This is a genomic window from Bacillus haynesii (genome assembly GCF_001969855.1).
GTDB classification, from domain to species: Bacteria; Bacillota; Bacilli; order Bacillales; family Bacillaceae; genus Bacillus; species Bacillus haynesii.
In genome coordinates this window covers 57672-115342 of the sequence record NZ_MRBL01000007.1, presented here as the reverse complement: position 1 = coordinate 115342, position 57671 = coordinate 57672, and the positions used below count along the sequence as shown (strand labels likewise).

The 57671-nt window shown below is 48.4% G+C and carries 55 protein-coding genes, 1 pseudogene and 1 riboswitch (2 of these 57 cut by a window edge); of the genes and pseudogenes, 22 read left to right on the top strand and 34 right to left on the bottom strand.

All coding sequences use genetic code 11. The features are described from left to right. Together BTA31_RS07440 and BTA31_RS07435 are read right to left on the bottom strand one after the other, a co-directional pair. On the bottom strand, positions 1-44 hold the start of the coding sequence (locus tag BTA31_RS07440; RefSeq protein ID WP_076790470.1) for a hypothetical protein. 532 nt of this gene lie to the left of the window's left edge; only the first 44 of its 576 coding nucleotides appear in the window; it begins with the start codon at positions 42-44; its stop codon lies off the left edge, out of view. 86 nt (positions 45-130) lie between these two features. Next, entirely contained in the window at positions 131-865 is a 735-nt protein-coding gene (locus BTA31_RS07435; protein ID WP_076790468.1) for a hypothetical protein, read from the bottom strand. Between the two features lie 240 nt (positions 866-1105). On the opposite strand from BTA31_RS07435, the gene BTA31_RS07430 reads away from it, so the two are divergent. Then, a complete protein-coding gene (locus BTA31_RS07430) occupies positions 1106-1291 on the top strand; it encodes a YjzD family protein (RefSeq protein ID WP_003180576.1) in 186 nt (61 codons plus the stop codon). A 71-nt stretch (positions 1292-1362) separates the two neighbouring features. On the opposite strand, the gene BTA31_RS07425 is transcribed toward BTA31_RS07430, so the two are convergent. Continuing rightward, complete coding sequence (locus BTA31_RS07425; RefSeq protein WP_003180573.1) at positions 1363-1542, bottom strand: YjzC family protein; 180 nt, start codon at positions 1540-1542, stop codon at positions 1363-1365. Positions 1543-1723: 181 nt separating this feature from the next. Here BTA31_RS07425 and BTA31_RS07420 point away from each other — a divergent pair, with 181 nt between their 5' ends. Beyond that, positions 1724-2536, top strand: a complete 813-nt coding sequence (locus BTA31_RS07420) for an undecaprenyl-diphosphate phosphatase (RefSeq protein ID WP_076790466.1) — start codon at positions 1724-1726, stop codon at positions 2534-2536. 35 nt (positions 2537-2571) lie between these two features. Here the strand turns inward: BTA31_RS07420 and argF are convergent, their stop codons facing one another. The 9 genes from argF to BTA31_RS07375 all read right to left on the bottom strand — a co-directional run bounded on the left by argF (position 2572) and on the right by BTA31_RS07375 (position 13439). Then, positions 2572-3522, bottom strand: a complete 951-nt coding sequence (gene argF / locus BTA31_RS07415; RefSeq protein WP_076790464.1) for an ornithine carbamoyltransferase — start codon at positions 3520-3522, stop codon at positions 2572-2574. Further along, a complete protein-coding gene (locus BTA31_RS07410; protein ID WP_076790462.1) occupies positions 3510-6599 on the bottom strand; it encodes a carbamoyl phosphate synthase large subunit in 3090 nt (1029 codons plus the stop codon). The genes argF and BTA31_RS07410 overlap by 13 nt, the downstream gene beginning before the upstream one ends. Beyond that, a complete protein-coding gene (locus BTA31_RS07405) occupies positions 6592-7656 on the bottom strand; it encodes a carbamoyl phosphate synthase small subunit (RefSeq protein WP_076790460.1) in 1065 nt (354 codons plus the stop codon). Before BTA31_RS07405 ends, BTA31_RS07410 begins: the two co-directional genes overlap by 8 nt. A 67-nt stretch (positions 7657-7723) precedes the next feature. Beyond that, complete coding sequence (locus BTA31_RS07400; protein WP_076790457.1) at positions 7724-8881, bottom strand: acetylornithine transaminase; 1158 nt, start codon at positions 8879-8881, stop codon at positions 7724-7726. Then, the gene (gene argB / locus BTA31_RS07395; protein WP_076790455.1) at positions 8878-9654 is read right to left on the bottom strand and encodes an acetylglutamate kinase; all 777 of its coding nucleotides are present in this window, start codon (positions 9652-9654) and stop codon (positions 8878-8880) included. The genes BTA31_RS07400 and argB overlap by 4 nt, the downstream gene beginning before the upstream one ends. Positions 9655-9667: 13 nt before the next feature. Further along, positions 9668-10888 (bottom strand): bifunctional ornithine acetyltransferase/N-acetylglutamate synthase, encoded by a 1221-nt coding sequence (argJ, locus tag BTA31_RS07390; RefSeq protein ID WP_076790453.1) that lies wholly within the window; start codon positions 10886-10888, stop codon positions 9668-9670. Between the two features lie 19 nt (positions 10889-10907). Then, positions 10908-11945, bottom strand: coding sequence for an N-acetyl-gamma-glutamyl-phosphate reductase (gene argC, locus BTA31_RS07385; RefSeq protein ID WP_076790451.1), 1038 nt, complete (start codon positions 11943-11945; stop codon positions 10908-10910). A 355-nt stretch (positions 11946-12300) separates the two neighbouring features. Next, positions 12301-12609 (bottom strand): metal-sulfur cluster assembly factor, encoded by a 309-nt coding sequence (locus BTA31_RS07380; RefSeq protein WP_076790449.1) that lies wholly within the window; start codon positions 12607-12609, stop codon positions 12301-12303. A 62-nt stretch (positions 12610-12671) separates the two neighbouring features. After that, on the bottom strand, positions 12672-13439 hold the full coding sequence (locus BTA31_RS07375; protein ID WP_076790448.1) for a prolyl oligopeptidase family serine peptidase: 768 nt from the start codon (positions 13437-13439) through the stop codon (positions 12672-12674). A 122-nt stretch (positions 13440-13561) separates the two neighbouring features. Here BTA31_RS07375 and BTA31_RS07370 point away from each other — a divergent pair, with 122 nt between their 5' ends. The 4 genes from BTA31_RS07370 (at position 13562) to guaC (ending at position 15960) form a co-directional block, all read left to right on the top strand. After that, entirely contained in the window at positions 13562-14374 is an 813-nt protein-coding gene (locus BTA31_RS07370) for a Cof-type HAD-IIB family hydrolase (RefSeq protein WP_043925593.1), read from the top strand. 97 nt (positions 14375-14471) lie between these two features. After that, positions 14472-14612: a hypothetical protein gene (locus tag BTA31_RS22980; RefSeq protein WP_003180548.1), complete on the top strand. Its 141-nt coding sequence runs from the start codon at positions 14472-14474 to the stop codon at positions 14610-14612. A gap of 1 nt (position 14613) precedes the next feature. Beyond that, positions 14614-14802, top strand: a complete 189-nt coding sequence (locus BTA31_RS07365; protein ID WP_043925592.1) for a DUF3813 domain-containing protein — start codon at positions 14614-14616, stop codon at positions 14800-14802. 177 nt (positions 14803-14979) lie between these two features. Next, positions 14980-15960 (top strand): GMP reductase, encoded by a 981-nt coding sequence (gene guaC / locus BTA31_RS07355; protein WP_076790444.1) that lies wholly within the window; start codon positions 14980-14982, stop codon positions 15958-15960. Between the two features lie 100 nt (positions 15961-16060). Here guaC and BTA31_RS07350 read toward each other — a convergent pair whose 3' ends face one another. Both BTA31_RS07350 and BTA31_RS07345 read right to left on the bottom strand, forming a co-directional pair. Further along, positions 16061-16513, bottom strand: a complete 453-nt coding sequence (locus tag BTA31_RS07350) for a BsuPI-related putative proteinase inhibitor (protein WP_076790440.1) — start codon at positions 16511-16513, stop codon at positions 16061-16063. Positions 16514-16528: 15 nt separating this feature from the next. Beyond that, on the bottom strand, positions 16529-17371 hold the full coding sequence (locus tag BTA31_RS07345; RefSeq protein WP_043925589.1) for a YitT family protein: 843 nt from the start codon (positions 17369-17371) through the stop codon (positions 16529-16531). Between the two features lie 163 nt (positions 17372-17534). Here BTA31_RS07345 and BTA31_RS07340 point away from each other — a divergent pair, with 163 nt between their 5' ends. Then, positions 17535-18395 carry a DegV family protein gene (locus BTA31_RS07340; RefSeq protein ID WP_076790438.1) on the top strand — a complete coding sequence of 287 codons (861 nt, stop codon included), beginning with the start codon at positions 17535-17537 and terminating at the stop codon, positions 18393-18395. 41 nt (positions 18396-18436) lie between these two features. On the opposite strand, the gene BTA31_RS07335 is transcribed toward BTA31_RS07340, so the two are convergent. Then, entirely contained in the window at positions 18437-18643 is a 207-nt protein-coding gene (locus BTA31_RS07335; protein ID WP_076790435.1) for a spore germination protein, read from the bottom strand. Positions 18644-18798: 155 nt separating this feature from the next. On the opposite strand from BTA31_RS07335, the gene BTA31_RS22510 reads away from it, so the two are divergent. Further along, positions 18799-18921 carry a DUF3941 domain-containing protein gene (locus BTA31_RS22510; protein WP_094777414.1) on the top strand — a complete coding sequence of 41 codons (123 nt, stop codon included), beginning with the start codon at positions 18799-18801 and terminating at the stop codon, positions 18919-18921. A gap of 38 nt (positions 18922-18959) precedes the next feature. Here BTA31_RS22510 and BTA31_RS07330 read toward each other — a convergent pair. Continuing rightward, a pseudogene (locus BTA31_RS07330) lies at positions 18960-19828 on the bottom strand (CvfB family protein). Between the two features lie 135 nt (positions 19829-19963). Here BTA31_RS07330 and BTA31_RS07325 point away from each other — a divergent pair. The 3 genes from BTA31_RS07325 (at position 19964) to metH (ending at position 25962) form a co-directional block, all read left to right on the top strand. Continuing rightward, complete coding sequence (locus tag BTA31_RS07325; protein ID WP_043925585.1) at positions 19964-20455, top strand: YajQ family cyclic di-GMP-binding protein; 492 nt, start codon at positions 19964-19966, stop codon at positions 20453-20455. Between the two features lie 77 nt (positions 20456-20532). Then, positions 20533-20644: riboswitch (SAM riboswitch) on the top strand. 79 nt (positions 20645-20723) lie between these two features. Further along, positions 20724-22553: a bifunctional homocysteine S-methyltransferase/methylenetetrahydrofolate reductase gene (locus tag BTA31_RS07320; RefSeq protein ID WP_076790433.1), complete on the top strand. Its 1830-nt coding sequence runs from the start codon at positions 20724-20726 to the stop codon at positions 22551-22553. Continuing rightward, positions 22546-25962 (top strand): methionine synthase, encoded by a 3417-nt coding sequence (metH, locus tag BTA31_RS07315; RefSeq protein WP_076790431.1) that lies wholly within the window; start codon positions 22546-22548, stop codon positions 25960-25962. The genes BTA31_RS07320 and metH overlap by 8 nt, the downstream gene beginning before the upstream one ends. A gap of 90 nt (positions 25963-26052) precedes the next feature. Here metH and BTA31_RS07310 read toward each other — a convergent pair whose 3' ends face one another. Beyond that, positions 26053-27015: a helix-turn-helix transcriptional regulator gene (locus BTA31_RS07310; RefSeq protein ID WP_076790429.1), complete on the bottom strand. Its 963-nt coding sequence runs from the start codon at positions 27013-27015 to the stop codon at positions 26053-26055. A gap of 111 nt (positions 27016-27126) precedes the next feature. Here BTA31_RS07310 and BTA31_RS07305 point away from each other — a divergent pair, with 111 nt between their 5' ends. Both BTA31_RS07305 and BTA31_RS07300 read left to right on the top strand, forming a co-directional pair. Then, a complete protein-coding gene (locus tag BTA31_RS07305; RefSeq protein WP_076790427.1) occupies positions 27127-27960 on the top strand; it encodes a dehydrogenase/reductase SDR family member 1 in 834 nt (277 codons plus the stop codon). Between the two features lie 162 nt (positions 27961-28122). After that, positions 28123-28563, top strand: a complete 441-nt coding sequence (locus BTA31_RS07300) for a GNAT family N-acetyltransferase (RefSeq protein WP_076790425.1) — start codon at positions 28123-28125, stop codon at positions 28561-28563. A 42-nt stretch (positions 28564-28605) separates the two neighbouring features. Here the strand turns inward: BTA31_RS07300 and BTA31_RS07295 are convergent, their stop codons facing one another. The 7 genes from BTA31_RS07295 to BTA31_RS07265 all read right to left on the bottom strand — a co-directional run bounded on the left by BTA31_RS07295 (position 28606) and on the right by BTA31_RS07265 (position 38670). Continuing rightward, positions 28606-30420 (bottom strand): IucA/IucC family protein, encoded by a 1815-nt coding sequence (locus tag BTA31_RS07295; protein ID WP_076790423.1) that lies wholly within the window; start codon positions 30418-30420, stop codon positions 28606-28608. 13 nt (positions 30421-30433) lie between these two features. Continuing rightward, positions 30434-31780: a lysine N(6)-hydroxylase/L-ornithine N(5)-oxygenase family protein gene (locus tag BTA31_RS07290; RefSeq protein ID WP_076790421.1), complete on the bottom strand. Its 1347-nt coding sequence runs from the start codon at positions 31778-31780 to the stop codon at positions 30434-30436. After that, positions 31755-32309 carry a GNAT family N-acetyltransferase gene (locus BTA31_RS07285; protein ID WP_076790418.1) on the bottom strand — a complete coding sequence of 185 codons (555 nt, stop codon included), beginning with the start codon at positions 32307-32309 and terminating at the stop codon, positions 31755-31757. Before BTA31_RS07285 ends, BTA31_RS07290 begins: the two co-directional genes overlap by 26 nt. Further along, on the bottom strand, positions 32306-34072 hold the full coding sequence (locus tag BTA31_RS07280; RefSeq protein WP_076790416.1) for an IucA/IucC family protein: 1767 nt from the start codon (positions 34070-34072) through the stop codon (positions 32306-32308). The genes BTA31_RS07285 and BTA31_RS07280 overlap by 4 nt, the downstream gene beginning before the upstream one ends. Beyond that, positions 34069-35580 carry a pyridoxal phosphate-dependent decarboxylase family protein gene (locus tag BTA31_RS07275; protein WP_076790414.1) on the bottom strand — a complete coding sequence of 504 codons (1512 nt, stop codon included), beginning with the start codon at positions 35578-35580 and terminating at the stop codon, positions 34069-34071. The genes BTA31_RS07280 and BTA31_RS07275 overlap by 4 nt, the downstream gene beginning before the upstream one ends. Further along, positions 35564-36910: an aspartate aminotransferase family protein gene (locus tag BTA31_RS07270; protein WP_076790412.1), complete on the bottom strand. Its 1347-nt coding sequence runs from the start codon at positions 36908-36910 to the stop codon at positions 35564-35566. The genes BTA31_RS07275 and BTA31_RS07270 overlap by 17 nt, the downstream gene beginning before the upstream one ends. Positions 36911-37197: 287 nt before the next feature. Further along, complete coding sequence (locus BTA31_RS07265) at positions 37198-38670, bottom strand: aminotransferase-like domain-containing protein (RefSeq protein WP_076790895.1); 1473 nt, start codon at positions 38668-38670, stop codon at positions 37198-37200. Between the two features lie 98 nt (positions 38671-38768). On the opposite strand from BTA31_RS07265, the gene BTA31_RS07260 reads away from it, so the two are divergent. From BTA31_RS07260 to BTA31_RS07245, 4 genes are all read left to right on the top strand, one after another. Then, on the top strand, positions 38769-39374 hold the full coding sequence (locus BTA31_RS07260) for a LysE/ArgO family amino acid transporter (protein WP_076790897.1): 606 nt from the start codon (positions 38769-38771) through the stop codon (positions 39372-39374). Positions 39375-39487: 113 nt separating this feature from the next. Further along, positions 39488-40957, top strand: a complete 1470-nt coding sequence (locus tag BTA31_RS07255; RefSeq protein WP_076790410.1) for a spore germination protein — start codon at positions 39488-39490, stop codon at positions 40955-40957. Between the two features lie 6 nt (positions 40958-40963). After that, entirely contained in the window at positions 40964-42082 is a 1119-nt protein-coding gene (locus BTA31_RS07250) for a GerAB/ArcD/ProY family transporter (RefSeq protein ID WP_076790408.1), read from the top strand. Beyond that, complete coding sequence (locus BTA31_RS07245) at positions 42079-43167, top strand: Ger(x)C family spore germination protein (protein WP_076790406.1); 1089 nt, start codon at positions 42079-42081, stop codon at positions 43165-43167. Before BTA31_RS07250 ends, BTA31_RS07245 begins: the two co-directional genes overlap by 4 nt. A gap of 102 nt (positions 43168-43269) precedes the next feature. On the opposite strand, the gene iolX is transcribed toward BTA31_RS07245, so the two are convergent. The 4 genes from iolX to BTA31_RS07225 all read right to left on the bottom strand — a co-directional run bounded on the left by iolX (position 43270) and on the right by BTA31_RS07225 (position 47014). Then, positions 43270-44298, bottom strand: a complete 1029-nt coding sequence (gene iolX / locus BTA31_RS07240; RefSeq protein ID WP_043928198.1) for a scyllo-inositol 2-dehydrogenase — start codon at positions 44296-44298, stop codon at positions 43270-43272. Positions 44299-44464: 166 nt separating this feature from the next. After that, the gene (locus BTA31_RS07235) at positions 44465-45508 is read right to left on the bottom strand and encodes a LacI family DNA-binding transcriptional regulator (RefSeq protein ID WP_043928197.1); all 1044 of its coding nucleotides are present in this window, start codon (positions 45506-45508) and stop codon (positions 44465-44467) included. 56 nt (positions 45509-45564) lie between these two features. Then, entirely contained in the window at positions 45565-46122 is a 558-nt protein-coding gene (locus BTA31_RS07230; RefSeq protein ID WP_076790404.1) for a GNAT family N-acetyltransferase, read from the bottom strand. A 28-nt stretch (positions 46123-46150) separates the two neighbouring features. After that, positions 46151-47014 carry an AraC family transcriptional regulator gene (locus BTA31_RS07225; protein WP_076790402.1) on the bottom strand — a complete coding sequence of 288 codons (864 nt, stop codon included), beginning with the start codon at positions 47012-47014 and terminating at the stop codon, positions 46151-46153. Between the two features lie 121 nt (positions 47015-47135). Between BTA31_RS07225 and BTA31_RS07220 the strand changes: the two genes are divergently transcribed. The 3 genes from BTA31_RS07220 (at position 47136) to BTA31_RS07210 (ending at position 50454) form a co-directional block, all read left to right on the top strand. After that, positions 47136-48476 carry an MATE family efflux transporter gene (locus tag BTA31_RS07220; protein ID WP_076790400.1) on the top strand — a complete coding sequence of 447 codons (1341 nt, stop codon included), beginning with the start codon at positions 47136-47138 and terminating at the stop codon, positions 48474-48476. A gap of 201 nt (positions 48477-48677) precedes the next feature. Continuing rightward, positions 48678-49019, top strand: a complete 342-nt coding sequence (locus tag BTA31_RS07215; protein ID WP_076790397.1) for a P-II family nitrogen regulator — start codon at positions 48678-48680, stop codon at positions 49017-49019. A gap of 55 nt (positions 49020-49074) precedes the next feature. Further along, on the top strand, positions 49075-50454 hold the full coding sequence (locus BTA31_RS07210) for an ammonium transporter (protein WP_076790395.1): 1380 nt from the start codon (positions 49075-49077) through the stop codon (positions 50452-50454). 125 nt (positions 50455-50579) lie between these two features. On the opposite strand, the gene asnB is transcribed toward BTA31_RS07210, so the two are convergent. Then, on the bottom strand, positions 50580-52421 hold the full coding sequence (asnB, locus tag BTA31_RS07205) for an asparagine synthase (glutamine-hydrolyzing) (RefSeq protein WP_076790392.1): 1842 nt from the start codon (positions 52419-52421) through the stop codon (positions 50580-50582). A 164-nt stretch (positions 52422-52585) separates the two neighbouring features. On the opposite strand from asnB, the gene BTA31_RS07200 reads away from it, so the two are divergent. Beyond that, positions 52586-53152, top strand: coding sequence for a DUF2777 domain-containing protein (locus tag BTA31_RS07200; protein ID WP_076790390.1), 567 nt, complete (start codon positions 52586-52588; stop codon positions 53150-53152). A 38-nt stretch (positions 53153-53190) separates the two neighbouring features. Here BTA31_RS07200 and BTA31_RS07195 read toward each other — a convergent pair whose 3' ends face one another. The 5 genes from BTA31_RS07195 to BTA31_RS07170 form a co-directional block, all read right to left on the bottom strand. Then, the gene (locus BTA31_RS07195; protein WP_043927356.1) at positions 53191-53547 is read right to left on the bottom strand and encodes a YisL family protein; all 357 of its coding nucleotides are present in this window, start codon (positions 53545-53547) and stop codon (positions 53191-53193) included. 133 nt (positions 53548-53680) lie between these two features. Further along, positions 53681-54733, bottom strand: a complete 1053-nt coding sequence (gene rsgA, locus BTA31_RS07190; RefSeq protein WP_076790387.1) for a ribosome small subunit-dependent GTPase A — start codon at positions 54731-54733, stop codon at positions 53681-53683. Positions 54734-55204: 471 nt separating this feature from the next. Beyond that, positions 55205-55549 carry a hypothetical protein gene (locus BTA31_RS23255; protein WP_239693150.1) on the bottom strand — a complete coding sequence of 115 codons (345 nt, stop codon included), beginning with the start codon at positions 55547-55549 and terminating at the stop codon, positions 55205-55207. A 26-nt stretch (positions 55550-55575) separates the two neighbouring features. Then, complete coding sequence (locus BTA31_RS07175) at positions 55576-56481, bottom strand: fumarylacetoacetate hydrolase family protein (RefSeq protein WP_076790381.1); 906 nt, start codon at positions 56479-56481, stop codon at positions 55576-55578. A 152-nt stretch (positions 56482-56633) separates the two neighbouring features. Next, positions 56634-57140 (bottom strand): CotG/ExsB N-terminal domain-containing protein, encoded by a 507-nt coding sequence (locus BTA31_RS07170; RefSeq protein WP_076790379.1) that lies wholly within the window; start codon positions 57138-57140, stop codon positions 56634-56636. A 165-nt stretch (positions 57141-57305) separates the two neighbouring features. Between BTA31_RS07170 and BTA31_RS07165 the strand changes: the two genes are divergently transcribed. Further along, positions 57306-57671 carry the start of a CotH kinase family protein gene (locus BTA31_RS07165; protein ID WP_076790378.1) on the top strand. The gene runs 720 nt beyond the window's last position, so the window shows 366 of its 1086 coding nt (coding positions 1-366); the start codon lies at positions 57306-57308; its stop codon lies beyond the right edge, outside the window.

The following is a 57671-nucleotide window of genomic DNA, read 5'->3' as shown; positions in this document are numbered from 1 at the left end:
AGGCCGAAGAACTCATCTGCTCCATATACAAGTGCCGGCTTCATTCGATGGACCACCTTTCGTTTCAGCTTTTTTAGCCAAGCAAAAAACAGCCCTTTTTAGCATTTGCGGGCTGCTATTATTCTATTCTCTATAAGACTTTTTCATGCGTTTTGAAAAAGTTCGCGATTGCTGAATGAATGCGCTGAGGATGTTCAGACAGGTGCAGGGTAAGTCCCACGCTGTGACGGCCTTTAAGCTGGCGCTCCTCAAACGTTTTGGCATGAATCATATACGGATACGGTGAGCCGTTCAGCCTTTGCCAAATATGGACGGGCACGAGATTGTGGTAAGGGGAGATGCTTTTGAACGGATAATCGGCAGCCTCCCGCTCCGAAATTCCGTAGCTTTCGGCAATTTCTTTAATAAACTGTTTGTAGAAAAACTTGTTTTCTTTTTCTCGCTTATGATGAGCCTGAAGATCGAGGCAAGGATTAACCATCGCTGCAGAACGTATTTGTTCCGGGATCGAGCGAAGGAGTTCATCTGCAATGAGCGCGCCTGTGCCTTCCGCCAATAGATGAATTTTTTCATTTAAAATCTCTTGTTTGAACACGTAATGAATCAGCTGCTTGGCGTATGCAACCGCTTTTTCGGAGCCCCAGTGCCTGCCGAATAAATTGCTGTTTACCAGGGTGTAGCCTTTGTTTCTCAGGCCCGTTAGAAGCTGATTCCTCCCGTAATGCTGAAGCCAGAAACTCGAATCTTCCCCGACGAAATGGTTCCGGTCACCGAAAATGAACACCAGAAAACCGTTCGGCCTGTACGGAAGATGAACCACATTCCATTCTGAATCCACTTGAAAAAAACGTTCGGTTATTTTCATCACTTGCCTGCCTCCTTCCTGCCGTAATCTGCTCATTATTTTATGTCGCACGTGCATCAAACGAATAAGGAAAAGTCCCAGTCTTTATGATGAAAAATGAACTTTAATTAAATGCCCTTTCTGGTATTTCTGAAATCAGGGGTGAAAGCCCTGTCTTGTTCACTAAAATGTCTTTTCCAGCCGGCTATGTATATGGTATGATAAGTTTTAGAATTGAATGAGAAGGACGAGGTGGGAAACATGCGATTTGTGGTCGCTTTTTTCTGGACATTTCTTTTGACACAGATGGCCTGCTACATTGTCGGCGCCATGAACGGCGCTGGGTATGACCTTCAAACCAGTGTCATTATGGGCTTTATCATCACCGCAGCCGTTATTGTTCTTGGAGAAATTATGCCTGTTAAACAGGATGCAAGTCAACATTAAAACCCCTGCTTTTAAAAGCGGGGTTTTTTGCTTTTGGCAGACAGCCGTCCGAAAAAACCGACGGCTGTTTTTTAAGGCTTTCTTTTATATGTCCAGAGCCGGTTATGGTTGGAGGTTTCAGGGAAGAACTCGCCGGCGCTCAATTTGATTTGCTGAGGGTTCTGAACCATGCTTCCCGTTTCGCCGATCTCCACATACACTCCATTATTGGGCGCTTTTTGGCCCGGCCGGAATTGACGCTGCTGTCCCATTTGCTTCACTCCCTTTTACCATTAGATTGCCCCGTTCTCTCAAAAAACATGTCGATTTTATCTTTACATCTGTTTGCTTTGTGTAGTTTAATGAGAAAAGCGTTCCGAAAATTGAAACGAATCGCCCGTTCATTCCGTCTTTTAAAAGGGCGTCACAACTTGTGGGAAACGGAGGAGTATCATGGATTTTTTAATGTTGATCAAGTATATCCTTTTAGGGTTGCTTCAGGGATTCACAGAGCCGATCCCTGTTTCGTCAAGCGGCCACTTGGTGCTGGCACAGCACTTTTTGGGCTTGAACATTGAAGGTTTCAGTTTTGAGCTTTTGATGAATGCCGGTTCTTTAATTGCCGTACTGCTCGTTTATAAAAACGATATTTTCAGGCTGGCGGTAAACGGGCTGTCTTATGTCACATCAAAAAATGAAAAAGGAAAAGCGGACTTCAGGTTTATCATCTATCTGATCATTGCCACGATTCCTGCCGGTGTCATCGGCGTTTTATTTGATGATGAGATTTCGGCTTTCTTTAAAGACGGCGTCCGGATCACCGCGGTTACTTTGCTGATCACGGGTCTGGCATTGTTTCTCATTCGAAATTTGCGCGGCCGGAAAAACGACGGCGAAATCAGACTGAGAGACGCCGTGATCATCGGCTTGTCGCAAATGGTTGCACTTATTCCTGGCATCAGCCGTTCGGGAGCGACGATCGTTCCTGCGATGGCGCTCGGCCTCAAATCTGAAACTGCGCTCAGGTTTTCATTTTTGCTGTACATACCGGTCAGCCTTGGCGGAACCATTTTAAGCATGACCGATATTTTTCATGATCCGCGTTTAGGAGAGCTTTTCCTTCCTTATTTGTTTGCGTTCATCGCATCGATTATCGCTACATACTTCTCATTGCGCTGGTTCATGAATATTATGGCGAAAGGAAACTTGGTTTATTTCTCAATTTACTGCTTTGTCATCGGCATCGCCGTTTTGATATTCGCCTAAAAAAACAGCTGATCAATGGATCAGCTGTTTTTCATTTAAGATAACAGTGCTTTTAATAAAGCTTTTTGGACGTGCAGACGGTTTTCAGCCTGCTGAAATACCGCTGAATTCGGACCGTCGATGATCTCTGCGGTGACCTCTTCCTCCCGGTGGGCAGGAAGGCAGTGCAGAAAGACGTAATCCGGTTTGGCATGGGAGACAAGCGTTCCGTTGACCTGGTAAGGAGCAAAGATGTTCATCCGTTCTTCGGCTTCCTCCTCCTGACCCATGCTGGTAAAAACATCGGAATAGATGACATCCGCATGTTGAATGGCTGACACGGGGTCATTTGTGATTGTGACGGCAGCTCCGGATTCTTCGGCGAATGCCTCGGCCAGTTTCACCACGTCCTGATTCGGCTCATACCCTTTAGGCGAAGCCACCGTAATATCGCATCCCACCTTCGCGCAGCCGATTAACAGCGAATGCGCGACATTGTTTCCGTCTCCAACATAAACGGCTTTCAGCCCTTTTAATGTTCCTTTCATCTCTTGAATCGTCAAGAGGTCACTAAGCGCCTGACACGGATGAAAAAGATCGGTCAATCCGTTGATCACGGGAATCTCGGCGTGCTTGGCAAGCTCTTCGACTTTTTCGTGTTCGAATGTGCGGATCATGATCGCGTCGACATACCCCGAAAGCACTTTCGCGGTATCTGCGATCGTTTCCCCTCTGCCCAGCTGCATGTCTTTACTGCTTAAAAACAGGGCGTTTCCGCCGAGCTGCGCCATTCCGGCTTCAAACGATACGCGCGTTCTCGTCGACGATTTTTCAAAGATCATCGCCAATGTTTTTCCTTTAAAGATGTCTTGAATTTTATTTTGCTTCATTGCCGCAGCCTCTTTCAGCAAATAGACGATCTCTTCTTTTGAAAAGTCTTTCAGGCTTAAAAAATCCTTGCCTGACAGATTGATCTCCCGGGTCACCCCGATGTTTACAGTAGACATGTCTCCACTTCCTTTTTATATAAATCTTTTAGCGACACGGCTTTAGTCGTTCCATGCCCGCTCGTCAAAAATGCCCGCACCGTCTCTTCTTCCGTCATCACCGCCACACCGTGGGTGACGGCTTCTATCCGCTGCTTTCTCGCCTCTTTTGATTCGGCTAAATGGATGTGCAGCGCTTTGTCTTTCCGTTTGATCCAGCCCGAAAAATCGTCTGATTGTACGGTGAAGCCCGCCTGCTCTGCGAGAGAACGGAGCTCGCCGGCCCCTTCCATGTAAATGCAGCCTTTCGTTTGCCAGATTCCCGCAAAGATTTTCTTCAGGGCGCTTTCCGGATTGAAGCCGACATACATGCCTTCACCAGTCGATTTCATTTCCGGCCCAAGCTTCAAATCGACATCCTGAATAGCGTGTGATGAAAAGACCGGAAACTTCACGGCAATGCCGCGCGAATTTTTGGCAGCGGGCTTCAATTCTTTGAGTGACGAACCGGCTAACAGTTTCGCCGCAAGCGGGATCATCGGAACTCCCATCACCTTGCTGACAACCGGAACTGTCCGGCTCGCCCTCGGATTGACTTCAAGGATGAGCAGTTCATCCGCATCAGCTATAAATTGAATGTTCATAATGCCTTTAAATCCGAGCTTGCGGACGATTTTTGCGGCAGCATCACGAGCGGCGTTTTTCATCTCCGGAGTTACCGAAGGCCCCGGCAAAATCGCGTAGCTGTCACCTGAATGCACGCCCGCTTTTTCAATATGCTCGATATAAGTCGGGATATAAAGATCGTCGCCATCGCTGACAAGGTCGATTTCAAACTCTTTTCCGGATACGTATTGATCGATCAGAATCGGGTAAGGCATTTGCGATGCCCCGCCCAGCAGCTCTCTGAGCTCCGCTTCAGAGTGAACGATCATCATGCCCATTCCGCCGATCACATATGACGGCCTGATCAGCACAGGATAGCCGATTTCGTTTGCTTTCTGCACCGCTTCCGCTTTTGATGAAGCTGTTTCTCCTTTGGCATGGGAGATGCCGAGCTCGTCAAGAAGCTGATAAAATTGATCGCGGTCTTCAAGTATGTCAAGGGTTTCCGATGATGTCCCAAGCAGGGTGATACCCGCTTTTTCAATCGCTTCCGCTACATTGATTGCGGATTGGCCGCCGAATTGAACAATCGCAAAGTCGATGTCTTCTGCTTCAGCGACATTAAGAATATGCTCGGGTGTAATCGGTTCAAAATACAGACGGTCTGCCATTTCATAATCCGTGCTGACGGTTTCCGGGTTGTTGTTCAGCATGATCGTTTCAAACCCGAGGTTTTTCAGCGTCATGACGCCGTGCACGGCACTGTAGTCAAACTCGACCCCCTGGCCGATCCGAATCGGGCCTGAACCGATGATCAATGCCCGCTTTTTCGTTTTTTGAGTGATGTCTCCGTCGCTTTTCCCGAAATACGTTGAGTAAAAATAATTTGTCTTCGCATCAAATTCAGCTGCGCATGTATCGACGATTTTAAAGGATGCGGCAATGCCCATTTTCTTGCGGAGCGCGCGCACTTCTTCTTCCGTCTTTCCGGTGAGGGAAGCGATCGTAAAGTCGGTAAATCCCTTTTCTTTCACCTTTTGCAAAAGGCTGACGGACAGCGCGTCCCCCTGCTCCATTAACGTGTTTTCCAGCTGTATGATGTTAGAAAAGACATGAAGGAAGTAGTAATCCATTTTCGTTTTCTCGTGTATCTCGCTGATGGAAGTCCCCCTGCTCAGCAGCTCCATGACCGCAAAGAAACGGCGGTCATCAGGGGTCTCAAGCAGCTTCCACAACACTTCTGAAGATACGCCGCCAAGTTCAGGCAAATGTGTTCCTGACGTTTTCAGCTCAAGGGATGCGACCGCTTTTTGCAGGGCCGCTTCAAGATTGCGGTCAATCGCCATGACTTCCCCTGTCGCTTTCATTTTCGTGCCGAGCTTACGGTCGGCTTGTTTGAATTTATCGAACGGCCAGCGCGGAAATTTGACGACGACATAGTCAAGCGCAGGCTCGAAGCTTGCATACGTCGAATCTGTGAGCGGATTTTTCAGCTCGGCAAGCGTGTAGCCGACTGCCAGTTTAGCCGCCATTTTTGCGATCGGATAGCCGGTCGCTTTTGAGGCGAGCGCTGATGAACGGCTTACTCTCGGATTAACCTCGATGACATAATAGTTTTTGCTCTCCGGGTCCAGGGCGAATTGAATGTTGCAGCCGCCGACGACATCGAGCGCGGAAATGATCTTTAAGCTGGCAGAACGCAGCATTTGATATTCCGCATCCGTTAATGTCTGCGACGGAGCGACAACGATCGAATCCCCCGTATGGATGCCGACCGGATCGATGTTTTCCATATTGCAAACGGTAATGCATGTATTGTTTCTGTCCCGCATGACTTCGTATTCGATTTCTTTAAAACCGGCAATGCTTTTTTCGACAAGGCATTGATGGATCGGACTTGCGAGGAGGGCGCTTTCGATTAAAGGCAGTAACTCCTCTTTCGTCGCCGCGATGCCGCCTCCTTTTCCGCCCAATGTATAGGCCGGCCGCACGATAATCGGAAAACCGATTGAGAGCGCAAAACGAAGCGCATCATCTTGATTGTCAACAATTTCTGAAGCCGGCACAGGTTCGTTCAGCTCTTTCATCAAGGCGCGGAACTTTTCCCTGTCTTCCCCTTTTTCGATCGTATCGACAGATGTTCCAAGCAGCTTCACCCCGTATGCTTTAAGAATGCCGGCCTTTTCGAGCTCGACAGCTAAATTCAGCGCTGTCTGTCCGCCCAGATTGGCGAGCAGTCCGTCCGGTTTTTCGCGCTTGATGATTTGTGTGAGGCTTTCCACTGTCAAAGGCTCAAAATAGATTTCATCTGCAAAAGATTCGTCGGTCATGATTGTCGCCGGATTGCTGTTGACGAGAATCACCCGGTAGCCTTCGCTTTTCAGCGCCATGCAGCCCTGTGTTCCGGAGTAGTCGAATTCAGCGGCCTGCCCGATGATTATCGGCCCCGATCCGATAACGAGAATGCTTTTGATGGTTTGATCTTTAGGCATGGGCGATCTCTCTCCTTGCTTCGTTCAATTTCTGCAAATATTCGCCGAATATCCATTCGCTTTCAGCCGGTCCCGGATGGGCTTCCGGATGAAACTGAACGGATATGACAGGCAGTGTTTTATGCATCAGCCCTTCTACTGAACCGTCGTTGACATGATGAAACCTGACGGAAAATTCATTTTGGCTGATGGTGTCCCGATCGACGACATAGCTGTGATTTTGGCTTGTCATGAACACGCGTCCGGTCTCTTTATCCATGACCGGATGATTGGCTCCCCTGTGGCCGAACGGAAGCTTATACGTATCGCTTCCGAATGCGAGCGCGATCAGCTGGTGCCCGAGGCAGATGCCGAGCGTCGGATATGAAGAGATGATATCCCGGAGCACATCCATATATGGAAGGATTGCTTTCGGATCGCCCGGCCCGTTTGAAAGGACGACCCCGTCCGGATTCAGCTTCGAAATGCCGTCCATCTCTTGATAGGGAACGACCGTTACTTTGCAGCCCCGGTTTACAAGCGATGAAGCGATCGACTTTTTATAGCCGAAATCGATCAGCGCAATATGCGGATTGCCTTCCCCAAAAGCGCCGTTTTCGTTTTGTCCGGCAACCTGTGCCGCATAGTTTTCCAGCTGGCGCGGAGCCGGGATGTCGTCCTTTTGTTTCGTCAGTCTGGCATTCAGCGTCCCCTTTGCCCTGATATGCTGAACAACCGCTCTTGTGTCCACGTGCGACAAAAGCGGAACATCCCACTTCGCCAAGTATTCCCGAAGGCTTTCTGTCGCCTGATGATGGGAAAACCTGTCGCACGCTTCATAGACGACAACGCCTTTCACCTGAGGCCGTTTGCTTTCATCATCGCTTTCATTCATTCCGTAGTTGCCGATCAGCGGATACGTAAAGACAATAATCTGGCCTTTATATGAAGGGTCTGTCAAAACCTCCTGATAACCGGTCATGCCTGTAAAAAAAACGACTTCACCGGTGCAGCCGTCAAGACCGTCCAGTTCACCGCTGAAGGATGTACCATCTTCAAGAACTAAATATCCTTCCATCTTATGCCCACCTTTGATGAATAAATAGTGATATTCATGAATTTTTATACTTTCATTTCAAAAAAAATTACTGCTTTACAGCCGAATGATTTGCCATGACAACTTTCAGCTTCTCCACGGCCGCTTTGATTTCGCTTTTCGCAACCGTCAACGGCGGCAGGAGCCTGATGACGTTCGGACCCGCAGGAAGAACGAGCAACCCTTCCTTTTGAAGCGCTTCGATCAACGGCTGCACGGGTTCTTTGCACTCGATTCCGGCGATCAGCCCTTTCCCGCGGATATCTTTCACAAGCGGAAATTGGAGCTTATCTTTCAGCTGTTGATGCAAAAATGCTCCTTTGGCGCTCACTTCTTCGAGAAAGCTGCTCTCTAAAATGGTCTCCAACGTGGCGTTTGCCGCAGCCATCGCCAGCATGTTCCCTCCGAATGTCGTGCCGTGGGAACCCGGCGAGAACGCTTCTGAAAGCTCTTTTTTCCCGATGACTGCTCCGACCGGAAAACCGCTGCCTAGCCCTTTCGCGACGGTGATGATATCGGGTGACAGCCCTTCGTGTTCATATCCAAAAACCTTACCGGTGCGGCCGATTCCGGTTTGAACTTCGTCAACGATAAGGAGAGCCTGCTTATCTCGGCAAAAATCTTGAACGCTCTGCAGAAATTCTCTGCTCGCCGGGATGACGCCGCCTTCGCCTTGTATCGGCTCCAGCATCACCGCCGCGATATCTTTTTCGTCCTGCAATTCGGCAAATGCTTTCGGCTCGTTGTAAGGGAGGTAATGGAACCCTTCTAGCATCGGCCCGAACCCGAGCTTGATCTTTTCCTGTCCGGTTGCAGCCATGCCCGCATACGTGCGGCCGTGGAACGATTGCTGAAACGTTACGATTTTTGTTTTTTGCGTATGTTTTCGCGCGAGCTTTACCGCCCCTTCATTCGCTTCCGCCCCGCTGTTGCAAAAGAAGACGAGATCGCCTGCACTGTTTTTGGCAAGAAGCTGTGCAACCGTTTCTTGAAGATCATTTTGAAACAAATTGGAAACATGCCAGACATTATCAAGCTGATTTTTGACAGCAGCTGTTACTGAATCAGGGCAATGCCCGAGATTGCAGACCGCGATTCCCTGGACGAAATCGAGATAGGCGTTCCCCTTCTCATCTTGAACGATCGTGCCTTTCGCTTTTTTAATATTGATATTCCAGCGGGTGTACGTCTGAAATAAGTGACTCACGATACGGCCTCCTTTTGTTTGATGATTTTCGTACCGATGAAATTGTCTTTCGTCAGGAAAGATCCTTTCCCGCTCACAATCATCACTTCATCTACTTCATCTGTGAGAGCCTCTTTTGCGGAATGTACTTTTGGTATCATGCCTCCCGAGATCACACCTTCAGCAATCAGGCTTTCAATATCTTCGGACGTCAGCTCTTTCAGCATTTCTTCGTTTTTCATAATCCCTTTGACATCTGTCACAAACATCAATTTATCAGCGCACAAGGCTGCGGCAACAGCCGACGCCGCCAAATCGGCGTTCACATTCAAGGTCTCACAGCCATCCGTCATCGAGAGGGGGGCGATAACCGGAATAAACCCTTTTTCCATGAGCGCTTCGGCCATTCGGCTGTTTACTTTTTTTATGCGCCCGACCTGACCGTATTCTTTTTCATTTAAATAGTCGGCAAGGAGCAGTCCCCCGTCTTTTCCTGATACGCCGACAGCCGGAAGGCCGTGCTTCGCCAGCTCAGCAACGAAAAATTTGTTGATCGAACCGGACAGGACCATTTCAGCGACTTCAAGAACCGCTTTTGTCGTCTTGCGCTGTCCGTTGACGAATTCGGTTCGAATATTGAGTTTCTTCAGCATCTTTGTAATATCGGGTCCGCCCCCGTGGACGAGCGCGATTTTCCAGCCGCTTTCAGTCAGCTCTTTCAGATTTTGAAAAAATTCGTCCGATAGTTCGCGGATGATGCTTCCGCCGCATTTAAAAACGATTGTTTTCCCCATTGTGATCCCCTTTTTACGTACGATAGCTCGCATTGATTTTGACGTATTCATAAGTTAAATCGCAGCCCCAAGCCGTCCCCTTTCCTTCACCTTCCTGCATGTAAACCTCGATTTTCACTTCGCTGTTTTCTAAATATGTTTTGGCCAGCTCCTCTGAAAACGGCTGCGGTTCGTTATTTTTAAAAAGGCATTGGCCGCCCAGGCGGATTTCCACCTTCTCCGGTGTCACAGCAGCTATGCTATCCCCGATCGCGACAACGATTCTGCCCCAGTTCGCATCCGTTCCGTAAACCGCGGTTTTTACAAGGTTTGAGCCGACGATTTTTTTGGCGATGATTTGCGCTTCAAGATTGCTTTTGGCGCCGTTCACTTCAACCTCGATCAGCTTCGTCGCCCCTTCACCGTCTCTCGCGATTTGTTTGGCGAGGTCTGTGCAGACAAGCTGCAGGCCTTTTTTGAAAACCGGCCAATCTTCGTGTTCTTCATGGAGGCGCTCATTTCCGGCGCAGCCGTTCGCCATGACGAGCACCATATCGTTCGTCGATGTGTCCCCGTCGACCGTTATCTGGTTGAACGAAACGTCCGTGATTTCCCTTAATGCCCTTTGCAACGCGCTTTCTTCGATGCATGCATCTGTTGTGACAAAGCCGAGCATCGTCGCCATATTCGGGTGGATCATCCCCGACCCTTTGGCCGCTCCGCCGATCGTTACTTTTTGTCCGCCGATCCTCAGTTCATAGCACGTTTGTTTGATCACGGTGTCCGTCGTTAAGATCGCTTCTTCGAAATCGCCTTCGGCAGGCTCTGTCTCGGCGAGAAGGCTGATGCCTTTTGCGATGTTCTCCATCTTGAGGTATTCGCCGATGACGCCGGTTGAGGACACGGCCACCAGTTCCGGCTCGATCCCAAGCATATCAGCGCTTTGACGGCGCATTTCATATGCATCTTTTAAGCCCTGTTCTCCCGTGCATGCGTTGGCATTGGCACTGTTGACGATGACGGCTTGCAGTTGCGCGCTTTTTTTGAGGCTTTCCTGCGTCACCTTGATCGGTGCAGCCTGAAAGTGGCTTTGGGTATAAACGGCGGCGCTCACCGCCGGTCTTGAGCTGATGATGATTCCAAGATCCTTTTTTGAATAGCGGAGGCCGCAGTGGACCCCTTTTGCCAGATAGCCCAGAGGCGAAGCGACGCTTCCGTCTGTTTTTTTTATGCTGTCTTGACTCACCTGAATCATAAGTTTGTTCTCTCCCGTCTTATGGATAAATTGGCGTAAATTCGAGCCCGGCGGTTTCGCTCCAGCCGTTCATAATGTTGAAGTTTTGAACCGCCTGACCCGCAGCTCCCTTCATCAAGTTATCGATCACTGACACGATCGTCACTCTGTTCGTCCGTTCATCAACGGTAACACCGATATCGCAAAAATTGCTGCCGTACACCTCTTTGGTTGCAGGGAACGAACCGTTTTCTCTTACCCTGACAAAGTACGAATCTTTATAAAATTTAGAAAAAACAAGTTGCAGCTGTTCGGCATCCATACTGTCTTTCAGCTCTGTGTAGATGGTCGCCATAATGCCTCTTGTCATCGGAACTAAATGCGTGCTGAATGTGATCGGTTTAAATGCGGAGTCCCACTGTTTGACAGCTTGCTCGATTTCAGGCGTGTGCTGGTGTTCGTTTACCTTGTATATTTTAAAATTGTCATTGACCTCTGAAAAATGAGTGCCCATCGCCGCCTTTCTGCCTGCCCCTGACACCCCTGTTTTTGCATCGATGATGACAAAAGATTCGTTGATGCTGCCGCTTTTGACGAGCGGCGCCAAGCCGAGAAGGACCGCTGTCGGAAAACATCCAGGATTGGCTATGTACTGCGCCGTTTTAATGTCTTCCCGATTCAGCTCAGACAGTCCGTATACCGCTTTTTGAAGCACGTGTTCAGGCGCGGCTTCCCTTTTGTACCACTTTTCATAGACGCTTGGGTCCTGTATCCTGAGATCGCCGGACAGGTCAATAATCGGTATGTCATATCCATCAAACTGTGGCGTCAGCCGGCTGGATACCCCGGGAGGCGCTGCGATAAATAAAAAATCGATTTCGTTCGCAATCTTCTTAAGATCGATTGGTTGCAAGTGTTGATCTGTCAGTTTTACAAGGTGCGGGTATGCGGCATCATAGCGGGCTCCCTCATCACTCGATGAATACAATATGCATTCACCTGCATAAGGGTGAGTCCTCATAATCCTCATGATTTCTGCCCCTCCATAGCCAGTAGCACCTATAATACCTATTTTCAAAACAAGTTCACCTTCTTGGTCTTTGTGAAATTATTTAACATTATAACATGAATAAAAATTAATTCAATTGTATATTTAATATTTTTTTATTCATCTTTCATATTGGTGCTTTCCTCCCGCCGGCCGTCCTTTTCCTCAGCTTGGCCGTGCTCCGTTCTTACCTTCCCGGGTTCTCCGTTTTTCAAACCGGAGAATGTGCCTGCTGCCGTTTTGCAATAAAAAAAGAACGCTTGTACCAGCGTTCTTTTTAATAACGTGAGAGGCGATCTGCCGGATACGTCTCGTATCTATTTCGGCGGCTCCCTTATTCGAAAAAGAAAGAGCCTGTCAACGATTGAGCAGGCTCTGGAAACGTTTATTGGATGCCAAGTGCGATTTTCGCATATCGCGACATTTTGTCCCGTGTCCAAGGTGGATTCCAGACGATATGAACGTCAACTTCCTTGACTTCCGGAATATCTGCCAGCGCTTTTTTAACTTCATCTACAATGACAGGCGCCAGCGGACAGCCCATTGAAGTCAAAGTCATGGTCACGTCTGTTTTGCCGTTCTCATCCATATCCACGTCATATACAAGTCCGAGATTGACGATATCGACGCCCAGTTCAGGGTCAACGACCTGTTCAAGGGCGCCCATGATGTTTTCTTTTAATGCTTCATCCACTCTTCCTCACTCCTTTTTTCATCAGTATAACGCACTTCGTTCATTTTCTAAAACGATAGTACTTACAAGTGCACATCGAACCATTCGACTGTTTTCAAAAGGCCTTCCCTCGATACTTTATGTCCGGCCCGCTCATCTTCGATAAAATGCAGCAAGTCAGGCTGAGCTTCATACAGCGGAATAATCGATTCATAGAAGCGGCGCGCCAAAGCATACGGAACGGTGCCATCCTGTTTGCCGTGCCAAAATAAAAGCGGCCTCATGTTCAATTTGTCCGGCTGCAGACTCAAGTCAAAACGCTTCAATTCTTCGCGCTGCTGTTCGATTTGTTCTTCTGTGAAAGGAAGTTCAATTTTCTTTTCACGCATAAAAGCGAGCTGCTGATCAAAAAATTCTACATAGGCGGGGCTGCCCATTAAACTGACGGCAGTTGTAATCCATTCGTATTGGGTCAAAGCGCCGAGCGTGACAATGCCGCCCATCGAAGTTCCGGCGGCGCCGATACGGCCCTTTTCAATCAGGTTTTCACGTTCAAAGTGGTTTTTCAGCACGTCGAGCTCTTTGATTTCATTCGTGACGATCTCCCAAAACCTCGGGGCGAGCTCTTCCTGGGTGAGCTGTTCATCCCTCTCCCCGTGATAGAGAGCCTCGGGCAGAATCACGCGCATTCCTTTTTCAGCAAGCAGATATGCGAAGTGAAGGTTATGCTCTTTTGCGCTTGTAAAACCATGTATGAAGAAAACAAGAGGAAGAGCTTTCTCTTTTTTCTCCTCTTTTACAATATGCAAAAGAGGAATGTTTGAAATATGTTGCTTTTCGATTATGATCACGACTGTTTCTTCCTCCTTTTAGGATGTCCATCATCATCAGTTTAACATGTAGACAATAAAGAAGGTAAAAAGATACACTATAGGTAAGTCAGAACTTTCAAATTCACAATAAAGGAGCATTTATGGAGACAAAACCATATTTAATTGCATTGGACTTAGACGGTACATTATTAAAAGACGACAAGACCATCTCGGAAAGCTCCGGCGAAGTCATCCGCAAGCTGCGGGAAGATGGACATTACGTGTGCATTTCTACGGGAAGACCGTTCAGAGCAAGCTCCATGTATTATGATCAGCTCCAGCTTGATACGCCGATCGTCAATTTCAACGGGGCGTTTGTCCATCACCCTAAAGATCAAAGCTGGGGACGCTTCCATACCTCTCTTGATCTCGAGGTGGTCAAACAGATCATTGAAGTCAGCGAGACGTACAACGTACATAATATCCTTGCTGAAATTGTCGATGATGTTTATTTTCATTATCATGACGAAAAACTGATTGATGTCTTTACGATGGGCAGCCCGAATATTACAGTCGGAGATTTAAGAACAAACCTCGGCCAGGATGTGACAAGCGTACTGATTCACGCAAAAGAAGAGGATGTTCCGGCGATCCGCTCCTATCTGTCAGACGTTCACGCGGAGATGGTCGACCATAGAAGATGGGCGGCCCCGTGGCATGTGATCGAACTGATTAAAAGCGGCATCAATAAAGCGGTCGGCTTAGAGAAAATCACCGACTACTACGGGATACCGCCTGAACGGGTGATTGCCTTCGGCGATGAAGACAACGACCTTGAAATGCTCGAGTTCGCAGGCTGCGGCGTAGCGATGGGCAACGGCATCGAAGGGGTAAAAAGCGTTGCAAACAAGGTCACGAAATCGAACGAAGAAGACGGTATCGCAGTCTTTTTAAAGGATTACTTCGCTTTATAATTTTATAATTTGCCATTCATAAACGGCTTTTTAAAACGGCAATACTATGAGAAGACGGCCGCACCGGACCGTCACTCGTGTTAAGGGGGAATTCAAGATGGGTAAACGCAGCAAATCAAAACGGTTTATTCAGCAAGGCAAGGATTCGCTTAAACAGCATGCCGCCAGGTTCCCTTACCGCTCCACATTAGAAGAGGCTGAACAGAAGAGCGGCCCGACGGAATGCGGAGGGCTGTAGCATGAGAAACGAACTGTTTCAAATGGCCAAAGCAGCCGTACATGAAGCTGAAGCTTCGGCGGATTCAGGCGAAAAGGCGAAAGCCGTTGCAAGAGCCAAAAACGCCCTTTCCTCGGCGTTTGCCAATTCAACTGATGCCGAACGGCGCCAGCTTCACAATCTTCAGGAGCAGCTAGATCAACTTTCATAACACCACACCGGCTTTTTGACAGCCGGAAAGGAGTCTGTGCCATCGGCACGGCTCCTTTTTTATTTTTCTGCTTTCAAAACATAAAAATTTGACATCGGAAGCAAAAGGAAGTACATTATAAAAGGCGAACATTTTATATATTAAATAAACAAATATTCGTTTTTGGGGGTTTTTATATTGGAAAACGTGTTTGATTACGAAGATATTCAACTAATTCCTGCAAAGTGCATCGTCAAGAGCCGTTCTGAATGTGATACATCCGTGCAGTTTGGCGGAAGAACATTTAAACTGCCTGTGGTGCCGGCCAATATGCAGACCATTATAGATGAAAAGCTGGCTGTTTCATTAGCGGAAAACGGTTACTTTTATGTGATGCACCGCTTTGAGCCGGAAACACGGATCGATTTTATTAAAGACATGATGGCGCGCGGTTTGTTTTCTTCAATCAGCGTCGGAGTCAAAGATGAAGAATACGCATTTATCGAAGAGCTGACGAGAGCGAATCTCAAACCTGAGTACATCACGATCGATATCGCCCACGGTCACTCGAACGCCGTCATCAACATGATTCAGCACATTAAAAAACATCTTCCGGACAGCTTCGTGATCGCAGGAAATGTCGGAACGCCTGAAGCTGTGAGAGAACTTGAAAACGCCGGAGCCGACGCTACAAAAGTCGGCATCGGTCCCGGAAAAGTCTGCATTACCAAAATCAAGACCGGTTTTGGAACAGGCGGATGGCAGCTGGCTGCGCTGCGCTGGTGTGCAAAAGCGGCAAGCAAGCCGATCATTGCAGACGGCGGCATCCGCACCCACGGGGACATCGCCAAATCGGTCAGATTCGGGGCGACGATGGTCATGATCGGTTCGCTGTTTGCCGGTCACGAAGAATCGCCTGGAGCAACGATCGAAAAAGACGGCGAGCTCTACAAAGAATATTTTGGTTCAGCTTCTGAGTACCAAAAAGGTGAAAAGAAAAATGTCGAAGGCAAAAAAATGTACGTGGCGCATAAAGGCGCGATCATGGATACGCTGACGGAAATGGAACAGGATCTGCAGTCATCTATTTCTTATGCGGGAGGAAATAAGCTCGATGCGATCCGCAACGTAGACTACGTCATCGTTAAAAATTCTATTTTCAACGGGGATCAATATTAACGGTCAATGGATGTGAGGGCGGCGGTGTTCAGTCACCGCCGATCCTTCTGCCCTGACAGAATACAAAAAAGGCATCCTTCCGGGATGCCTTTTTTGATGGCTATTTCACTTCAAACGTTTTGCCGGCCCTCAAAGTTGCTAACTGTTCCGATCTTCCCAAAAATGTCACGTTTACTTCATATGTGCCGGGTTCAGGCACCTCTTTCCATACATCAGTAAAATCGTAAGACTCTTTCGGATTGAGCGTCATCGACTGAAACGCCTGTGTAAACATTTTTCCTTTCGAGTAGCGGTACCTTTCATTTCCTTCTTTGTCGCTGACGATCAGTTCAAATTTCTGTCCGCTGCTGAATTCAAACTCTGCCGTATCATCCGTATGGTTTACAACCGACATCCGAAATTCGATTTCTCCCTGCTTCTGGACGGGTTCAACCGTCAATGTCACACTCCCGTTATCCACTTCCCCTGATACCTCCTTATCGGGGACTTGATCCCCGTTTTGCCCGCATCCACTGACAAACAGCAGCATCACAATCATGGAAATCAGCCGCATTCATTCACCCTTTCATTAATCTTTGCGGAAAAACCCTAAAACCTGTGTTGTCTGTACGACGTTTGTGAAAGCTTTTGGATCAACTTCATTAATAATTTTTTCCAAGTCGTACAATTCATACCTTGTAATGACAATCATCATCATTTCTTTCTGTTCATTCGTAAAGGCGCCTTTCGCCGGAACGGTTGTAATTCCGCGGACCATCTTTCCGTAAATGGCTTCTTTGATCTCCTCCGCTTTCTTTGTGACAATCATAACGGTGAGCTTGGCGTGGCGGGTGTGGATGGCATCAATCACCCTGGTTGTCACATATAGTGTAACGAGCGTATATAATGCTTTCTCCCACCCGTTCAATAATCCTGCTGTTAAAATGATTGCACCGTTTAAAATAAAGAAATAGGTGCCGACCGGTTTGTCTTTCCACTTCGCCAGGATCATCGCAATAATATCCAAACCGCCCGTTGAAGCCCCGTATTTAAGGGTCAGGCCGATTCCGACCGCGGCGATCACCCCGCCGAACACGGCATTCAGTAAAATATCGTTTGACAGGCTCGCCTCAGGGAGCATCCCTAAAAAGACCGTCGTCAAGGCCACGCTCAAAATGCTGTAAACCGTAAATGAGCGCCCGACCTTCAGCCAGCCTAGAATCCCGACGGGAATGTTTAAAATAAACAATAGCGTCCCCGTTGAAAAATAAATCGGGCTGTACTGGTCAAGCGCACTCGATAAAAGCTGCGCCACCCCCGTAAAACCGCTGGCGTAAACATCGGCGGGAATCAAAAACAGATTCAATCCGATGGCATTTAACAAGGCGCCGATGATGACAATGAACAATTTTTTTGCTTCCGCTATGACCATATTTAGTTCCTCCGCTACTTTCGTATATATTTGGTTTACCCTTAAAACAATATTTTGAAAACGTCAATGTAAAAATATATGATATAGTTGACCTAAAAAAAGAAGTATACCGAAGGACAGCTTGGTGTCCTTTTCAACCATTCTTTAGAAAGAAGGGGTTCAAATGAACGTTCACCTTTTAGCAGACAGTGCGGCAGATTTGCCGAAATCTTTTTATGACGAACATCGCATCTCATTTATTCCGTTAAGGGTGCTGCTTGATGAAAAAGAATACGATGATCTTCTGACGATTCAGCCTCTGGACGTTTATGAAGCGATGCGCGAAGGCAAAGCGCCGAAAACGTCCCAGCCGTCCATGATGCGGTTCAAGAATGCATTCAGCGAGCTGGCCAACGAAAACAAACCCGCTCTCTATATCGCCTTTTCTTCAGAGCTTTCGGGAACTTACCAGACGGCTGTGATGGCGGCAAACGAAGTCAAGGAAGAGTTCCCTGCTTTCGATCTGCGGATCATCGACTCAAAATGCGCTTCATTAGGCTATGGGCTCGCGGTTAAGCACGCCCTTAAACTCGCAACTAACGGCAATACAATACAAGAAATTGAATCGTCTGTAAAGGACTTTTGCGAACATCTTGAACATATTTTTACCGTTGATGACCTGACTTATTTGGCAAGAGGCGGAAGAATCAGCAAAGCCTCGGCATTTGTCGGCGGTTTGCTGAATATTAAACCGCTTTTGCATGTTGAAGACGGCAAGCTTGTCCCCCTGGAAAAAATCCGGGGCAAAAAGAAGCTGCTCAGACGGATGATCGAATTGATGAAAGAAAGAAGCGTCGATTTGAGCGGGCAGACGGTCGGCATCAGCCACGGAGATGACGAAGAGACGGCCGAAGAAGTCAAACGGATGATCGAAGCCGAATTTCAGCCGGGGGAAATCGTCGTCAACATAGTCGGTTCAGCAGTCGGCGCCCATTCCGGCCCCGGAACATTGGCGGTCTTTTTTCCGGGGAAAGACAAAAGATAAGATAAAACAGAGGCCTGCTTTATAAAAGCAGGCCTTCTTCGTCAGCTATCTTCGGTGACAGTCTCTTCATCAGCAGCCGGTGTAAGCGCTCCATCAAGAAAGCCGGCAGCCGCTGTCGCGACATCAGGGCCTCCAGACCCCTCGACCACTTTTTCCATTGTGATCGGACAAATTTTGTACGCACCTCCGAAATTGACGACCCCTCCTGATGAAACACGATGAATGTAAACTGAGCAGCAATGTTTCATACCAAGTCTCCTTTTTTTGGGTCTTATGATATGTGTATGCTGACTGAACAAGAAGGCATAAACTTCCCGGCAAAAAACATCGCGATTGGGAGAGTACATAGTTTCGCCGACAGTGAGCAAGCTAAAAGCGACATTTTGACGGGAGGTGCTTCCTCATGAAAGATGATGATAAAAAGCCGGTTGACAATAACGCCGTCAACCAGCAGAAAAACCGGCTCGCCGAAAAAAACAGACAAGCCGGTAAACACCAGGGATCAAAGAAGCCTCATCACCTGTAAGAAACCGGCGGCGTCCCGATCGGAACGCCGCCTCATGACTATTTTTTCTCGTACGTCCAGCCCTCTTCCTGATAGACTTTATCCTGTTTCATCAGATGGCCGAGCGCCCTTTTAAATGCTGCTTTGCTCATGTTGAAGCGCTCTTTGATATCCTCCGGGTCGCTTTTATCCCAGAACGGCATTGCGCCGTTTCTCGTTCTCATATAAGTGAGAATTTGTTCTGCATCAACCGACAAGGCATCCTGCTTTCTCGGCAGAAGCGACAGATTAACAGAACCGTCATCTTTTACTTTGATCACCCTTGCGGTCAGATTTTCGCCGAGCCGCGGCTCTTCCTTTCGCTCAGAAGGATGAATGAAACCTCTGATGCCGGCTTCGGAAATCATAAAAGAGCCTGATGCGATCAAGCGGTAGATCGTCCCGGTGAGCTCTTTATTCATCAGGCCGGGTGAAGCTTCAGTAAACAGTTCGCTAATTTTGTCCTCCGGCGCCGGTTTAGCAAACATCCTTCCGTGCCCCGTGATTTTCAGCATACAGTACAGCCTGTCCCCTTTTTGCGGCCATACTGATTCATACGGCGGGAGATGCTCTGTCGCAACAAGGGCGTCTTTCGAGAGCCCGACATCGACGAAAACCCCCATGCCGCTGACGGCATCAACGACTTCCACCCAGCCGTATTGTTCAGCGCTGATGATCGGCTTTCTCATCGTAGCCGCCAAGCGATCTTCATGATCGACATACAAAAAGACATCGACCTCTTCTCTGCCTTCAATATCCTCGGTGATCTCACTCTGATGCAGAAGGACCGCCGTTTCGCCGTCCGTCAAAAAGTAACCGTAATCGGCTTTATGATCTATTTTCAATGTTAGTTGCTGTCCTGGTTTCATACTGCTTCTTCCTTTCTTATCCGCCTGTTTTTCTTATTATTCCTCCAATGTTCAAATTATTGCCAGATCGCGGCCAGGCAAAACCGCTCGATATTGGAAGTTTCACCTTATTCTACTATAATTGACTCATAAGTAAAATGGATGGAGGTTTTCACATGGCGAAAGAAAGTTCATTTGATATCGTCTCAAAGGTTGAACTGCCTGAAGTTCAAAACGCAATCCAGACCGCTCTCAAAGAAATCGGCACACGCTATGATTTCAAAGGGTCAAAAAGCAGCATCACACTCGAAGGAGAAGAGCTCGTTCTCGTATCAGACGACGAATTTAAAATGAACCAGCTGAAAGACGTGCTTGTCGGCAAACTGATCAAGCGGAACGTCCCGACGAAAAACATCGAATACTCAAAGCTTGAGAACGCTTCAGGAGGCACGGTCAGACAGCGGGGAAAATTAGTTCAGGGCATCGACAAAGAAAACGCGAAAAAAATCAATAACCTGATAAAAAAATCGGGTCTGAAAGTTAAATCGCAAGTGCAGGATGATCAAGTCCGTGTAACCGGAAAAAATAAAGACGACCTTCAGCAAATCATCGCGATGGTGAGGGAAGCCGACCTGCCGATTGATGTCCAATTTATAAATTTTCGATAAATTCTTAATTTACTGTTGATTATTCCTCCGATTTTCGGTAAATTGAGTAAAAGTAATCAATAGAAACTAAATAGCTGTTCTTATCAAGAGAGGCAGAGGGACTGGCCCGATGAAGCCTCAGCAACCGGTGAATGAATATTCATGACCAAGGTGCTAAATCCAGCAAGCAGCCTGCTTGGAAGATAAGAAGACGGACAAATGTCGATGAAAAGTCTTCTGCTTCCCAGAAGACTTTTTTGTTTATTAAGAATGATTAAGGGGGAAAACGATGGGTTTTTTGGAGGATATAAAAAGCAAAACGTTAATCGCTGACGGCGCAATGGGCACGCTTCTGTATTCCTATGGAATCGACAGGTGTTTTGAGGAATTGAACATCTCCAAGCCCGAAGAAATAAGGCGCGTCCACGAAGCGTATGTACAGGCCGGCGCCGACATCATTCAAACGAACACGTACGGCGCAAACTTCATCAAGCTGTCCAGATACGGACTCGAAGACGAAACAAAACAAATCAATGAAAAAGCGGTCCGTCTCGCCCGCTCCGCCGCGGGTTCTGCTTATGTTCTCGGTACGCTCGGCGGAATCCGGACGTTCAACAAAAACTCGTATTCTCTCGAGGACATAAAAAGAAGCTTCCGCGAACAGCTCTATCTTCTGTTAAATGAGCAGCCTGACGGACTTCTGCTCGAAACCTATTACGATTTAGAAGAAGCGCGCGAAGTTTTAAAGATTGCCAGAAAGGAAACAGAGCTGCCGATCATTTTGAATGTCTCGATGCACGAAGAGGGCGTTCTTCAGGACGGTACCCCGCTTGCGGACGGCTTGAAGCAGCTGGCATCACTCGGCGCAGACGTCGTCGGCATCAACTGCCGCCTCGGCCCTTATCATATGATCAGAGCGCTTGAAGAAGTCCCGCTTTTAGAAGACGCCTATCTTTCCGTCTATCCGAACAGCAGCCTCCCATCCCTTGTCGAAGGCAGGCTTGTTTATGAGACGGATGATGAATATTTCAGGGAAAGTGCGGAGGAATTCCGCAATCAAGGCGCACGGATCATCGGCGGCTGCTGCGGAACGACGCCGAACCACATCAGAGCGATGGCTGAGGCGGTCAAAGGGCTTCCGCCAGTCACCGAAAAACGCGTGAAAATCAGAAAGAAAGCGGCGCTTGCCGTTCAAAACGAAAGGACAGAGCCCGCACTTGACGATCTGGCAAAGCAGAAACGGTCCATTATCGTCGAGCTCGATCCTCCAAAACAATTAAACTTTGAGAAATTTTTGAACGCCGCAGAGGAGCTTAAATCAGCCGGAATCGATGCTCTGACATTGGCGGACAACTCCCTTGCCACACCGAGGATCAGCAATGTCGCCTGCGGCGCGCTCTTAAAACAGCGCCTCGATATGAGGTCGCTGATCCATATCACATGCAGAGACCGCAACCTGATCGGCCTGCAGTCCCATTTAATGGGGCTCGATACACTGGGGCTGTCGGACGTGCTGGCGATTACCGGCGATCCGTCGAAGATCGGCGACTTTCCGGGAGCGACTTCCGTCTATGATCTGACATCGTTCGATTTGATCAGCCTGATCAAGCAGTTTAACGAAGGCTTGTCCTATTCGGGTAAACCGCTCGGCAAGAAAACGAATTTCTCAGTGGCGGCCGCCTTCAACCCGAATGTCAGACACATTGACAAAGCGGTGAAACGGCTTGAGAAAAAAATCGCCTGCGGTGCAGACTATTTCATTTCTCAGCCTGTCTATTCAGAGGAGCAGCTCATCAAAATCCACGAGGAAACGAGGCATCTTGAAACACCGATCTATATCGGTGTCATGCCGCTGACCAGCAGCCGCAACGCGGAATTCATCCACAACGAAATCCCCGGCATCAAGCTGTCAGATTCAATCCGCGAAAAGATGGCGCTGGCAGGAAACGACAAACAAAAACAGGCCGAGGAAGGGCTCGCGATCGCCCGCTCCCTACTTGATGCAGCGTGCGACCTGTTCAACGGCATTTATCTGATCACACCGTTTTTGCGGTCTGATTTAACCGCCGAGCTGACGGCATATATCCACCAGATAGAAAAGGAGAAGACAAATGTCTAACATCAATGACCAGCTGAAGAAAAAAATCCTCGTCCTTGACGGTGCGATGGGAACGATGATCCAGGACGCCGGTTTGTCCGCCGCAGACTTCGGAGGCGAAGCCTATGAAGGGTGCAATGAATTTCTAAGCATCACGGCGCCCCATGTCATTCAGGGCATCCACGAAGCCTATCTCGGCGCTAAAGCCGATATCATTGAGACCAATACGTTCGGAGCCACCCGGCTCGTTCTGGACGAATACGACCTCGGGCATCGCGCCTATGAAGTCAACATCGCTTCAGTCAAACTTGCCAAAGCGGCCGCCGAAAAGTTTTCAACACCTGAATGGCCAAGGTTTGTCGCCGGTGCGATGGGTCCGACGACAAAAACCCTTTCCGTCACCGGCGGCACAACCTTTGAAGAACTGATCGATAACTACGAAGAACAGGCAAGAGCGCTGATCACGGGGGGAGCCGACCTCTTGCTGCTCGAAACGAGCCAGGATATGCTGAACGTTAAAGCCGGCTTTATCGGCATCAGACAAGCCTTCGAAAAAACCGGCAAAACCCTTCCGCTCATGGTATCAGGCACGATCGAACCAATGGGCACGACACTGGCCGGCCAGGATATCGAATCGTTCTATATCTCTCTCGAGCATATGAAGCCGGTCAGCGTCGGTTTAAATTGCGCGACGGGCCCGGAATTTATGACAGATCACATCAGAACCCTATCATCCCTTGCGAGGACGGCCGTCAGCTGCTATCCGAATGCCGGCCTCCCCGATGAGGAGGGGCAATACCATGAATCACCGCAATCGCTGGCGAAAAAAATCAAGGCGTTTGCTGAAGAAGGCTGGCTGAACATCGTCGGCGGCTGCTGCGGAACGACGCCCGCCCATATTGAAGCGCTGGCCGATGAAGTAGCCTCACTGCCGCCGCGGACGGTTCCTTCGGGAGCAAAGCCGCACACCGTCTCAGGGATCGACGGATTAATTTATGAAGAAACGATGCGTCCCCTTTTTGTCGGAGAACGGACAAATGTCATCGGATCGAGAAAATTCAAGCGGCTGATCGCCGAACAAAAATTTGAAGAAGCATCCGAAATCGCGAGAGCCCAAGTGAAAAACGGCGCCCATGTCATCGACATCTGCCTCGCAGACCCGGACCGCGATGAAGCGGAAGATATGGAAGGCTTCTTAAAAGAAGCGATGAAAAAAGTAAAAGCCCCTTTTGTCATCGACTCGACGGACAAAACGGTAATCGAAAAGGCGCTGAAATACTCACAGGGAAAAGCGATTATCAATTCGATCAACCTTGAAGACGGCGAAGAACGGTTCGCTGACATCCTGCCGTTCGTCAAACAGTTCGGAGGCGCGCTCGTCGTCGGCACGATCGATGAAGAGGGAATGGCGGTCACCGCGGAAAAGAAGCTGGCCGTCGCCGTCCGGTCGCATCAGCTGCTCACCGAAAAATACGGAATACCGGCCAGCGATATCATCTTCGATCCGCTCGTCTTCCCGGTTGGAACGGGTGATGAACAATATATCGGCTCAGCTAAAGAAACGATCGAAGGCATCCGCCTCATCAAAGAGCGGCTCCCTGAATGTTTAACGATTCTCGGCGTCAGCAACGTCTCATTCGGTCTTCCGCCCGTCGGCCGGGAAATCTTAAATGCTGTATTCTTGTACCACGCAACACAGGCTGGGCTCGATTACGCGATCGTCAATACGGAAAAGCTTGAGCGGTTCGCTTCCATTCCTAAAGAAGAAGTCGAAATGGCTGAAAAACTTCTGTTTCACACTGATGACAAAACGCTCGCATCCTTCACTGACTTCTACCGCGGAAAGAAAAAAGCGGACAAACAGCCGAAAACGTCCCTTTCCCTGGAAGAGCGCTTGGCTGAATACGTGATTGAGGGTACGAAAGAAGGCTTGATTCCCGATCTCGAACAAGCGTTGAAAAAATTCGCCACCCCGCTCGACGTGATCAACGGTCCGCTCATGGACGGCATGGCAGAGGTCGGACGGCTGTTTAACAACAATGAGCTGATCGTCGCCGAAGTGCTGCAGTCGGCAGAGGTCATGAAAGCTGCCGTTTCCTTTCTCGAACAGTATATGGAAAAGAAAGACGACAGCGGTAAAGGAAAGATCATATTGGCAACCGTTAAAGGCGATGTCCATGATATCGGCAAAAACTTAGTCGACATCATTTTAAGCAACAACGGCTACAAGGTCGTCGATCTTGGAATTAAAGTGACGCCGCAGGAGTTAATTGAAGCGATCCGTAAAGAGAATCCCGACATCATCGGTCTGTCCGGCCTGCTCGTCAAATCGGCTCAGCAAATGGTTGTTACGGCGCAGGACCTCGACAAAGCGGATATTTCCATCCCGATCATGGTCGGCGGAGCCGCGCTTTCAAGAAAATTCACGAACATGAAAATTTCGCCTGAATATAAAGGACCGGTTTTATATGCGAAGGACGCCATGGACGGCTTATCGCTCGCCAATCAGCTGCGGAAGGACCCGTCGCAGTTTCTCGAGAAAAAAGAAGCGGCTGCACCCGCCGCCGTCGCAGAAAAGAAGCAGACGAAAGCCGTGATTGAAATGCTTGAAAAACGGGCGCTCGTTCCGAAGGCGCCGGTCTTTCAGCCGGAAGACTTAAAGCGGCACTATTTGAAAAACATCGACCTTTCTTATATCGTGCCGTATGTCAATGAACAAATGCTGCTCGGCCATCACCTCGGCTTGAAAGGAAAAGTCAAAAAACTCCTGGCTGAACAGCATCCGAAAGCACTGGAGCTGAAAAATCTGATTAACGAGTTGCTGAGAGACGGGAAAGAACACGGCTGGTTCGATCCCGCGGTCGTTTATCAATTTTTCCCTGCGTACAGCGACGGGGATTCGCTTCATATTTTAGACCCCGGGAACAAAGACAGCATCCTTGAAACGTTTGTTTTTCCAAGGCAGGAAAAGCTTCCATACCGCTGTATTTCCGATTACGTCCGACCGAAAGGAGAGCTTGATTATGTCTCGTTCTTTGCCGTGACGGCGGGCAGGCATGTAAGAGCAGCCGCCAACCGCTTTAAAGAAGAAGGCGACTACTTGAAAAGCCATGCTGTACAAGCGCTCGCTCTTGAGCTGGCCGAAGGGCTCGCCGAACGAACGCACCAAGTTATCCGCGACCGCTGGGGCTTCCCTGATGCACCCGACTTCACGATGGAACAGCGTTTTCAGGCGAAATATCAGGGACAGCGCTATTCCTTCGGATACCCGGCCTGTCCGAATCTCGAAGATCAGGAAAAGCTCTTCAGACTCATTCAGCCCGAAGGAATCGGCGTTCACTTAACAGAAGGCTTTATGATGGAGCCCGAAGCTTCCGTATCAGCGATCGTTGTCTCCCATCCGGAAGCCAGATATTTCAATGTTCATTAATAAACGACCCTGCCTGCCGTTTGCGGCCGGCAGGGTTCATCATCTATGTTCGTAAAATATGCCGTGAATCTTACTCAGTCATTACCGCTTTCAGGATTTATAATGCGCGACAATAGATTCAGCCATTTTAAGTATCTTTCCGTGCAGTTCTTTGGGCTCAATAATCCTCATGTGCTCTGCGAATCCGAGTATATACCTTTTTGCTTCTTCTTCCGTATCAAAAGATAATGTAACAGGTATCCAGCCCTCCTGGTCGATCTCATTTGTTTCGATGATCCGCACAAAATGATTGGTAAACGACAGCCTCGGCAAGATGGCCTGCGCCGCCTTCACCCGCACTTCATACGTCGGTAACTTTTCGATAAATTCCTTTGTTGAAGACTGCCATACGTGAGCAATATCAAAGTTTTCGGGCCTTTCAAATGTTTCACGAACAAAAATGGCAGATTGAATCCGTGAAGCCCTGTAATTTCGAATCTTCCCATTTTCTTTTGATGCAATTAGATACCAGTTTGACCCTTTAGCCACCAGTCCAAGCGGCGCTACAATACGAGCAGCCGTTTGTCCATCTGCCCGCTGATAGATGATTTTTAATTTTTGATCTTTCCATATGGCCTCTTTCAGCACTTCAAAGGATGCTGCTTTTTCCTTCTTATGACGCCATGAACAGGTATCAATATATATTCGGTTCCATACATCTTTTGCGTTTTGGCGATATACCGATGGCAGCGAGGCTATCAGTTTATTTCGGGCTTCTTCGGATATGCGGGTTAATCCGAGATCGTCAAGCAATTGTTCAGAAAGCGGGACAAATAATGCGCGTATTTCGGATTCTTTTAAGCCGGTTAAAGTGGTTTGGTAATCATCAAGCAATGACCAGCCTCCATTTATGCCGCGTTCGGCCACAACGGGAATCCCCGCTCCGCTTAAAGCTTCCATATCCCTGTAAATCGTCCGCTCAGAGACTTCCAGTCTTTCCGCTAATTCTTTCGCCGTCATTTGCCCTTGTGCCTGAAGCATTAAAAGAATAGATATCAGTCGATCCCCTCTCATATGACCACCTTTTTTATCAATGAATGAATTTATTTAATAAAATATGACAATGGTTGTCAAGATTCAGCTTTTATAATGAACATATCTTTTATGATGAAAGGAATGGGATGAATGAAACCGCTGAAAGGAAAAATCGCTCTCGTAACAGGCGGAAGCAGAGGCGCCGGCCGCGCCATCGCTGCAGAACTTGGAAAAGCCGGTGCAACCGTGTATATTACAGGCCGCAGCATCAGGGGGGCTTCCACGAATCAATGGCCCGGTACAATTGATGACACCGTGTCACAAATTGAAGCTTCCTGCGGAAAGGCTATTGCTGTAAGATGTGATCATACGAACGATTCAGAAACAGAGGCTGTCATCGCTAAAATTCGCGAAGAGCAAGGAAAACTGGATATTTTGATCAACAATGTGTGGGGGGCGCACGATCTGGGTGTCGAGGCAAAGCCATTTTGGGAATTATCATTGAAAAATTGGGATACGATGTTCACCGCCGGGGTGCGTGCCCAGCTGGCGACAAACCACTTCGCCGTGCCGCTCCTTCGCGAAAATAAACAAGCTCTTATCATTCACACGACCTTCTGGGATGAGAACAAGTACACCGGACAGTTTTATTACGATTTGGCCAAGAACGCAATCGTCCGCATGGCGTACGGTCTTTCATTGGAATTAAAACGGGACAACATTGCCGTTATTGCCGTTTCTCCGGGATTTATGAGAACCGAACTTGTGCTGAAACACCATGAATCAGATGAGGCGCATTGGCGGGAGTCGGAAGATTTAAGGAGAACCGAAACGCCTTATTATGTCGGACGCGGAATCACAGCATTGGCCAAAGATCCGGATGTGATGGAGAAAAGCGGACGTGCGTTAAGAGTTGGTGATTTAGCCAAAGAGTATCAGTTTACAGATGTGGATGGACGATATATTCCGCCATTTACGATATAGGGATTAGGGACCGCCTCCCGGGGGAAATGATTCATTAAACAGATCAGGGGGTGATGATCATCCTGCTTTGATTGTTTCCACAAGCGTTATATATAATGGAAACATCACAGCATGCTGAAAATCGATTACCCTCATCTGATCTGCACTTGAAGGAGGAATCATATGATTGAAGTCAAACCAATAAATGCGGAAGATACGTATGAGATCAGGCACCGCATTCTCCGGCCGAATCAGCCGCTGGAAGCATGTATGTATGAAACCGATTTGCTCGGGGGTACGTTTCACCTCGGGGGATATTACCGGGGCAGGCTGATCAGCATCGCCTCCTTTCATGAAGCCGAACATTCAGAGCTTGAAGGCCAAAAACAGTATCAGCTGAGAGGGATGGCGACGCTTGAAGGGTACCGCGAGCAAAAAGCGGGAAGTACGCTTATCCGCCATGCCGAAGAGCTTCTTCGGAAAAAAGGCGCGGACCTTTTATGGTGCAACGCCAGGACATCTGTGAGCGGCTACTATGAAAAGCTCGGCTTCAGCGAACAAGGCGGGGTCTACGACATACCACCGATCGGACCTCATATTTTAATGTATAAGAAATTGACGTAAATAAACCCCGCCTGAAGCGGGGCATTCCCGGCCGCAGGAGCATTACAGCTTTGCGGCCTCTTTTTTTAATTTCGCAAGCGCGTTTGTCACTTTTCCAAATTCGGAGGCGTGCGGGCGGTCATCGCCGTCCTTATAGCCGTAGTCGACCATCCGGTTTCTGTTGAGGCAGAGCTTCGTCAATTCCGGCTTGAATAAGTCGAACAATTCGAAGCGCTCACGCAGTTCCGGGAATCTCTGCTGATAATTCAAAATCGCATCAGCCAAAGCTTTCCACAGACGCTTTTCAGGAAGCAGACCGTCATTTTCCAAAATGTTGGCCACATAGCGCAAATGGCAAATGAAAAGCCCTGTAAAGATAAACTGCACAAGCCCTTCCGGCGGCTCACTTCTGAGAACGGCTTTTAAATCTTCTGTCAAACCGCTCAGTTCAGGAAGCGGCTGGTCGCTGATATTGACGTCATCAACAAAATCTTTAATCGCCAGCCTGTGCGGCTGATGATCTTTTAAAACGAGAATCGTATTTTGTCCGTGCGGTGAAAATACGGTTCCGTAACGGTACATAAAATGCAGAAGCGGCGGCATCACGGTGTTAAACAGCTTTCCGATCCACTCCTCCGCTGACAGCCCCGACTTTTCGATCAGGCGCCTGATAAACGGCACGCCGTCTTGATCGATGTATGTTAAAGAAGCGAGTGTAACAGGCTGCTCTCCATCTTCCAAATACGTATAAATGCTTTCTCTGAAAATAGCGCCGAGCATTTCCAAATATTGATACGGGGCTTTTTCAAGAGCATGATAGTATGGGTGATCAACGTTCAGACTGGCATTTTCGCCCGGCAGGATCACCCCGCATTCGTCTTTTAGAAATGCGTCGTTTTCGGCGATCCCTTTAATATGTTCAGTAATTCTCGGGGCGATCACCGTCCGTTCCGACGGCAGTCCTCTGTATACAAGCGTATTTAAAATGCTCATCGGCAGTTTAATATGATGCTTGTGTTTGTTTGTGATGTTTGTAAAGGTTCTGATCGATTGCTGCGGCAGGTACTCGTCTCCGCCTTCCCCTAAAGGAATGATCGCTTTTGAAGCAATTTCTTCTGGAAACTGCTGAATGATCGTATTTGTCCACTGCCATTCGTGGACGGGCAGATAATAATAGTCTTCACTGTCTGCGCCCTGCTTTTCTATCACTTTAGCGAATTGCCTTAAAGTCAGCTCATCAAGCTCTTTGTGAATCAGCGTTTCATAATCGAGCCCTTCAACCGAGTGGAATGACGCGGTCTCTTTGTGTACAGCGATCCACAGCAGCCGTTCGGCTCTCTGATTTTCCGGTGCAAACCTGAGGTAGTCATCATAGCCAAAACCGATTCTTCCTTTGTTGTAGACGATCCACGGATGGCCTGTCATCTCGCCTTCAATCACAGCATAATCGGCTTCGGTCAGCTCGTCAGCCGTAAGCGCATCCTTTGCCAAAAGGTGGGCATCCGCCAGCATCGTATGGTTGAACTCCTTGATCAAATGCCCCGCTGTTTCCGGGCTCATCGGGATATGCGGCTGGATATCGAGGAGAAATTCAATCGCGCTTACGTGTTTTGTCCATTGTCCGTCCTTGAAGACTTCAATCGTCTCCGGCACCGCGTCAAAACTGTCAAACATGCGGGGTTTGGCGGCAAACCGGTACACCTTATCCTCCGCCGTTCTCAGTTCATAGCGGTTGATGCCGTCTTCAGTTTCAATGAAATCGGGCTTAATGATATCCTCATACATATATTCAGAAAGCATCTTCGCCAGCAATCGCCGATTGACTTCTCTCCACCTGTCAGGATCGAGGACCCTCTTTAATTCATCTTGAAACAACATGAAAATGCCTCCTTTATGAGCCGTTTGGCACAGCTGTTTTTTCCGCGATTCCTGTTCCGAATGTCTGGAAGACCGTTTTATGGCTGACGGTGTATACTTCTCTCCCGGCTAGCTGATTGATGATCACCGAGTTCCGGTAAGCGCCGAGTCCCAGGTCAGGTGCACCGACACCGTGCGTGTGCAGCTCTCCGTTTTGAACGAAAATATGGTTTTTTGATGTTACAGCTGTCACCAGTCTGTAGTCGCGCGTAATGACATAGCGGCCGCTCGCGTCCTTTTCAATCAGGCTGTCAACAGGTGCCAGACATTCCGGCAGCCTCTCTTTATAGCCCGTCGCCAGGACGACCACATCCGCCTGCCGCTCAAACCGGTCTTCATTCACCCGGTTTACGCAGTGTAGAATCAGCGTTTCCCCATGCTGTTCGATCTGCTCGACTTCTGTCATGGACTGAAGATCAAAAGCCGCTTCCCGCCCTCCGCAGGTCCGCTCATACAGCAGATGATAAATATCGCTGATCGTCTTCGCGCTGATTCCTTTATAAAGAAGATCCTGCTGCGTTAGCAATTCATCTTTTTTCCACTGCGGAAGCTGATAGAAAAAATCGATATAGTCAGGCGAAAAATATTCGAGACCGAGGTTCGAATATTCCATCGGGAAGAAGCCTTTTGAGCGGGTGAGCCAGCTGACATGCTCCGCTTCATCTTCACCGACCAGGTCATAAAACACCTCGGCTGCGCTTTGCCCGGAGCCGACGACGGCCACCCTTTTCCCTTTAAATCCGCCGGGCTTTTTCATTAAGTACTCGGCTGAATGGAACACCGAGCCCCCCAAAGCCTCTGAGAGCGCATCGGGAACGTGCGGGCCCGTCCCAATGCCAAGCGCAATATGCTTCGTGTAATATACGGCTTCCCCGCCGTTTTCCCGATTCGCGACCCGCACCTTAAAAATCGTATCCGGGTTCGATTCAATGAGTGAAATGCTTTCGACATTCATCCCGAAGCGGCACGAGTCGAGCTGTTCTGCCACCCAGCGGCAGTAGTGGTTGTATTCCTTTCTCGGAATATGAAAGTCTTCGAGAAAATAAAAAGAATACAGACGGTTATGCTGCTGGAGATAGTTTAAAAAGCTGTATTCGCTTGTCACATCGGCCATGCTCACTAAGTCGGCCAAAAACGGCACCTGCAGTGTCGTCCCTTCAATCAGCATGCCGGGATGCCAGTTAAAGCTTTCGTTCCGTTCAAAAAACAGCGCATTGATCTCAGACACGGAATCAGCCAATGCGGCAAGGCCGAGGTTAAACGGCCCGATACCGACGCCGATGACATCATATACATCATTGGGTCTCTTTGTAGAGTTCATCTTTTTTCTCCTTTTCAAAAAAACGTTCTCGTTCGCAAAACATCAATAATCCGGTTTTATCAGGGAGATTCACAGGTTTAATAGGGCGAAACCCGCATTTTTCAAAAACATGAATCATTTTTTTGTTGCGGATATCCGGCTCTGCGATGACCTTTTTTGTTTCAGGCTCGGCAAATTGCATGCTGACCATCGCTTTTAAAAGCGGAAGGGCAAGACCTTTTCCCAAAAACGCTTTTTCTCCGATCAACAGGTGGATGCCCTGGTCAAAAGGTTCATTGTCATAGTGGTGTTCAATGACGTCTCCCTTGACCCAGTACGACTCCCAGTAGCTCATCGGCACACCGTCGATAAAGCCGATGTACAGCGTTTGGTGAGGGTCTGTGATGGCCTTGTGAAAATGGGCTTCAAATTTTGCAAACGGCATGTTTAAATGCCAAAACGGGATGACATGCTCCTCCTGCATCCAGCGGTAGACGAGTGGTACGTCTCTTTCATAGTCCGCTTTTTGAAATGTGATCCGGTCATTCATTGGACAGCCGCCGCCTCCTTTAAAAGCGGATTGTTGACAGACGTATAGCGAGACTGTGTTTCAAGCGAGCCTGTCAGCTCATCCATGTCGTAAAATCTCGTCAGCAGATTGGCCTTGCACGGAAGCTCCGCAAAACGAAGCAGGCTGTCCGTCAGCTCTGTGATGCCGTAAATTTGTTCCGCTTTTTCAAGCCGCTCTCTGATCATGGACAGGAGCGTTTCTTCCCGGATCAGCCCTTCGCAGCCAAACCCGTTTACCAGCCCAAACAAATGGTTGAAGAAGAAATAATAGCGCAGTCTCTCTACAGCCACGCTGTCCGAGCAGATCGTCTCGCTCCTTTCGCTCAAGCCTTCGATCAGCTTGGAAAGAATCTCGGCTTTTGATTCGCTGTAATAATAGCCTTGGTTGTCCCTGTAGTAAAACGTCTGCGGATAGCCGTTTTTTAAGCGGATGACGGCGTTTTGCTGGTGCGCTTCAATCGCCAGCCCGTATATTTCAAACAGCCATAAAACAGGCTCAAGCGAAATCGACAAGTATTTGTCAAACCAATCGATGCTCACTTCTTCCGTCGTCCGCCCTTCTTCTAAAGCGAGCCCGCGGATGACAGAGGACAGCCGCGACTCTTTTCCGTAGGCGTGATCCTGGCAAAGCCCGGCGATCAGACATGCCGAACGGTCGTCTTCATAAAACGGATTCTCCCTGATCACGACTTCAAAGCCGGACTCCCCATTCTCTCCTCGAATGGAAATGTAGGCAGGATCTGTGATGACACGAAAGCCCGGAAACTCCTGTTTCAACCTTTGACCGAGCTCTGTCTGAAGCAGCCGGGCCATTTCAACACCTCTGTCCAATTCTTTCTGCTTGTTCACACGAAGCGAATTCGTGATTTTAATCGGCACCGAGAATTTGTACATATAGCGCGAGTGCTTGCTGTAGACCGTGCGGACGGAGGATGTCGCCGTAAACGTCCGTCCTTTTGCGCCGAGATATGTAAGGAGACCTTGAGCGATCAATTTTTGCACATACGGCTCCTCTAACAAGGCTCTCGCTTGGAGCGGGTGTGCGGGAAGAAGCGCAAAGTCCGGATCGGCCGTTTGCTCATTCAGCCACGCATTGTCAATCATCGGGTCGTTTTTCAATTCCTCTTGAATGACTAGCGGCGCTTTTGTTCCTCCACTTGAATCGTGCAGAACGAGCGTGGCATGCGCCTTAAAGTAATGAAGCTGAAACTCCCCTCTCAATTCAGGTGAGAAGATGTTTTCCTCTTCAGGTTTCATCCCCTGCCTGCTTTTTGGCGTCGGATGCATCAGGTGGCCGAGCAAGAGCGACTGCTCCGCTTCGATAAACGTAAAATCAGCGCGGCTAAGCTCACTTTGATCATCGGCCCGTTCTTCAACATAACGGCTGATATTGCGGCAGCTCAAAATAACTCTGAGCATGAATTCATCCTCGGCATTCCCGCGGTTTTGCTGAAGAAGCAATTCCTTTGAAGCGAGGGAGACGAGCGTCACATAGTCGAGCAGAAGCGGCTTTCTGTTTTGGGCTGTTTGATAGTAAAGCGGAAATGAGAAAAGGTGCCTTCCCGTCTTCGACCAGTACTTGATCGGAACGATCAGCTCGATCTGCTGGCGCTTTAGCGGGACAATCAGCGTTTTTTGAGAGCCGTCCGCGATCTCACGGGTTTCGATGCCGGTTTCACGCAAATAGCAATTTAAAAAGCTTTGAATTGTGGCGTTTTCTGCTATTTCTTTAAATGAACTCATCCTGTTACCCTCCTGCTATTCGTATAAAGACTTGCCAGCTCTTGAATCCTGCCGAGAATGTCGTCAAGATCCGAAAGCGTCGTCCGCGGATTCAGCAGCGTGAATTTTAAATATGTTTTCCCAGCTGCTGCCGTCTTGGCGATCACCGCCTGTCCCGTTCTGAACAATTCTCTGTGGATACATTTATTCAAACGGTCGTTCTCCGCGTCGTCTTCTGAGGCGAGGCAGCGGAAGACGACAGCGTTCAGTTCAGGGTGCGGATTCAGCAGTTCGAACCGATCGCTTGCTGAGATTTTTTCCGCTGCCGCTTCAGCCAATGCGAATGTCCAGTCAATCATCTCGGCGAATGTATCTTCTCCAAGCACACGGAGCGAGACAAACAGCTTTAAGGCGTCAAAGCGCCTCGTCGTCTGAATCGATTTATTGACGAGATGAACGATTCCCTCCGCTTCATCTTCCTCAGGATTTAAATAATCGGCATGATAATCAATCAAGCGGAAATGCCTTCTGTCTTTTACAAGAAAAGCGCCGCAGCTGACCGGCTGATAAAACTGCTTGTGGAAGTCGACACTGATTGAGTCGGCTCTGTCGATCCCGGCCAATTTATAGCGGCGGGTTCTGCTCAAAATCAGCGCCCCGCCATACGCGGCATCAACGTGGAGCCAAAGCCCGCCAGCATGCGCGGCATCCGCAAGCTCGGAAAGCGGATCGATGCTTCCGAAGTCCGTCGTACCGCATGTTGCAACAATCGCAAATGGATGTAAACCCGATTCCTTCAGCATAGCGGTTTTTTGCTTTAAATCGTAAAGGCTCATCCGCTTTTCATCATCGGTATCGACGAGCACGACGGCACGCTCTCCGAGTCCGAGCTGGGAAGCCGACTTTTTCACGGTGAAATGAGCATCCTTTGAACAGAGAATCCGCAGCCTGTTCGCTTCCGGCGGCAGACCGTCCTTCTGTACGTTCCAGTTCCACTGCTTTTCGCAGAAGGCATCGCGGGCCAACAGAAGCCCCATGTAATTAGACTGTGTCCCTCCGCTCGTAAATGTTCCGTCAGCATCCTTTCCGTACTCGAACTTTCGGCAAAGCCACTGCACCATTTCTTCCTCGATCAATGAAGCCGCTCCGCTTTGATCAAACGAATCCATCGACTGATTCAGCACGCTGATCAGCATCTCTGCAGCGAGCGCCGGGATCAGCGGCGGACAGTGAAGGTGTGCAGCGCATTTTGGATCTTCAACATGAATCCGGTGCGGCAAATAGGCGTCCTTCAGATCCTTGAGAACACCCGCAAGCGGTTCTCCCGCTTCCTGAAACGAAAACAAGTTTTTGATTTCGAGATCCAATTCATTCGGCATCTTCCCGCTGTAGGGCTTCGTCTTGTTCTTCCAATCGGCCCACAGCGTCTCTACAGCGGCCTCGACCGCGTCACGGTATGCTTTGATCCCCTGTTCGCCGTTGTGCATGAACAGGGAATCAAAGTTTTTCTGTTTACTTGACTGCTTCATAGACGGCCTCTCTGAAGATCGTGATAATATCGTCGATTTGCGCCTCTGTTACGATGAGGGGCGGCAAGAAGCGGATCACGCTTCCGTGGCGGCCTCCTGTTTCAACGATCAGTCCTTTTTCAAAGCATTTTCTTTGAATCACGCTTGCAAGCTCCGCATCAGCCGGATAGCTGCCGTTTGCGTTTTGCTTTTTGTGCGGTGCGACAATTTCGGCGCCGATCATCAGCCCTCGTCCCCGGACATCGCCGATTTCAGGAACGTGTTCCTGAATGTCTTGCAATTCCCGCATGAGCTTCGCACCGACTTTTTCTACATGTGATAGTACATCGTGCTCTCTTATATATTTTAATGTTGCACTTCCGGCCGCCATCGCCATCTGGTTCCCTCTGAATGTGCCGATGTGCGCCCCCGGTCCCCACTGATCAAGGTCTTGATCATAGATGACGACGGACAGAGGAAGGCTTCCGCCGATCGCTTTTGAAAGGACGATGACATCCGGTATAATGCCGGCGTGCTCGAACGCAAACATTTTTCCGGTTCTGCCGATGCCGGTCTGCACTTCATCGATGATCAGAGGGATTCCGCGTTCTTTTGTGACCCTTCTCATTTCTCTTATCCATTCAGCCCGGGCCGGAACCGTGCCTCCTTCTCCTTGTACGGCTTCAAAGATCATCCCGGCCGGCTGTAAAACTCCGCTTTCCGGATCATCCAGCATATTTTCGATATATGCGCTCGACAGCTTGTGGCTTGCCTCTCCTCCTCTTCCAAACGGACAGCGGTATTCATACGGATATGGCAGGAAATGCACGTCAGGCATGAGTCCCTGGACGTTTTCCTTTGGAGATAAATTCCCGCTCAGCGCCATCGTTCCGTGAGTTGCTCCATGATAGGCGCCGTGAAACGACAAGATCGTTCTTTTCCCCGTTGCTGTTTTGACAAGCTTGAGAGCGGCTTCGATCGCATCGCCGCCGGTCGGACCGCAAAACTGTATCTTCGCCCGTTTGGCAAACGCCTCAGGAAGGCTTGCAAATACTTCATTGACAAACTCTTCTTTAATTTCCGAAGTAATATCAAGGGTGTGCAGCGGGCGTTTTTCATCAATCATTTTTTGAATCGCTTCAATCACAACTGGATGATTATGGCCAAGCGCAAGCGTCCCCGCTCCTGCCAGGCAGTCATAATATTGCTTTCCATCCGCATCAGTCACCAGGACGCCTTCCGCTGTTTGCATGGCAAGCGGAAATCTTCTCGGATATGAACGCGCATTAGATTCTCTTCTATTTTGCTGCTCCAAAAACACTTGATTTTTAGAACTCGTTTGTACAGGCATAGAAAGCATTCCTCCAATTGATAAAGATTATCATTTTCAATGACAAAAAAAGTGTATATTTTGTGACACCGGCATGTCAATAAGATTCAGAAAAATAGGACGTTTCTCATAACGAGGCAACATGAATATTTCCTCTGCTGCACATTCATCTGCTAATATGAATCAATAGTTCCTTGAATGATATGTTAATGGAATTTTATGGACTGTTTTTAAATAACGCGAGGCCTGAAATGTAAAGCGTGGCGGCTGCTGAACGTCGATTTTTCAGCAGCCGGTACAGCCGGGGCTCACATGAGTTTCCCGGCGAGTTCTGCGATCGTTTGAATGCTGTAGCGAAGCTCTTCCAAAGAGGCGTACGAATAGGACAATCTGATACTGTATTTGGCTTCCTTATCGTAGAGGGTGCCGGGATTGATGAGGATGTTTTTTTGTAATGCTTGTTCAAACAAAGCGCTGAGCGAGAGCGGTTTTAGAAAGGTGACCCAAATGTAAAACCCGCCTGAGGGCTTTTCCCAGCGGGCGATTCCTCTGCAATAGGTCTCAAGACACCGGATCGCCTCATCCCGCCTTTGTCTCAGTTCGCTTTTGATCCGGCTGAGATTTTCATCATAAAGCCCGCTTGAAAGCCACTTTGCAGCCGCCCATTGCGACAATGAACTTGATCCGTAGTCAGTCTGCATTTTAATATCGGCCAGCCTCTCGATGACGGGCTCTGGTCCAGCAACCCAGCCGATGCGGAGGCCGGGGCTGACGGTTTTCGATAATGTGCCGACATAAAGAATGCTGCCTTCTCTGTCCATGGCCTTCAGCGGCGATGACGGCGGACCGTCAAGCTGCAAATCGCCGTATGCATCATCTTCAATAACAGGGAGTGACAGCCGCTTGCTGACTTGAATCAGCTCGCGCTTCCGATCTTCGGACATCAGTTTGCCCGTCGGATTGTGAAATGACGGAATCGTGTACAACAGATCGGCGCCATGCCGTTTTTTTACCGCCGGAATGACGGATGGGTCTAATCCCCCGGCATCCATGGGAAGCCCGCAAAGCCGCATGTCCATCGATTGAAAAACGTGCAGCGAGTACAGATATGACGGCTTTTCCGTCAACACGACGGCTCTCCGCTTCAAAAGGCCGATCGATATGAGCTGCAGCGCCTGTAGTGCTCCGGAGACGATCAGAATCGAATCGGCCGATACACGCACACCCTTCCGGCTCAGATGCTCCGCCAGCACCTCTCTTGTATAGCGGTTTCCTTTCGGTTCTTCATACCCGAGCATCAGCCTTTCAGATGCGGCGCCGCGCAGAATCTTTTCCATCTGTTGATAGGGCAGCAGTTCAGGCGCCAGTTCACCTGTGCCGAGCCTGATGATTCCTTCTGCAAACTCCTGCCTGTTGATTTCCTGAACCGTCATTGAATTGGGGCGGTGAATCCCCGAGCGTACATAACTCGTCCAATCGAGCGGCGGCCCCGCCGTCAATCCTGACCATGTTTGATTGGCCACCTTTGTGCCTCCGCCACGGTTGCCTTCAAGAAGCCCTTGGGCTGTCAGCTCGTCAAGAGCCTCGGTCACCGTGCTTCGATTCACTTGAAACATGGAGGCCAGCTTACGTTGGGAAGGGATTTTCGTCCCGGCCGGCCATTCCCCTTGCAAAATCTTCTCTTTTATAATCTGTTCGATTTGCTGGTATAGCGGAATGTCTGAATGTCTGTTCAGCTGTCTGTGCACTTCAGGTTCAGCTCCTTTTTTAAAGGATAGCATTTGGCTGGGCAATTAGGCCAGCCAAATGGCCGGAGACATTCCCCGTTTCTTGCTCTACAATAAAACGGATGTTTTGAATGAAAGGGGTTTTTGCAGTCATGAACGCAGCTATTCACGGAATCATTCTCGCTTTTGGACTGATCTTGCCGCTCGGCGCGCAAAATGTCCTGATTTTTCAGCAAGGAGCTTCATCATCAAGCATTTGGCGGGTTATGCCGCTTGTCATCGCCGCATCGTTGTGCGATTCCCTCCTGATTATCCTTGCAGTCACAGGAATTTCCGCGGCTGTCGCCGGTCTTCCCGAAGTTAAAATTATCCTTTTGGCCGGAGGCGTTCTGTTTCTCATTTATATGGGATGGGCCACATGGAGAAGCAAGCCAGCAGTGGGAAGCGCGTCCGAATCTATGCCGGCCAAAAAGCAAATCGCCTTTGCAGCGGCCGTGTCGCTCTTAAATCCGCACGCCTTGCTCGATATCGTCGGCGTGATCGGCACGAACTCTTTAGCGTATGAAGGTGCTGATCTTTGGCTGTTCACCTGTGCATGCATGATGGTTTCGTGGCTATGGTTTCTGGGACTCGCCGCAGCGGGAAGACTTCTCAAACAGCTCGATTCACAAGGGTTCGTACTGACCTTGTTCAACAAAGGATCTGCGGCTGTCATGTGGGGGCTTGCCGCCTACCTCGGCGCCTCGCTGTTTACCTGATTTTGAGAAACGCGGCTTCTGTCCACATAAACCTGAGAAGCAGCGAGCACAATAAGGACATCTCGACAAGGTCCGGTAACCTGGCATTGATCAATCGCTGATGAGGGATGTCCATGTTTCGAAAATATAAAAAAAAGGGAGCCGGATTGCGGAGCGCTCCCATTACAAGAGATGCCCTTCTTGATGCCACCGCCGGTATGGCAGATGCGGTGATCGAAGAGCATGAAACAAAAGGCGGACAAAAAGCAGTATTTTACTATTTACATACCATCATTGACCGGGTGCTGTTGCAGCAGTCGATCATCAGGCCTCTGATCATGAGCGGTGAAGAAGAGTCAATATATCGCTGTTTAAAATCCTTTGTTTTGCACGTGGAACCGATCGTATCTTTAGAAAGCGCAAAAGAGTGGCTGATGTCCGGTTCGATCATCATCCATGATCCGGTTCAGCAGCAGTGGTTTGCCATTCCCGTTGAAAATCGGGTCGGCCGGCAGATTGAACCGTCTCAAACAGAAACGGTGATGTACGGTCCGAAAGACAGTTTTACCGAACAGCTTGATGTTAATCTTTCTTTGCTGCGGCGCAGGCTGCCTTTAACCAATTTAAAAGCGGAAAGGCTGACGGTCGGCTCGCTCAGCAAAACATCCGTTGTCATCGTTTATATTGCCGGATTAACCAATCCTCAATTAATTGAGGAAGCCAGAAAAAAAATCGCGGAAACCGATTTTGACATGATCTTCGATTCTGCACAGCTCACTGAATTGATTGAAGATCATCATCATTCGATTTTCCCGCAGTTCCAGCAGACCGAGCGTCCCGACATTTCCGCATACAATTTAAGCATTGGCAAAATCGCCATTTTGGTCGACCAGACGCCGTTTGTATTACATGCACCGATCACGTTTTTTCACCTTTTTCACTCCGCCGAAGATTATACGACGCGCTGGCCGGTTGCCAGCTTTTTTAGAATGCTGCGCTACACCAGTTTTTTTCTGTCTATTTTGTTAATACCTTTGTATGTCGCCTTGTCGACTCATCATTATCATATGTTTCCGCTCCAGATCCTTTACGTGCTGATCGAATCAAGAAGCAAAGTACCGTTCAGCCCGTTTTGGGAAGCTGTCCTTATGCTGCTCGTCATCGAAATTATCAAGGAAGCCAGCGTGCGGATGCCGACAAAATCAAGTTCAACATTGGGTGTCATCTCGGGGATTGTCATTGGGGAAGCGGCGGTGCAGGCCGGCTTTGTCAGCAAAGTACTGATCGTTTTGGTCGGCATCTCAACGGTCGCGTCATTTTTGGTGCCCAACTACATCGTCGCTAAAGGGCACACTATGATTCATTTTACGATGCTCGTGTTCTCCGCCTGCCTCGGTTTTTTCGGATTGATCTTCGGAATGATCGGGCTGTTTGTTCATTTGAACGGGCTCACTTCGCTCAAGCAGCCTTATTTTGCACCGATTACTCCATTATATTGGCGCGATTGGCTCGATCTTTTTCTTCGAAGTCCATTGATTTGGCTGAAAAAGCGCCCCGAATATCTGCATCCCCTGCAAAAATGGCGGTACGTAAAAAGGAGATGAAGCGGCTTGAGTTCTTTTCAATTATTTCACAAGACACGGCCTCTCGGCGGAATTTACATCGCCCTCATCGCCAATCGTATGCAAGTCCTTTTTTTCATTTTGGTTCTGCCGATGTATCTCGTTCACCCTTACATGATGTTCGTCATGCTCGCTGTCGGAATGCTGTCCCAGTTCAACTTGTTCCTGTTGTCCAAATGGCTGTCTTCTCCAGGGGCCGCAAAAGGCTACGAAGGCTTCGCCGCCCTCTTCGGCGAACGCAAGCTGCGCTTTTTTATCCTGATCGGCTTAATTCAGCTCGCGCTAAAGATCGCGATCATGATCACAAGCTACGCCGAAACGGTGAGACACTTCATCTTTCCCGCGATCAATATCAACTGGCTTGTGATCTTTATTCTGGTTATCAGCGGGTATGCTGCCTCCCGCGGCATGGAAAATACGATGCGCTTTGTCATTATTGCCTTTATGTCATCATTTTGGATCGTGTTCATTTTTATCAGATTTTACATACCCCCGATCGCTTCCTTGACTGATTTATACCCGTTGATTCCTTTTGAATGGACTGAACATTCTTGGAAGGCACTGCTCGTCATGTGGTCTTCTTTTTCCAGCCCCGAGTATTTGATTTGTCTGGCTCCGTGGTTCAGTAAGGAAACAAATGTGCTGAAATGTTTATCGGTCGGTAATGCGATTTCACTCTTCGAATACTTGTTTTTGTTTATCGGTGCACTGTTTTTCTACGGCTCCTCTTATTTGCGGGAAACCATTTTTCCGGTGATGAACATGCTCCGCTATTTACAGTCACCGATTTTGGAGCGGATCGATACGTTTCTTCTGTCTGCCCATATGTTTCATTTTGCGTTTGTGATCGCCATTTTTTTGCTCTGCTTTTACGGAGGCCTTCGCATTTTATTTAAAAGGGTGTCCAAACCGGTGACGCGAAGAGGATTTCTGTTCAGCTTCCTGCTGATCACGGGATGTTCGCTCATCATGAGCACCTGGTTTTGGCAATCCGGAAAAGAGCAGAATATGTGGTTTTTGATCGAAGTAGCCATCGGAGCCGCCACTTATGTATTGATTCCGGCTATTCTTGTCATCGCCGGAAAACGAAAGGGGCGCATGCCATGACCAGCGGAAAACGCCTCATATTAAACTGCTGTATCGTACTCGGGGTTTTCATAGCGGTTGCGGGCTGCTCTCCATTTGTCGAAAACAATGAGATCGAAGAAATCTCACCGGTTACCTTTTGGTACATGAAAGAAGGAAAAAAAGGAAAGATCTCGATGAGCACCGTCGTCCCTCCGGTGGGCCTTGAAAAAAAGCGGCTGTTCAGCACCGAAGTCGATATGATCAAACAAGTAGGAAAGCGCTTTAATTTAAATTATTTCAACGAGCTGAAAAACGGGCAGCTGAGAATGGTGATGATCGAAGAAAATCTCGCCGACAAAGGCATACTTCCGATTATCAACACGCTCCTGTCAGACCCGAAAATCGGCCCCCGCCTTTACCTGATCATCGTCAAAGGCGATTTTGACAAATATATACTGAGCGAATTGAAGCAAAGCGAGAATTTTGACTTTTATCTGTATCAGACGTTAAGGCATTTTGAAAAAGCCAACCAGGGTGAAATGAGCATCGTCAACCTGCATCAATTCAAAAACCAGCTGTACACCCACTTTTCAGATCCATACGTGCCTGTTTTCAGAACCGATGGAAACCAGTTTACATATGAAGGAACAGGACTTTTCCGAAACGACAAATTCGTAAAGGTCCTGACCGGCATAGACGATCAAACTTTTCAGCTGATCAACAATAACAGGTACCTGAAGTTCCTCACGATCCCCAACTTGTCAATCGTGATCGGCCAAGCCCGCTCAACCGTCACGTTTGACTTGAATCAAAACAATACGGCTTTATCAATGAAGGTCAGCCTAAACGCGGGAATTGAAGAATATACAGGCGATAAAAACTTGCAGGATCAAAGCGAATTCAGCGCACTCGTCCATGATGTGGAATCTGAATTGGAAAAGAAAACCGCGGACATCATTAAGGACATGCAAAACATTCGGGTTGATCCGCTTGAAGTCGGCGGCGAAGCGCTGTTTCCGTTTACAAAGCCGATGAGCGACAAAGCATGGCTGAAGCGTTGGGAGAACATGGATGTTAAGGTGGACTACCAGCTGAATCTGAGACCGATTGTCAATACGCAATAAGGTGACAGTTGATTGAAAACGCGGGGAGAAAGTCGCCCCCGGGCGGAGAAACGCTTCCTTCCGCCCTGCTTTCTGCTGATCCTATGAGATCTTAGTCCCCGTTCATACCGTAAGCTGTTTCGTCTGATACTGAATCTTGACGGGCTTGCCTGTTGACCAGGATTGCGTGGCCGCAAGCGCGATTTCCAAATTGACTGCCGCATCCACTTCAGTCACAATCGGTTTCGTTTTGTTGCGAACACACTCGGCAAAGTGCTGCAGCTCCAAGCAGTACGCTTCATGGAACCTTGCCTGGAAATCGGGAATGATATTATAGCTGCTCCCCTGTCCGGTTCGCACGGTAACCGACGGGTTTCGCAGCGTCCCGATGAAGATGCTGCCGTCCGTTCCGATAATTTCGGCGCGTATATCGTGGCCGTAAGACGAATTGCGGCTTGCTTCCGCATCACCCGCCGCTCCCGAATCAAACTCCATATAGGTGAGCGCTTGATCGACGTCATGGCATCCCGGCATGAACGCGTGCTTCAAAACCCTTCCGTGTCCGGAAACCGCAGTGATTTCAGCTCCCATTAAATAACGCGCGATATCATAATCATGAATCGAACAATCGACGAAAATACCGCCGCTTTTTTTGATGAATTCAGCCGGAGGCGAGCCAAAATCGCGCGTGAACCCTTTATAATAGATCGGTTTGCCAATCTCTCCGGCATCGATCCTCCTTTTGGCATCCGCATAAGCAGGATCAAACCGCCTCATAAACCCTACCTGGCAAATCACGCCCGTTTCTTTGATTTTGGAAATGACTTCTATTGATTCTTCAAGATTTAATGTCAGCGGCTTCTCGACGAAAATCTGTTTGCCGCATTCGGCCGCCTGTTTGATCACTTCGGCATGAGTAGATGTCGGCGTAACGATGACGACGGCATCAATCTCTGGGTCGCGCAGGCATTCAAACGGATCTTCAAACCACTTTCCAACACCCAGTTCAGCAGCAATCTCCCTCGCCCTTCCCTCTGCCGGGTCGGCTACAGCGGCGAGCAGGACTCCGGGCACCTCGGTTTTGAGGTTTTTCGCGTGGTAACAGCCGAGCCTTCCGAGCCCCAATACGGCGCATCTCACTAGTTCTGTCATTTTCTTCTCCCCTTTGCATTTTATGAAAGCGCTTTATTAATTAGGGAAAGCGCTTGCTCATTTCAATTCTGATTTTATCCTGTATTTATTTTATCTGCAATGGCTTTTAGGATTTAATTAAGTCGAGCGCTTTCTCTTTATAAACGAAAAAAGAGCGTTGTTTCTATCAAAACTCGCTCTTTTCAGCATATGCTTCTTTTTTAAATGGAGGGGCCGTCGACTGTCTGACGACAAGTTCAGGCGTGAGAATGATTTTGCTTTTCGAGCTTTTCGTGCCGCTGATTTCTTCGGCAAGCAGCTCGGCCGCACGGCGGCCCATTTCTTCAATTGGCTGCGACACTGTCGTAAGCGGCGGATCGGTCATTTCGGCTAAAAATGTATTATCAAAGCCGATGACCGATAAATCCGTTGGAACATGGAGCCCCCATTCCCTTGCAGTCTGAATGACTCCGCACGCGAGCACATCATTCATGGCAAAAACGGCGGTCGGAATGTTGCTTTCGAAAATCTGAGCGGCCGCTTTTTTGCCGCATTCCAGGGAAAAACCGGTTCCGGCGATGAGCGATTCATCCACTTTGATACCGGCTTCATCCATCGCTTTTTTGAAACCTTTCAGCCTGTCTTTTTCTCCGGTTGTCGATCCGTCGCCGGCGATGCAGGCGATTGCCTTATGGCCGAGCGAAATTAAATGCCGCGTCGCTAAGTATCCGCCCATAAAATCGTCGATGACCACGACATCCATCGGAACAAGGGCGCGGTCCTGGGAAATCATCACGAGCGGTATGCTCTCTTTTGCTATATCCTCGAGCGCAGCCATGCTCTCCTGATTTTCGATGCCGGTCGCAAAAATGATGCCGTCGACGCTTTTTTGCTTGAGCACCGAGAAATACGTTGTCTCCTTTTTCGGATCACGGTCAGTACTGCATATCATAATACTGAAGCCGAGCTCGCCCGCCCGCTCTTCAACGCTTTTGGCAAGCTCGCCGAAAAACGGGTTTGCAATATCGGGCGTCAACAGGCCGATAATGTTCGTGCGCTTTCCGGTAAGCGCAGAAGCGTGAACATTCGGCTGATAATCGAGTTCTTTCATGACGGCATACACTCTTTCCCTTGTCGACCTGCTGATTCTCCCGGTATTGTTGATCACCCGGGAAACCGTGGAAATCGAAACGCCGGCCGCTTCCGCTACATCATAAATGGTTTTTTTCATTTTGGTCCCCTCTAGTCCGCTGATGAAAGATTTCTAAAATTATATTATAGAGCGTGTCAACTTCCGCCGCAAATCAGCTCCCACTCCTCCCGCAGGATTCCGTATCTGATTGAATCATAATAGACTCCGTCATAATATCTGACTTTTCGAATCCGGCCTTCCATCTTAAATCCGGCTTTTTCGGCGCACCTCATCATCCGCCTGTTGCCGGACCACGTCGTCATTCCGATTCTCGGCACATCGACGTTTTCAAATAGGAAGCCGACCCATAATTCTACGGCTTCCGTACCGTATCCTCCGTTCCAAAATCGCGGATCATAGATGCCGATCCCGCATTCCAGCCAGCGTGTCGGCCGGCATTCCCAATAGTAAGAAACGGTACCTTTCAGCTCTCCTTCGATCTCTATTGCCAAATAGCGCGGCGGTTTTTCTTTTAAAGCCGGCACAAAAGAGTCGAGAAAATATTGAAACGGTTCAGGCTGAAGCGGAAAATAAGGGGCATCCCATTTTTTCCATTCAGGGTTTTGGGTTCCGTAAATCATTCTCCATAATCCGGGCAGGTCATCCATTGTGATCGTACGCAGTCTTACTTTCTCACCATTGATGGATGCCAAACTTTTCTCCTCCTATGCTTTGAAAATATCACTCAATATTTCTCTTCATCATCTTTCTGTATTCAACGGGCGAAATCCCCTCTAATTGTTTAAACAGCTTTGAAAAATATGTCGGATCATCGATTCCGACTTGTTCGGCAATCGATGACATTTTGTCGTTTGTAGAAGAGAGGAGCCGCTTCGCTTCAAAAACCTTCGCCTTATTGGCGTATTGGCCCGGTGTGATGCCGAACACCTTTTGCATGCAGCGGGTAATGTAGTCCTGATGATAATGCAGGGCAGCCGAGAGCTGCTCCATGCTGAGCTTCTCCTTATAGTGCCGGTCGATGTAATGCTGTGCTTCGGATGCCACACGCTCACTCGCCGAAGGAATATGGAACGCCTCCTTTTGCAAGTGAATCAGCAGCTCTTCGAACAAGAGCTGCTTCCGAAGAGGCAGGTCGGAATTTTGGGCGGAATCGTCAATCAAACGCCTAAACTGTTGTTCAATAAACGCTTTTTGGTCGATCTTTCCCTTTCTCGGAATCTTTAAATGATATAATGTCGGCGTTTCAAACGTCCCCTTCTTCAGCTTGAGCTCGGTCCAGTTCTCACCTCCCTGCTGCGCGAAGCCATAGGACGGCTCCTGAAAGTGCAGCCAAAAATAGCGGGTATCGTTTTGACAGCCGTGGTGTCCATAATGCTCGAGCCCCGGAACAAGGATGATGTATTCCCCTTCCCGGATCTGATGGGGCTCGCCGTCCTCAGTCAAAAATAGTTCCCCCTGTATTACATATAAGAGATCAAACACGGAATATTCACGCCTCACATGCTTTTCTCCTCTTTTGAACAGTCCTTCTCCGCCGGTAATCAACACAGGGAGCGGCGGAATTGTAAAGATGATATGTTCCATGTTCTCTCCCCCTTTCATCAAGTCGGATTTCTCCAAGAAGTATCGGTTTCGTCTCTTCTTATTATAAGAAAATGGCGTTACACTATAAAACGGATTTTTTAAAAGAAAGGGGTCAAACGCCATGAAAAAAACAGCACCTCAACACCTCTCTTTATTCACATTGACTTGGCCTATCTTTATCGAGGTTTCATTATATATGTTAATGGGCAACGCAGATACCCTGATGCTCAGCCAATATTCCGACGACAGCGTGGCAGCCGTCGGCGTCAGCAACCAAATGCTGAACTTGATCATTGTGATGTTCGGTTTTATCGCAACAGGAACAACCGTTATTATTTCTCAATTTTTAGGAGCGCGGCAAAAAGCCGAAGCGATGGAAGTCGGCTATGTTTCCATCAGCGCCAACTTTATCATCAGTCTATTCATCAGTGCGGCGATTTATATATTTGCCAAACCGCTTTTATTGATGATGGGTCTGTCCGCCAACCTGCTTGCCGAGGCCGGCATCTTTCTCCAGATCGTCGGCGGACTGTCCTTTATCCAAGCGCTCATTATGACGTTCAGCGCTATTTTGAAAAGCTACGGGCATACAAAGGACACAATGGTTGTAACCATCGGCATGAATATCCTGAACATCGCCGGCAACTATCTTGTCATATTCGGACCGTTCGGCTTTCCGGTTTTAGGCGTGGCCGGCGTGGCAATGTCCACTTCAATCGCGCGCATCATCGGCCTTTTGGCGATCGCTCTGCTTGTCAAAAAGCGCGTCGGCATGCCGCTGTTGTCCAAACGGCTGTTTGTCTTAAAGAAAAGTCATCTGAAAAAACTGCTGAAAATCGGGATTCCTTCAGCAGGGGAGCAGCTTTCGTATAACGCGTCACAGATGATTGTCACCTATTTTATCACGCTGATGGGCGCGCAGGCGCTGACGACAAAAGTCTATACCCAAAATTTGATGATGTTTATCATGCTTTTCGGCACAGCGATCAGCCAGGGAACGCAAATCTTAATCGGACGCCATATCGGCGCGAAACAATTTGATGAAGCATACAGCCGCTGTCTGAAAAGCCTGTGGTGGGCTCTGGCCATTACAACATTTACTTCCGTTCTCTTCGCTGTGTTTTCAAGACAGCTGATCGGCATTTTCAGCAGCAATCCCGATATTATCGCAACGGCCAGTATACTGATCCTTTTGACGATTATTCTGGAGCCGGGCCGCTCGTTTAACGTGGTCATCATTAATTCTCTCAGAGCTGCGGGGGACGCGAAATATCCGGTTTATATGGCGATTGTCTCGATGTGGGGAATCGGCCTTCCGATCGCTTATATTTTCGGCATTCAGCTCGGATTCGGCCTGGCGGGAATTTGGTTTTCCTTCATCGCCGACGAATGGGTCAGGGGCATTTTGATGTACAGAAGATGGAGATCCAAAATGTGGCTTCAAAAAGGATTTGCAGCATAACCTGCTTTCAACTGAAAGCAGGTTTTTTATGTTATAAAACTTCACAAGAATTTCATCCTATGAATGAATACCTCTCAAATAATAGGTCTAATAGATTAATTTTTTTGAAAATTCGTATTGATTTTCAATTCACTTTTACGTATGATAATAAACATAACAACACACGTAATAAAACCTTACACCAAAAGGAGGATTTACATTGTGAAAAAAATCGAAACAATAATACGCCCCGAACAGTTTCCCCGCCTCCGCAAAAAGCTTGAAGAGGTTGGCATAAACGGATTAACGGTCTCAGAGGTTGCCGGCTGCGGCCAGCAGCGCGGGAAACAGGCTCTGTTTCGCGGCACTTCCTATGAAATCAAGCTGCTGCCTAAAGTGAAAGTTGAAATGGTGATTGAATCGGAGAACGTTGATGAAATTATCAAAATCATCGAAAGCACATGTTCGACAAAAACGGTCGGCGACGGAAAAATCTTTGTGCTTCCGATTGAAAACGCGATTCGAATCCGGACAGGGGAATCCGGAAAGGAAGCGATTGTGTAAAACGACCAATTCCCTTTTGCCTCTTTTAGCCGATACTTTAGAAAGGGTGATTCTTATGAAAACCAAGGTATCTTTCGTCCTGTTCCTCAGTTTTTTCCTCGCAGCATCAGCTCTGGCCGCTGAACCAACGGCGCAATCGGTCAATGATTCGGTCAACATGACATGGGTGGCCATCGGCACTCTGCTCGTCTTTTTTATGCACGCTGGTTTCGCGATGGTTGAATCAGGCTTTACGAGAGCTAAAAACACGTTAAACATTTTAATGAAAAACTTCCTGACGATCTCTATCGGCTCGATCCTTTATTTCTTCGCCGGATACGCATTGATGTTCGGGGACAGTGCCGGCGGGTTCATCGGCACAAGCGGTTTTGCTTTAGCGGGTAATCAGGATGTCGGATTTTTCGTCTTTCAAGCCGTGTTTGCCGCTACATGCGCGACCATTATTTCCGGTGCTGTCGCTGAACGGATGAAGCTTGGCAGCTATATGATCTTGACGCTGTTTATGACCGGTCTCATCTATCCGGTTGTCGGCCATTGGACTTGGGGTGAAGGCTGGCTGTACGACCTCGGATTTGTTGATTTTGCCGGATCTGCGATCGTTCACTTGACAGGCGCTGCGGGTGCGGTTGCGGCTGTCATGTTTCTCGGGCCGCGGATCGGAAAATATGCAAACGGAAAGGTCAACGCCATTCCAGGACACAGCATTCCGCTGGGCGCACTCGGCGTCTTCATCCTGTGGTTCGGCTGGTTTGGGTTCAACGGCGGAAGCACGCTTGCGGCTGATCCTGCCGCCGTTCCGCACGTCATCACCACAACCCTTTTAGCGGCATCGGGAGGAGTCGTCAGCTCGGCGCTGTTCACTTATTTCCGCTACGGCAGGATCGACCCTTCCCTGACACTGAACGGTGCGCTTGGCGGCCTTGTCGGAATTACCGCGGGCGCGGACGGCGTTTCATTTACAGGCTCGATATTGATCGGATGCATCGCCGGTGTCATTTTAGTTGTCGGCGTTCAGTTTATCGACCAGGTGCTGAAGCTTGACGATCCCGTCGGCGCCATTGCCGTTCACGGTGTTTGCGGTGTTTGGGGGACGCTTGCAGTCGGGCTTTTCAATACATCGAGCGGTCTCTTTTACGGAGGAGGAGCCGCACAGCTCGGCATTCAAGCCGTCGGCATTTTGGCGATCGCAGCCTGGACCCTCGCTGCCACATCGGTTGTCACTGCTGTAATGAAAGCTCTCGCTCCGATCAGGGTATCAAAAGAAGAGGAAATTTCCGGACTCGATTATGCCGAACACGGTTCTTCCGCGTACGAGTATAAAGAAAGCTACATCGATCAGGGCGATGTTGACGTCAGCTCGGCTTTCGGAACGGATCTTGTCTCTCGGCTCAACAATTTAAAGCCGGGACCGTCTTCCAAAACAGAACAGGTTTGACTCTCATGCATCCGGCTCGCCTGCCGGTCTGCTGATCATTGAAATCAGCGGCGGTGTTCAAAAAAAACGCCGCCGTTTTCTTTTGCCAAAATGCAGAACACCCGGCATATGCCGGGTGTTTTATGTTATTCCTCGATATCAATTCGATAAGTCTCAAACCAAGTATGGATTTGGGCAAGGTGCGCGATCAGCTGCGGCCCCTTCATCAATTGTCCGTACCAGGGAACTTGAAATGATGCGCCCTCCGTCTCAATCAGCCGCTCCAATTTTTCCTTGTCTAAGAAAACATAAAGCGCCGAGTCTTTTTGCTCCAGCAGCGACTCCAGCCAGCGAATGACAGCTTTCGTATAGGCCGGGTGGTGCGTCTTCGGATATGGGCTTTTTTTGCGGTACAGCACTTCATCAGGTAAAATGCCTTCCAGCGCTTTGCGGAAAATGCCCTTTTCACGGCTGCCATGCATTTTGACATCCCACGGAATATTCCAGACATACTCGACAAGCCTGTGATCCGCAAACGGAACCCGGACTTCGAGGCTCGCCCCCATGCTCATTCTGTCTTTTCGGTCCAAGAGCGTTGTCATAAACCAGAGCATATTTAAGTAAAACAGCTCTCTTCTTCGTTTCTCCGCACCCGTTTCTCCCTCCAGCAGCGGTGTTTCTTTAACCGTTTCCTCGTATTTCGCCTTCACATATTCACTGAGGTTCAGCTTTTTCTGCCAGCCATCCTGCAGAAGTCCGATCCGTTCTTCCATTGATCTCATCCATGGGAAACCTTTCACATCTTCTGCCGAATGGAACCAAGGGTAGCCGCCGAAAATTTCGTCCGCGCATTCCCCGGAAAGGCTTACGACAAAGTCCTTTTTAATCTCACGGCAAAACCACAGCAGGGAAGAATCGACATCAGCCATCCCCGGCAAATCCCGGACCAGTACGGCTTCTTCCAAATAAGCAGCCAGCTCCTCCTGGGAAATCACGCAGTTATGATGAACCGTTCCGAATGCATCGGACATTTTTTTAATCCACGGGCCGTCGGCATTTGGCTGAAATGAGCTTGACGTAAAATATTGCTCATTATCTTCATAATCGATCGAAAACGTATGAAGGGGCGCCTTCCCTTCTCTCTCGAAATGCTTGGCGGCCGTTGCGGTAATGGCGCTCGAATCGACCCCTCCTGATAAAAACGTACATACCGGCACATCAGACACTAGCTGCCTTGTGACGGCGTCCTGAAACAGCGACCGCACATTTTCCACCGTTTCATTAAAGCTGTCCGTATGCTTCTCGCTTTTCACATTCCAGTAGCGCCAAACCGTTAAACCGTCCTTTGAGAAAATCATCGCATGCCCCGGGCGAATCTCTTTTATTCCTTTAAAAACACCGCTCCCCGGCGATCTCGACGGACCGAGGCCGAAAATTTCGGCCAGCCCTGAACGGTCGACCTTTGCTTTCACTTCAGGGTGAGCGAGAATGGCTTTGATTTCAGATCCGAACAAAAATGATGAGCCCTGTTCGGTGTAAAAGAACGGTTTAACGCCGAGCCGGTCGCGTGCCGCAAAAAGAAGATCGCGCTTTTCATCCCATACCGTAAATGCAAAAATTCCGTTCAGCCTGTCGATGCATTCCTCTTTCCATTCCATGTATGAATGAAGCAAAACCTCTGTATCTGAGTGGCTTCTGAATTGATGCCCCCGCTGCCTAAGCTCCTTCCGCAAATCCTCCGTATTATAGAGCTCGCCGTTATAGCAAATCGTATAATCGTATCCTTGATGTGTGCGGGTCATCGGCTGTCTTCCGCCTTCCAGATCCACAACTGCCAAGCGTTTATGTCCGAATAAAACATGGTGCTTTCCCCAAACATTCGTATCATCAGGTCCTCTTTTCGAAAGCGTATCAGTCATTTTTTCCATGATTGACTGCTCTCGGACAAGCGGCTTCTTAAAATCGACCCACCCCGTTATTCCACACATTGTCGATCAGCTCCAATTCTAATGTTCTTCCTCTGCTTTAGGCTTCACTTCCTTTGTCACTTTACCTATTTTATGCACCTTAAAATAATAGTTGAATTGTCCAACAGAGTCTTGTATGAGACAAGCCCGTTTTGGAAAAAACGAAATAAGAAAGGAGACCGCCCATGGACACCGAACGCCAAAAACGACTTTATGCCGAAAAGCGAAAATGGATTTATGGCAAAATTTTAATGGAAGACGGGATCTGCCTGATTGAAAATGAAGAAGGAGATTTATTTTTGGTTGAAAGCCTGAACAGCCCCGGAGTTTTCATCAGCATAGACGGAGAATGGCAAAAAGCCGAACTGTTTGATCAATTTGCCGTAACGGAAAAGCCGGAGACCGAGAAGCTGACAGGCGGAGAATCGATCCGTTATCTGAAAACGGTAAAACAGGCATTCCTCGAATTTTTGAACGATCTGGAAGACGGACAGTTCTATTCTTTTTTGGATCAGCTGAACAGCCTCGGCTTCTCCGTCTTTGACTGCGTCTTCGCCTATAACGGCCTGAGCTTTTTGCCCGAGAAAAAGGATGTCAAGGGCGTTTCGTTTTATCAGTTTTCTCATGATATGAAACAATGCGCCCTGCAGCACCATTACGAACGAAAAGAGGAATGGAAGGACAGATTCGAATGGACCGCTTCAGACGGGGAACGAATCGTGATGATTTCAACCTTCAAGCCGCCGACATAAAAAGACACCAGTCCTCATAAAGAACCGATGTCTTTTAATTAAAACACTTTAAAGCCCAGCGGAAGCCGGAGTCCAAGCACAACCGTCAAGAGCAGAACGACAATAAAGCCGATCCAGATCCCAGTGGCCGCTTTTCCGTTTTTCCTGCGAATTAAAAGCATTTCCATGAATCCGATGGTGATGAGGCCGAGCAAGGCCTTTGCTATGTATTCTCCGTTCCATGCCGTAAACATTAAAAAGAGCTGCGCCCCGGTAATGATCACGATAATATAGAATAAGCGAAGAATCATATGTGTAATTTTTGCGCCTTTGCTGTTCCCAGACGAGTAAAGTCCGTAAGCAACGAACACTAAAATGAGCGCGATCACCCAAGACGTGATATGCATATGCGTCATATTCGTTTTTCCCCCTATCAAATCAGGTATCGTTCTTATCTTATCATGAACCGGTCCATTAAACAAAACAATGTGAACGCTGTCATTTCCGCAGCAAAAAGACGCTGAAGCCATTGATCAGCGCCTTTTTCATTTATTTGTTTTTGTTCTTTTTCATGCTTTTCGATATCTGTTTCCACCGCTTTTTTTCCTGCTGCATCGCCCGTTTATCCGTTTTTCTTTCGAGGTATTCGAGCTCTTTTTTTAATTTCAGGTAGCTTTGGAACCGGCCCGCATCCAGTCTGCCGTCAGCCAGCGCCTCCTGCACGGAGCAGCCGGGCTCTGTTTGATGCCGGCAGTCTGAAAATCGGCATGTTTCCGCAAGGTGGTCAATATCGCTGAAGCTCTGCCTGAATCCTTCTTCCGATTCCCAAAGCTCCAAGGCCCGCATCCCCGGCGTATCGATTAAAAGCCCTCCCTCAGGCAGCATAAACATCTCCCTGTGTGTCGTCGTATGCCGCCCTTTGTCATCATCTTCACGGACGGACTGGACGGCTTGCCTGTCTTCTTTTAGAAAAAAGTTGATGATTGTTGATTTGCCGACGCCTGACGACCCTAAAAGGGCGACGGTTTCCCCTTGTTTCACATACGCTTTCAGCTCATCCATCCCACTGCCTTCATGGGCGCTGATGACGTGAATCGGCACCCCGAATGCCACGGATTCCGCCTGGCGCACCTTTTCTTCAATCCGGTCAGCGATGTCGGCTTTGCTCAAGACGATGACGGGATTGGCTCCGCTTTCCCATGCCAACAGCAAATAGCGTTCGATTCTTCTTACATTAAAATCCAGACCGAGCGCATTGACGAGAAAGATCGTATTGACATTAGCTGCGGTGATCTGTTCCTCCGCCAGCTCACCCGCCGCTTTGCGCGAAAATTTGCTGAACCGGGGAACGACCTCCGTGATCATCCCCTTCTTTTCGCCGCCGCGTGGGCGCATGTACACCCAATCGCCGACAGCGGGGTAGTCTCCGCGGCTTTCCGCTTCAAACCGCAGCCTGCCGGAGATTTCGGCCAGCCACTCTCCCTCTTCCGTCCATACCCGGTACAACCTTTTATGCTCAAGGGCGATCCTTCCTAAAACCAGACCTTCCTCGTCCTTTAAAGCTTCCATGATATATTTGATGCCTAATGCTGATAAATTCAATGCGGTTTCCTCCTCAAGATCTGATGATTGATTAAACAAAAAAAGAGCCGCAAATACACGGCTCTTTCAACACATAAACACTCCATGAGCCGCTTCGACAGCCCATGGAAATATCACCAGATCCATTTGAAGAATACCAGTCGAAATATTACATGGGCTGTGCAATGATCGTTTGTTGGGCAAAAAAGACAATATCCATTCTCATCACACATCCCTCATTTCTAAAAAGTTTGACAGCTTCATTATATGCTAAAGCCAATCATTTGCCAATCCTTTATTTAACTGGATTGGAAAGCGTTTTGGCCGAAACTCTGCCTGAATCCTTCCTCCGATGTCCAAAGCTTAGAGGTCCGCTTATTAAAAACCCTTGTTCAGACAGTTGAAACATTTCACCGTATGTCTCAAGCATGCCGGCCTTTGTCATCATTTTCACAGATTGGCTGAACGGCTTGCCTGTCTTCCCTTTCATTTTTAGCCAGTGATTTTATTGAATATGAAATCACTGGTAAAAAATACGATTAAACCAACCATTAAAATCAAAAATGAAATATTAAATCCTGATTCTATAAAAAATGAATATGCGGAACTTACCGATAAAGCAATCATATAAAAAACAAATCCTACTTTTGTCGCTTTTTCAGAACTTTTCTTTTCCTTTTCCGTCATTTTTCTAAAGAACAATTTCTTTCCTCCCAAACATATAACCTTTTCACAATCATTATTTATAAACGATTTGCGAGCAGCTTCAACAGCCATAACGCCGTTGAAAGCGGACTGTGTCACTTGCCGTTTATTCGGAAAAATAGCCCCTTCCAATCTCGCATTATTTTCATGAAAGTTTTTTATTCAACTGGATTGGAAAGCGTTCCGATCGGTTCGATCGTAATGTCGACTTGATCGCCTTTTCGGAGGAACTTTGGCGGATGAAAGCCTTTGCCGACTCCTGACGGCGTACCGGTGGCGATAATATCCCCCGCTTCAAGCGTCATTCCTTTAGACAGCGTTTCGATCATTTCCGCAATCGGAAAAATCATGTCCTTTGTACTGCCCGACTGCCGGAGTTCGCCGTTCACTCTCGTCTCCACTCTCAAGTCGCCTGCGTCTTCAACCATTGATTTATGTACAAGAAACGGTCCCATCGGGCAAGTCGCATCAAGGCTTTTGCCGATAAAAAACTGCTTGTGCCTCTTTTGCAGATCGCGCGCCGTCACATCGTTAATGATCGTATAACCGAACACATAGTCGAGCGCTTCAGCTTTCGGGATGTTCTTTCCCGTTTTGCCGATGACAACCGCGAGCTCGCCTTCATAATCGAGCGCCTCTGTCACACCTTCGTGGGCATCAATCCCTTCCATGTGGCCGATGACCGAAGTCGGCGCTTTTGTAAACACCATGATATGCTCGGGAATATCTGCTTCACTTCCCATTTCAATCGCATGATCCCGATAATTTTTTCCGATGCAGATCACATTTTTCCGCGGTTCAGGAATCGGTGCAAGCAAATCGACGTCTGACAGCGGATAAATATACGAACCGCTCTCTTCGCTGTTTTTCTTCTTTGACCATTCCACTAGCTGTTCGACATGGCGGACAAACTTCTCTCCCTCGCTTACGCATTCGATAAGCGTTTCAGGTATCGTTTCAAGCTCAAACAGTTTTTTTTCCGCCTTATGCAAATCCATTACCTTCTCATCCATGACAAGCCCTACAAATGTACGGCTGTGTAGCTTTGCTGTCGCAAACTTCATAAATATTCCCCCGCAGTATGATTTAAAACTATTCTACATATTCTCTAAAAAAATGAAAATTCCTTTCCTCTTTCTGCAAACCGCTTCTAAAGTCCCGGGCGTTCCTTCCCGGAAAAGTAAACGGCGGCTCACTATGCAGCAAGCCGCTTTTCTTATTTTTTCCGGTAGATGACTTCGGTCAGATTTCCGTCAGACCATGTTGTAATGGTTTCATAGCCGCCTCTTTTATGATGGTGAGTCTTCTTGCAGCGATGATGATCGGGGTGTTTGCGGCCGCATTTGTCCCGTTTTTTGCAGTCGTGAGGCTTTTTGCTTCTATCCGGTTTCTTACAGTCGTCTGGTTTCTTGCTTTTGTCAGGCTTTTTGCAGTCATCGGGTTTCTTGCTTTTGTCAGGCTTTTTGCAGTCGTCGGGTTTTTTGCTTTTGTCAGGCTTTTTGCTTTTATCCGGTTTTTCACGGTCGTCATGCTTTTTGCTTTTATGATGTTTTTTGCTTCTGTCCGGCTTTATCCCCCACCAAAGATCCCAAATGTTATGCGGACGCCGCTCTTTTCCCGAGCCGGCGGATTCTTCGGGTTCCCGGTCTAAATAATGGTCTCTGCCTTCGCTCTTCAGCTGATCTACTGCCTTTTTAATGTCATGATCATGGACACCACTCATCTTGTAACCTCCTGTTCTTCCTTTTTTATGTCCTGATTTATCATACGCACCGTAAAGACAGGTGTACTGAGGCAAATGACTGTTTTTGTTCAAACTTAGGCAGTCCGCTTCCGGGACAGGCTTTTTTCACATATGATATGTCAGCTGAAAAAGGAGGAAATGATGATGAGTGCCACTGCCTTGCCGGCCTTCAGGCTGCACATTCATCCGAAGCATCTGCTTGAGTTGAAACAAGACGTCTGGAGTGATGAAGCCATTCCCGGCATGCTCTTGACCGGTTCAGCAGAGATGCCTGTCGCAGTGTCATACAGAGGGGCCCACACCCGCAAGCTGACAAAAAAATCCTATTTCATTCAATATCCGGACAAAAAAGAAAAGACTGCCGAGGCTGCGTTTCATTTGAACGCGGAATATCACGACCCGTCTTTCATCAGAAACAGGCTTTCCTTTCATTTTTTTGAACAAATCGGCGTCCTTGCTCCAGCAGCATCGCACGTTTTCCTTTATCTCAACGAAAAAAAAGAAGGCATC

Excerpts from the sequence above, each read along its gene's own strand:
- BTA31_RS07350 (WP_076790440.1), bottom strand. The coding sequence starts at position 16,513 with ATGCGGCTGATTTCCATGATTGTGATGCTGCTGTTTGTCAGTGGATGC.
- BTA31_RS07300 (WP_076790425.1), top strand. The coding sequence starts at position 28,123 with ATGATTGAAGTCAAACCAATAAATGCGGAAGATACGTATGAGATCAGG.
- BTA31_RS07200 (WP_076790390.1), top strand. The coding sequence starts at position 52,586 with ATGGACACCGAACGCCAAAAACGACTTTATGCCGAAAAGCGAAAATGG.
- BTA31_RS07285 (WP_076790418.1), bottom strand. The coding sequence starts at position 32,309 with ATGAATGACCGGATCACATTTCAAAAAGCGGACTATGAAAGAGACGTA.
- metH (WP_076790431.1), top strand. The coding sequence starts at position 22,546 with ATGTCTAACATCAATGACCAGCTGAAGAAAAAAATCCTCGTCCTTGAC.
- BTA31_RS07370 (WP_043925593.1), top strand. The coding sequence starts at position 13,562 with ATGGAGACAAAACCATATTTAATTGCATTGGACTTAGACGGTACATTA.
- BTA31_RS07260 (WP_076790897.1), top strand. The coding sequence starts at position 38,769 with ATGAACGCAGCTATTCACGGAATCATTCTCGCTTTTGGACTGATCTTG.
- BTA31_RS22980 (WP_003180548.1), top strand. The coding sequence starts at position 14,472 with ATGGGTAAACGCAGCAAATCAAAACGGTTTATTCAGCAAGGCAAGGAT.
- BTA31_RS07345 (WP_043925589.1), bottom strand. The coding sequence starts at position 17,371 with ATGGTCATAGCGGAAGCAAAAAAATTGTTCATTGTCATCATCGGCGCC.
- BTA31_RS22510 (WP_094777414.1), top strand. The coding sequence starts at position 18,799 with ATGAAAGATGATGATAAAAAGCCGGTTGACAATAACGCCGTCAACCAG.
- BTA31_RS07365 (WP_043925592.1), top strand. The coding sequence starts at position 14,614 with ATGAGAAACGAACTGTTTCAAATGGCCAAAGCAGCCGTACATGAAGCT.
- BTA31_RS07320 (WP_076790433.1), top strand. The coding sequence starts at position 20,724 with ATGGGTTTTTTGGAGGATATAAAAAGCAAAACGTTAATCGCTGACGGC.
- BTA31_RS07340 (WP_076790438.1), top strand. The coding sequence starts at position 17,535 with ATGAACGTTCACCTTTTAGCAGACAGTGCGGCAGATTTGCCGAAATCT.
- BTA31_RS07430 (WP_003180576.1), top strand. The coding sequence starts at position 1,106 with ATGCGATTTGTGGTCGCTTTTTTCTGGACATTTCTTTTGACACAGATG.
- BTA31_RS07405 (WP_076790460.1), bottom strand. The coding sequence starts at position 7,656 with ATGGAAGGATATTTAGTTCTTGAAGATGGTACATCCTTCAGCGGTGAA.
- BTA31_RS07410 (WP_076790462.1), bottom strand. The coding sequence starts at position 6,599 with ATGCCTAAAGATCAAACCATCAAAAGCATTCTCGTTATCGGATCGGGG.
- BTA31_RS07295 (WP_076790423.1), bottom strand. The coding sequence starts at position 30,420 with ATGTTGTTTCAAGATGAATTAAAGAGGGTCCTCGATCCTGACAGGTGG.
- BTA31_RS07420 (WP_076790466.1), top strand. The coding sequence starts at position 1,724 with ATGGATTTTTTAATGTTGATCAAGTATATCCTTTTAGGGTTGCTTCAG.
- BTA31_RS07290 (WP_076790421.1), bottom strand. The coding sequence starts at position 31,780 with ATGAACTCTACAAAGAGACCCAATGATGTATATGATGTCATCGGCGTC.
- iolX (WP_043928198.1), bottom strand. The coding sequence starts at position 44,298 with ATGACAGAACTAGTGAGATGCGCCGTATTGGGGCTCGGAAGGCTCGGC.
- BTA31_RS07325 (WP_043925585.1), top strand. The coding sequence starts at position 19,964 with ATGGCGAAAGAAAGTTCATTTGATATCGTCTCAAAGGTTGAACTGCCT.
- BTA31_RS07265 (WP_076790895.1), bottom strand. The coding sequence starts at position 38,670 with ATGCTATCCTTTAAAAAAGGAGCTGAACCTGAAGTGCACAGACAGCTG.
- argJ (WP_076790453.1), bottom strand. The coding sequence starts at position 10,888 with ATGATTCAGGTGAGTCAAGACAGCATAAAAAAAACAGACGGAAGCGTC.
- BTA31_RS07175 (WP_076790381.1), bottom strand. The coding sequence starts at position 56,481 with ATGAAGTTTGCGACAGCAAAGCTACACAGCCGTACATTTGTAGGGCTT.
- BTA31_RS07220 (WP_076790400.1), top strand. The coding sequence starts at position 47,136 with ATGAAAAAAACAGCACCTCAACACCTCTCTTTATTCACATTGACTTGG.
- BTA31_RS07275 (WP_076790414.1), bottom strand. The coding sequence starts at position 35,580 with ATGAAGCAGTCAAGTAAACAGAAAAACTTTGATTCCCTGTTCATGCAC.
- BTA31_RS07170 (WP_076790379.1), bottom strand. The coding sequence starts at position 57,140 with ATGAGTGGTGTCCATGATCATGACATTAAAAAGGCAGTAGATCAGCTG.
- BTA31_RS07225 (WP_076790402.1), bottom strand. The coding sequence starts at position 47,014 with ATGGAACATATCATCTTTACAATTCCGCCGCTCCCTGTGTTGATTACC.
- argF (WP_076790464.1), bottom strand. The coding sequence starts at position 3,522 with ATGTCTACTGTAAACATCGGGGTGACCCGGGAGATCAATCTGTCAGGC.
- BTA31_RS07235 (WP_043928197.1), bottom strand. The coding sequence starts at position 45,508 with ATGAAAAAAACCATTTATGATGTAGCGGAAGCGGCCGGCGTTTCGATT.
- asnB (WP_076790392.1), bottom strand. The coding sequence starts at position 52,421 with ATGTGTGGAATAACGGGGTGGGTCGATTTTAAGAAGCCGCTTGTCCGA.
- BTA31_RS07270 (WP_076790412.1), bottom strand. The coding sequence starts at position 36,910 with ATGCCTGTACAAACGAGTTCTAAAAATCAAGTGTTTTTGGAGCAGCAA.
- argB (WP_076790455.1), bottom strand. The coding sequence starts at position 9,654 with ATGGGGAAAACAATCGTTTTTAAATGCGGCGGAAGCATCATCCGCGAA.
- BTA31_RS07255 (WP_076790410.1), top strand. The coding sequence starts at position 39,488 with ATGTTTCGAAAATATAAAAAAAAGGGAGCCGGATTGCGGAGCGCTCCC.
- BTA31_RS07195 (WP_043927356.1), bottom strand. The coding sequence starts at position 53,547 with ATGACGCATATGCATATCACGTCTTGGGTGATCGCGCTCATTTTAGTG.
- BTA31_RS07310 (WP_076790429.1), bottom strand. The coding sequence starts at position 27,015 with ATGAGAGGGGATCGACTGATATCTATTCTTTTAATGCTTCAGGCACAA.
- BTA31_RS07280 (WP_076790416.1), bottom strand. The coding sequence starts at position 34,072 with ATGAGTTCATTTAAAGAAATAGCAGAAAACGCCACAATTCAAAGCTTT.
- BTA31_RS07425 (WP_003180573.1), bottom strand. The coding sequence starts at position 1,542 with ATGGGACAGCAGCGTCAATTCCGGCCGGGCCAAAAAGCGCCCAATAAT.
- BTA31_RS07245 (WP_076790406.1), top strand. The coding sequence starts at position 42,079 with ATGACCAGCGGAAAACGCCTCATATTAAACTGCTGTATCGTACTCGGG.
- BTA31_RS07210 (WP_076790395.1), top strand. The coding sequence starts at position 49,075 with ATGAAAACCAAGGTATCTTTCGTCCTGTTCCTCAGTTTTTTCCTCGCA.
- BTA31_RS07335 (WP_076790435.1), bottom strand. The coding sequence starts at position 18,643 with ATGAAACATTGCTGCTCAGTTTACATTCATCGTGTTTCATCAGGAGGG.
- BTA31_RS07435 (WP_076790468.1), bottom strand. The coding sequence starts at position 865 with ATGAAAATAACCGAACGTTTTTTTCAAGTGGATTCAGAATGGAATGTG.
- BTA31_RS07305 (WP_076790427.1), top strand. The coding sequence starts at position 27,127 with ATGAAACCGCTGAAAGGAAAAATCGCTCTCGTAACAGGCGGAAGCAGA.